Raw genomic sequence first — 57219 nt, 5'->3', positions numbered from 1 at the left:
CTCGATCCCGCGCAGGCCCATGAACGAATTCCGCCGCTCGACGGTGATACCCGGGGTGTCCGCCTCGACCACGAACGCCGAGATGCCACCGCGGTGCCCTTCGCCCCGGGGCACCCGCGCCATCACCACCAGCAGCTCCGCGACCACGCCGTTGGTGGTCCACAGTTTCACCCCGTCGAGTTCGTAGGCCGTACCGTCGGCGGTCGGGGTGGCGGTACTCGCCATCCGAGCGGGATCGGAACCGACATCCGGTTCGGTGAGCAGGAAGGCGCTGACGGCGCCGCGGGCGCACCGGGGCAGGAATTCGCGTTTCTGTTCCTCGGTGCCGGCCAGCTTCAACGGTTCCGGGACGCCGATCGACTGGTGGGCCGACAGCAGCACGCCCAGACTCGGATGGACCGAACCGACCAGCATCAGTGCCCGGTTGTACCCGACCTGGGACAGGCCCTGGCCGCCGTATTCGGGTGGAATCTTGAGCCCGAAGCAGCCGATCTCGGCCAGGCCGCGCACGTAGTCGTCGGGAATCTTCGATTCGGCCTCGATCACCGTTCCGTCCAGCGTTTCGCAGAAGGCACGCAGCCGGTCCAGGAACGCCGCGGTGCGGGCGGCATCGTCGGGACCGGGCTCCGGATACGGGTGGATCAGGTCGAGCCGGAAGCGGCCGAGGAACATCTGCTTCGCGAACGACGGTTTGGCCCAGGTAGTTTCGCGTGACTCCTCGACCAGGGCGCGCGCCTGTTCCTCGGTGGCGTGAACTTTCGCGGCTGTCGCCATGAGACCCTCCTCGAACGTGACCGGGATCACATTCGAGTGTAGGAGGGTCGGTTACTCACCGGTAGGCCTGGGCGGTACGAAATCGGCCGAACGGGCCGGCGGAGGCGGGCGGTGGGACCGGCCGGTCGCCGCAATCCGCTCCCGGACCGCCGCGCCTACTGAACTCCGCGCAGGTAGCGGCCGAAATGCGGCACGGTGAAGCCGATCGTCCCCCGTTCCGCGGAGTAGATCAGGCCCTTCTTGATCAGTCCGTCGCGGGCCGGTGACAGCGAGGCCGGCTTGCGGCCCAGTTCCTTGGCGACCGCCGCGGTCGGGACCGGCCCGTCGTCGCCGGCCAGATCGGCCATCGCGCGCATGTACTCCCGTTCGGCCGGCGTTGCTCGTTCGTAGCGGGAGCCGAAGAAGCCCACCGCCAACTCCTCCTCGGCCGCCGGTGCCGCCAATTCGACATCCTCGGCGCCGATCGGGCTGCGGGCGGCCACATCCCAGGTGGCCTTGCCGTAGGCCTGCACGAAATAGGGATAACCATCGGCCTTGTCGTACAAGGCCTGCAGCGCCTCGGCGGTGAATTCCACCGCCTCCCGTTCGGCCGGCGCGATCAGCGCCCGGTCCGCGGACTCGCGGTCCAGGCGATCGATGCGGTGGTAGCCGAACAATCGCTCGGAATAGCTTTTGGATGCCGACAGGACGGCCGGCAGATGTGGCAGGCCGGCGCCGACCACGATCAGCGGCGCCGTCTCCTGACTCAATTCGTGGCAGGCGCCGCAGATCGCGGAAATGTCGGCCGGGCCGAGATCCTGCATCTCGTCGATGAATACGGCGATGCCGACCCCGATGTCACGAGCCAGCTGCGCGGCCTCGAGCAGCAGCTCCACCAGGTCGATCTCGATATCGCCGGAATCGGCGCGACCGGTCACGGCCGGGACGTCGATACCCGGCTGCCAACGTTCGCGCATCCCTTTGTCGGCCGTCGCGCGCAGGGCGAAGGCCTTGAGGATGCCCAGGAAATCGTCGACCATCTCCGGATTGCGGTGAGCGACGGCGATCTGGCGGACCGCCATGTGCAGGGCGGAGGCCAGCGGCCGGCGCAGTTCCTGGTCCGGTCGCGCCTCGAGCTTGCCGGTCCCCCAGCCGCGCGAGCGGGCGGTGGAGCGTAGTTGATTGAGCAACACCGTCTTTCCGACCCCACGCAGGCCGGTGAGCATAACGCTGCGTTCGGGACGTCCGCGCGAGATGCGTTCGAGCACGATGTCGAAGGCGTCCAGCTGCTTGTCGCGCCCCGCGAGTTCGGGTGGGCGCTGCCCGGCGCCGGGGGCATACGGATTCCGCACGGGGTCCATGCCCCGACACCGTAGCGCTTTCGCATCGGAATCTGGGGATATATACGGGATGTTCTAGATTGCGCTATCCATGCGAATGCGCCCCGCATGCGCCACCGATCGGAGCTCTAGGCTGGTGGGGGTTCGGAGTCCGAAATGTCCGCAGGAGGGTCATGTCCACCGATTCGGAAGAGCAGCAGTCCGACGATCGGCCGAACCCCACGGTGGCCGAGGTGGTGGCGTCCTGGGAGGTGCCCGCCGCCGCGCCGGTGGCCTCGCAGATCCGGAACAACATTTTGAAGGCGATCGCGCAGGGTTACGACGACCCGCAACTGGTGGCCGATCTCGCGGTCGGCCCCCTCGTGATCGCGTTGGGTCGGTTGGAAACCGAATTGATCGAGGCGCGCAGGCGAATCGCGGATCTGGAGCGCCTCGTGCAGGGCGGCGCCGGACCGACCGAGCCCGGTGGGCCGACGGTGTAACGCCGCCACGACTCGATCGGATAACGAGGGCAGGACCCGCGATACCGAGCCGTGACCCCCATAGCAGATGGCGCTCATGCGCCTGTAATCGGGGGTGGTCCTGGCGATTTGGCGACACGCGGGCAGACACGCCGTCGTGTGGGGTGGACAACAACACCGAGCCGTCGTAATCTCTTCGTGACTTCGCGGAGTATGTCGCTTCACAGGAGGAGCGGCCCGCTGAGTCACCGCCTAATCAGCAGTCGAGTGGGCAGCTCGAACGCTGAACCGGGGACCCAGGTTTCTGGGGTGAATCCTCTTCGGTCGCAAGGTCGATGGGGTAGGGCCGATCTTCCCGGTCCGAACCCGTCAGCTAACCCGGTCGGCGCGTGGGCAAGGAAGAAACAGGAGACTCAGCTCGGTGGGTAAACACAGTCTGCAACGGGAATCTCGGCTGCCGAATTCCGTCAAGGGTGCGATGGTCTTCGGTGCGGTTGCGGCGACAACCGGTGCGATTCCGGCCATTCCGGCGATGGCTGCCACGATCAATGTTCCCGGCGTCGGCAACTTCGACGTTCCGCTGGGTCACGAGTTCGATCAGCAGGTCAGCCAGGTCAATCAGGCCCTCGCCGACCACGCCGACGAGATCAAGGGTGCTCAGCAGGCGCTGAGCTCGCAGGCCATCGCTCCGCCGGCCGCCACCCAGAATCCGATGAGCGGCATGTTCGGCCAGCAGCAGCACCACGGTCCCGGCGATGTCGCACTCGATGCGGCCCGCAGCAAGATCGGCGCCGACTACGTGTGGGGCGCCTCCGGTCCCTCGAACTTCGACTGCTCCGGTCTGGTGCAGTGGGCGTACAAGCAGGCCGGAATTCAGTTGCCGCGGACCAGCTTCGAACAGTCGCATGTCGGCAAGCCGGTCGCCTTCCAGGACCTGCAGCCCGGTGACCTCGTCATCCAGAACGGCGGCGGCCACGTGGCCATGTACGCCGGGGATGGCAAGATCCTCCAGGCGCCGCAGTCGGGTGAGACCGTCAGCTACGCGCACCTGGACCCCGATTCGATCGTCACCGCACGTCGCGTCGCCTAGTCGTTCCCGCTCGACAGCACGGCCCGGCGGTGACCCGCCGGGCATAGTGTGAGGAGCGAAACTGGAACAGGCACAACCAGCTACAGCACGGGTCGACTCCTGGATCTGGGCTGTCCGGCTGTTCAAGACCCGATCCGCCGCGGCCACCGCCTGCCGCGGCGGACATGTGCGCGTCAACGGTACAGCCGTCAAGCCCGCTCATCAGATCAAGCCCGGTGATGAGGTTCGGGTACGCAACGCCGGTATCGAACGGATCGTCGTGGTGGTCCGTCTGGTCGTCAAACGTGTCGGCGCTTCGATTGCCACGCAGTGCTACATCGACAAGAGCCCGCCGCCGCCCGCCCCGGAGATCGTGGCCGCTATGCCCAAGCGCGACCGCGGTGCCGGCCGGCCCACCAAACGTGAACGCCGCGAGACGGATCGGCTACTCGGTCGCGATCAGCGGTGACTCCGTGCGGCTCGATATTCCGGTGGTGAACAGCCCGGCGCGGTAGTGGTCGCGACAGGCGACCCGCCGGATCTTCCCGCTCGAGGTCTTCGGGATCGTGCCGCGCGGCAGCATCAGGATCTCCGCGGGGGCGATGCCGTGGTCGGCCACCACCGCCCTGCGGATCCGACGGCCGATATCGGGCGTCGCGATCTCGGTGTGGTCGAGTTCTGCTACCAGGATGAGCTTTTCACCGGCGCCGTCGTCGACCCCGAACGCCGCGATATGCCCGGCGCGCAGTTCGGGTGCGGCGGCCGCGACGGTGGCTTCGATATCGGCGGGAAAGTGATTACGACCGTCGACGATGATCGTGTCCCGCAGCCGACCCGCGATGTACAGGCCGCCGTCGTGGACGAACCCCAGATCGCCGGTGCGCAGCCACCGCCCGGACGCGCCCTCCGCGACCGCTTCGAAGGTGGTCGCGCTGCGGTCCGGCGAACCGGCGTACCCGGCGCCGATATTGGGGCCCTGCACCCAGATTTCGCCGACCTCGTCGTCGCCGAGCACCGTCCGAGTGACCGGATCGACGATCCGAAGCGACTGGCCGGCCGGGAAACCACAGTCGATCAGAGCGGTTCCGGCCTGCGGTGTGGTAGCGACGACGGCGCGGCCCGCGCTCAGGGCGGTCCGATCGAATTCGATACAGATCGGGGCGGCCGACGGGCGGGAGATGGTGACCGGCAAGGTCGCCTCCGCCAGCCCGTATCCCGGAGTGTGGGCGCGATACCGGAAGCCGTGCGGTGCGAAGGTTCGGGTGAACGCGGCCAGCGCGGCGGCCCGGATCGGTTCGGCGCCGTTGAGCAGGACCTCCAGCGAGGACAGGTCGAGACCCTCGCGTTCGGCCGCGCCGGTACCGGAAACGGCCAGGGTGAGGCCGAAATTCGGGCTCGCCGTGGCGCCCGCGTGATAGTCGCTGCAGGCGCGCAGCCAGCGGATCGGCCGCTTGGCGAATTCCGCCGGCGCGAGACCGATCGCGGGTACGCCGGTGAAGAGCGGCAGGCACAGCGCGAAGACCAGGCCCATATCGTGGAAGTAGGGCAGCCAGTTGACCATCGGGCGGCGGTTCACCACGTCGAGTGCGCTGCGTAGTTGTTCGAGCGCCGCCGTCAGATTTCCGTGGGTGATCTGCACTCCCGCCGGGGATGTGGTGGATCCGGAGGTGTATTGCAGGTAGGCGGGGTGGTCTCCGATGGGGTCGAGCCGGATATCGTCGGCACGCCCGTTCCGGTCGACGACCAGGACGTCGTGCTGCGTCGGTACCCGGTCCGGGGCGAGGATCTGTGCTCCCGGCGAGACGAGGCTCAGGCGCGGGGCGGCGTCGTCGAGTATCGCGTGAAGGCGTTCGGCATTGCGGCGCATCGTGATCGGAAACAGCGGCACCGCCGTGCGCGCGCTGTAGAGGCAGGCGAGGAAGGCGACCACATACTCGAGTCCGTGCTCACACAGAATGGCGACGCGATCCGCTGTTTCGGTGCGGTCACGGATCTCGTTCGCGAGACGGCCGGCGGCGCTGTGTAATTCGGCCGTGGTGAGGGTGGTGGCCACACACCGCCCCTCCGGATAGGACAGCGCCGTGGCGGCCGGGTCGTCGGGCGTGAGTGCCGCGCGTTCGGCTACGGCCGCCGCCAGCGCATTGATCATCGGCGCGGTCCGTCCGGCTGCGGCCACCGCGCCGCCAGCGCCGACGACAAGGCCGCCACCGACGGATATTCGAACAGCTCACTGGTGGCGATCCGGATGCCGAGGCAGCGTTCCAGCCGACGTCGTAGCTCGATGGCGAGCAGTGAGGACAGATCGAGGGCGGCGAAATCGGCGTCCGGGTCGATCGAGTCGACGGGACGTGCCAGCGTGGCCGCGACGCTCGCACGGACGATGCGTCGAATCTCCGCCCCGGCGTTCCCGTCGAAGTCCGGAGTCGACATCCGCGACGGCAGGGGTGCGAGGGTCGAGCTGTCCGGTGGCGCCCCGTGATTCAGCTCGACGCGAAGTCGGCGCGCGACCGGGGAGGGGTCGTCGGTGGGTGTGTGGTCCAGCGCCAGCACGACCGGTTGGGGATGTCCGAGCACGGCGGACAGGACAGCCGTGCCCCGGGCGACGTCGAAGGGCGTGACCCCGGCAGCCCGCAGGTGGGCTGCACCGCCGGCCGTGCGCGTCAGCCCGCCGGCCCAGCTGCCCCAGGCGATGCTGGTTACGCGTCTTCCCGTGCAGGTGCGCGCGATGGCGTCGAGTGCCGCATTGGCCGCCGCGTATGCGGCCTGCCCGGGCGCGCCGAACACTCCGGTGGCCGAGGAACAGAGCAGGGTGAAATCGATCGGATCGGCGGCGGTCAGGTCGATCAGCGCGGCCGCGGCGGATACCTTGGCGAAGTGCAATGCCACGGATTCCGCTGTCACCGAATCGAATTCGGCGTCGCGCAGTTCCCCGGCGGCATGGATCAGTCCACGTATGGTGGAACCGCAGGCGCGGATGTCGTCGAGTGCGTTCGCCAGATCGTCCCGGTCGCCGACATCGCACCGCACCACGACGACCCGGTCCTCGGCACCCTCCAGCAACGGCGGTAGCGGTCGCGGCCGGCGGGTCAACACCACCACGTCGTGGGCGCCCCGGTCCAGTAGCCACCGCACGGCGGTGGCGCCCACCTCGCCCAGTCCGCCGGTGACGACATAGGTGCCGTCGGCGACGATCGGAATCCGGGTGCGCTCACCGGTGATCCGCCGGAACCGCCGGACCAGCAGCCGGCCGTCCTCGGCGCGTACCTCGTCCGGACCGTCGGGCCGCAGCGCGAGCTCACCGATGTGTTCCGCGGCGTGGCCGTCGGACCAGATCAGCCCGACGGGTCGCCCGGACTCGAGTTGCAGGGTGCGAACCAGTGCCGCGATCGCCTGCTGTGTGACGGACGCCGGATCCGGCAGCACCACCGACACGGCGGTCGTCGCTTTCGCCGCGACCACCTGCTGAAGCAGGTGTACCGCGCGTTCGGTTCCGGTCGTGGCTCGCGCCGGCTCGTCCACGGCGCCGGGCGGAATATCGGCGGCGTGACTCGTCGCGGGCCACACCAGGACAACGGCCGTACCCGGTGGCCCGGTCAACGCGGATCCGGTCAACGCGGCCGCGAATTCGGGCTCGCGCGCGACCCGCTGCGCCGGGACCCGGCGGTCGAGCACCCGGACCAGGGCCGTCGCCAGCGCGGACTCTCCGACCACCAGTGCCCGGCTCACTGCCACCGGGTGGTCCCCCGCGGTGTGCCGGCGCGGTCCGGTCGGATCGGGCGGCGGTGCGAAATCCTCGGGGCCGACGTCTCCGGCAGGTGGGTCGACCGAGAGCGGAACCCAATGTTCCTCACGCAGTACCTCGGCCGCCCATTCCGGCGCGGTCGGAACCGTCGCGTCGTATCCCGCGGTCCTGCGGTCGACCGCTTGTCCGGGTGGTGCGGGACGGTCCGAGTGGTACGGGGCAAAGCTTCCGAACCCGGCCCGCTGCTCGGAATTCGACTGTGCCGCACCGGGTTCGGTGCCCGTGATCCGAATGCGCACGCCGAGCAGCGCGACGGCGGGTGCGTCGTGCTGATCGAGTGCCACCACGTCGCACAGCAGCTCGGCCGCGGTGTGTTCGCGAAGGAAGGCGTGGGCCTCGGTCAGTACCACGCGCTGCGCATCGGAGACCCAGACCGAGGCGATCCCGACCGGTAGTCCTGCTCCGTCCGCGGGCAGCCGGTCACGGGCCGCCGCACCGATCAGTTGCAGACAGCCGTCCAGCGCGGCGGCGGACAGCGGGAGCGGGCCGAAAGTTCCGGTGGCGCTCTGGTTTCCCGCACGTAGACCGACCAGCGGTCGAAAGCGCGGGCCGTAGTCGAGGCCGCGGTTTCGTAGCCCCGCATAGAACTCGTCGACGTCGAGCGTGACCGTGGCCGCCGACCGCGCCCGATGGTCCTCGACCAGACGCATCCATCGCACGATATCCGCGGGTGCGGCGGGCGCATCGGCTCGCGCTTCGGCCAGTACCACCGGGCCGAGTAGTGCCCGCAGGTCCGCGCCGATCCGATAGTCGACCGCCGGTAGGTCCGCCAGGTCCGTTCGTTGGTGAATCACGAAGTCGGACAATCGAATCGACCCGGGCGTTGCGTCGACGAACCGCCGCAGCCAGTAGGCGGCGGGCACAGTGGGCACCCCGGCGATCACGTGATCACCGAGCGGTTCGGTGCCGGCGGCGGGGGCGGTGCGAGTCAGCAGCGGGTAGACCTTTCGCCGCCACACCCGACGCTCGACCGGGTCCTCGGTAGGTCCCTGCATCGACCAATCCACCGCGCGGCCGCGCGTGTAGAGCGTTCCGACGGTGCGCAGCAGTGCGGCCACCTCACCGTCCCGATGGGCCGCTGCGAAGACCGAATCGGACAACTCCGGGTGGTCGCGCACCGCGGGCACCAGCACCGGATGCGGTGACACTTCGACGATCTCGGTGTAGCCGCGGTCTGCGGCCGCCGCGATCGCAGCGTCCAATTCCACTGTTCCGCAGAGGTTGTCGGCCCAGTAATCGATATCCATCGCTGCCGAATCGACGACCGTGCCCACCCGCGACGTGGAGAACAGCGGAACCTGCGGGGTGTGGACCGGAAACGGCCGCACCGCGGCGCGGAATTCCGTGACCGAGCTGCGCACCTGCGGGCTGTGTGCGGCGAAGTCCACCGGGATCGGACGAACGTAGTAGTGCCGTCGCCGCGCCCGGCGCAGCAGGGTTTCCATGTAGCGTGTCGAGCCCGAGACGACCACCGCCCGCGGACCGTTGACCGCGGCGACGGCGACTTCCGCGCGCAGTGGCTCGACCAGGCGCCGGACCTGTTCGGGCGTCGCCTCGAGCATCGCCATCGTGCCGCCCCCGGCCAGGCGGCCCAAGATGCGCGATCGCACCGTGATCAGGTGTGCGGCGTCGCCGAGCGAAACCGCGCCCGCGACCACCGCGGCCGCCACCTCACCGAGGCTGTGCCCGGCCACCCCGTCCGGTTCGATCCCCCAGGCCGCCAGCAGTCGCGCCAGCGCCACCTGGTAGACGAACAGTGCCGGCTGCACGGTCTCGGTGGTGGCGAGAGCGTCGGCGAAACCGTGCCGGGGCGTCCAGACCCGTGGCCCACCGGCCTCGACCACGGCCTCGCTCGCGGCCGCCACGGCGCGGGCGAATTCCGGGTATCGGGCGGCGAGTTCGCGCCCCATCCGCGCATGTTGCCCGCCCTGACCCGAGAAGAGGAACAACACCCGGCCACGCCGGGGCTCGCCCAGACCGAGGATCGCGGGGGAGGTATCGGAGCCGGAGGCGATGTCTCGGAAGGCATCGGCGGCCGATGCGGCGTCCTCGGCCAGTACGGCGGCGCGAAAGCGTTGTGGGAGTGCGCGTCCGGCGGCGGCCGGCGCGCGCAACGACACGTCGCCGGTGACCGATGTGGACCATCGCCGCGCTGTGGTGCGCAGTTCCGCCTCGTCGCGGCAGGTCCAGCCGATCAGAACGGGTGTCCGGATCTCCGCCGGCGCCGCCGGTACCGTGGCATCGCGGAGGACCACATGCGCGTTCGTGCCTCCGAAGCCGAACGAGCTGACGCCGGCGTACCGGGCCACGCCGGGCTCCGCCGTCCACTCGATCGGTTCGGTCGGCACCCGCAGGCCCCGTTCGGACAGTCTGAGCAGCGGGTTCTCGCGCCGAAAGTTGGCGGTGGGCACGATGATCCGGTTTCGCAGGCACAAAGCCGCCTTGGCGACTCCGGTGATCCCCGCCGCGGCCTCGAGGTGTCCGATATTCGATTTGATCGACCCGATGTAGGGTTTCACCGCACCGCCTGGATCGCCGAGCACCGTCGCCAGCGCTTCGATCTCGACCGCGTCTCCGACCGGCGTACCGGTTCCGTGGCATTCGAAATATCCGGCCGAGCGGATATCGACACCGGCGCGCGCCCACGCCGCAGCGATCACCTGCTGCTGCGCGCGTCCGCTGGGGGCGGGCAGGCCGTTGGAGCGGCCGTCCGAACCCACTGCGGCACCGAGTATTTCGGCGTAGCCTCGATTTCCCTGCCGCCGCGCGTCGGCGGTTCGTTGCAGGACCAGGACGGTCGCACCGTCACCGCGAACATATCCGTCGGCGGCCGCGTCGAACGGCTTGCAGCGTCCGTCTGGCGCGAGGAATCCCGCCTCGGCGAGATAGTGCGAAGTATGCGGCAGCAGAGCGAGATTCACCCCGCCGACGACCGCGAAGGGCACCGTTTCGTCGGCCAGCAACCGCAGGGCGAGATCGATCGCCGCCAGCGACGACGAACAGGCACTGTCGAGAACGAGGCTGGGGCCGCGCAGATCCAGCGTGTAGGAGAGCCGATTGGCGATGATGCTCAGCGCCGAGCCGGTCACGGCATAGGGCGCGTCGTGGCCGCCGGTACCGAGAACGACTGCGCCGTGGTCGAATCCGCACGCGCCGAACAGCACGGCCGTGTTCGAACCCCGCAACCGGTACCCGATGCCGGCGTCGTCGATCGCCTCGACCGCGACTTCCAGTGCGAGTCGCTGCTGCGGATCCATCAGCGCTGCTTCCCGGTCGGAGATGGCGAACCAGTCGTTGTCGAATTCCGTTGTGCCGTAGAGGTAACTGCCGGGGCCGGCGCCGTCGCGATCCGGCGGCGCCGCACCGGTAGCGGCACGTCCCTCGACCAGAAGTCGCCACAGTTCGGGTACGCCGTCGGCCCCGGGCACTCGAGTGCCGATCCCGATGATCGAAACCGGCGGCGTCGGTGTGCTGGACGTCATCGCCGCTCGAGATGCTCGACGAGCTGCTCGATATCCGGGTGGTCGTAGAGCTCGGTCAGCGAGATATCCACGCCCAGTGCGTCTTCCAGTACGCCGGTGAGCCGCGCGAGTTGCGCCGAGTTCAGCCCGAGGTCGGTGAAAGGCGTTGTGGTCGAGACCGATTCGCGTGCGGAACCGAGTAGTTCCGCGACTGCCGCGACCGCCGTCGACGTCATGGTGTCGATCCGATCCCGCTGGCCCACCACGCTGTCCTCCCCGCATCCGGCGCCGCCCGCACGACGGTCAGGTTCCTCAGCGATTATGCCGAGAAGTCGAGGCGCGGTGAAGAGTCCGAGGTAGGTGGGGCCACAGGGACGGATGTGGTCGGCACCGCGATCCCGGTCCGCTTCGGTTGTCGCGCGGCCGCATCCGATGGCATACGGTGGCGCTGTGACGGATGTGACCGAAGGCCGGCCCTCCACGCTGCGGACGCTGGCCGGCTGCTGTGCCGCCTTGGCGGCCACGCCGCCGCGGCTGCTTCGGCCCCGGCGGCCCGATCCGGCCTTTCTGGCGGGCCTCGAGTCCCGCCCCGCCCCCGTCGCGCGCACCGCGGTCCGGCTGCACGCGATGGTGCAGAGCAGCACCACCGCGCCGCTGACCATCGTGGCCGAGGGCGTGCGGTCGTTGCGCACGGTCTCGACCGTCTACGGCACCTTCCTGGTCGAACATCCGCAGGCTCGATTCCTCGTCGACCCGGGAATGTGCGCACATGTGCACGAACGGGTGTTACCCGGGCAGCCCTTCCCGCTCGGGCTGGTGACGGCGCCGGATCGGCCGGTCCTCGGATTGAGCGATGCGCTGGCCGCCCGCGATACGGCGGTCGAGGACATCGATTTCGTGCTGGCGACCCATCTGCACTGGGATCATGTCGCGGGTCTGCTGGAACTCCCGGACCGGGTGGAGCTGCGGGTGCAGCCGCGCGAATACGAGTGGGCGATGTCCGGCGCGCACGCCCCGTACGGTGTCGTGCGGGCCCCGCTGCGGGGGCGCGCGGTCAGCGATATCGAACTGGACGGCCCGCCGGTGCTGACCTTCACCCGCAGCCACGATCTGTTCGGCGACGGGTCGGTGGTGCTGGTCGACCTGGCCGGCCATACGCCGGGCAGCATCGGGGTACTGCTCACCGTCGACGAGGGCCCCGACCGATCCGCGTCGCCCACCCGGGTGTTGCTGGCGGGCGACGCGGTGTGGAATTCGTTGCAGATCAAGCTGATTCGCGAAAAGGCGCCGATGCCGGGCCAGTTGTTCGACGCCGACCGCGACCTGACCTTCGAGACGATTCAGCGCCTGCACGCGCTGCCCGGCGATATCGAGGTCGTCGCGAGCCACGACCACGCGGCGGTCGCGGCTCGCGCCTGACGGCGGTTTCAGGGCGCCGGATCAGACGACCAGCGCGGCCAATCGCGAACTGATCATGGTCTCGGCCTCGGCCACGATGCGCGAGATCAGCTCGGCGCAGGTGGGGATGTCGTCGATCAGACCCTGAACCTGTCCGGCCGACCAGATGCCGGCGTCCAGGTCGCCCTCGTCGAAGACGCGGCGGCCGCGGGCGCCGGCGACCAGATCCCGCACATCCTCGAATTTGCCGCCGGCGGCCTCGATTTCGACCACTTTGCGGCTGATCTCGTTGTCCGCCACCCGTGCGGTGTTTCGCATCGTGCGGAAGATGAGCTGGGTATCGCGTTCGGTGTGGGCGACGATCTGCTCCTTCACCTTCCGATGCACCGGGGACTCCTCGGTGCACAGGAAGCGGGTGCCCATATTGATGCCGTCGGCCCCGAGCGCGAGCGCGGCCACCAGGCCGCGCGCGTCGGCGAAACCACCCGAGGCGATGACCGGGATGTCGAGCGCCTTGGTGGCGGCCGGGATCAGGATCAGGCCCGGCACGTCGTCCTCGCCCGGGTGCCCCGCGCATTCGAAACCGTCGATGCTCACGCCGTCGACGCCGATCTTCTGGGCCTTCAGGGCGTGCCGGACGCTGGTGCACTTGTGCAGCACCTTGATTCCGGCTTCCTTGTAGTAGGGCAGGAAGGGCTCCGGATTGCTGCCGGCGGTCTCGACGATCTGCACGCCCGATTCGATGATCGCCTTGACGTACTCCTCGTAGGGCGGCGGGTTGATCGAGGGCAGGATCGTGACGTTGACGCCGAACGGCTTGTCGGTGAGCTGCCGGGTGCGCTCGATTTCGCGCCGCAGATCGTCCGGGGTGGGCTGGGTCAGCGCCGTGATGAAGCCGAGGCCGCCGGCGTTGGCGACCGCCGCCACGAGTTCGGCCCGGCCGACGTGCATCATGCCGCCCTGCACGATCGGGTGTTCGACGCCGAACATCTCGGTGAATCTGGTGCGCAACATCTGGTTGTCCTCCTGGCCGCGGTACGACTCGGGGCGGCGCGCCCGGCATCCCCGGCACGACGCGATGCCGGTGAGTGCGCAGACTTCCGCCCCTCGGGTGCCTGGCCGTCACGAGCCGGGCCTGCCCGGATGGGTCGATACTGGCATGTCGACAGCGGCGGAGACAACAGGATGTGAGCGGTAGTTTGCTCCGTTGGGGGTGGAGTGTGTTGCCCGCGCTTCGACTCGGCCGCAGCGAAATGCCCTGGTAATCGCCGTGTAGAGGGGTTATACGGCGAAACTTCTGTGAACCAGGATTCTCGTATGTAACCCTTGTCACGAGAAAAAGTTAGTTGCTATTCTCGCTGTTGGTTCAGCCGTCGACGCCGCCGGGTCATCCGGCCGGCGAGCTCTGACGGTCCGAGAGGAGTTCCTGCATGACCACCGGTGTCCAGACCGACGAACCGATCCGATCGCGGCGCAACCACTGGAACAACCAGATCGCCACGCATGCGCTGATGCGCCCGGACGCGGTGGCGATCCGATTCCGCGGCCAGGACACCACGTGGCAGCAGTTGCACGAGCGGTCGCAGAAGTTCGCCGACGGACTGGCCCGGCGCGGCGTCGGTTTCGGTGACCGGGTCCTGATTCTGGCGCTCAACTACACCGAATATCTCGAGGCCGTTTTCGGCATCAACGCGCTCGGCGCGATCGCGGTACCGGTCAATTTCCGTCTCACCCCGCCCGAAGTCGCCTATATCGTCGCCGATTCCGGCGCCTCGGCCATCGTCACCGACACGCTCTTGCAGCCCCTGGCCACGGGCGTGATGGCGCAGAGCGAGCAGCTGCGTACCTGCATCGTGATCGGTGGCGCGACCGGCGACGGCGTCATCGGATACGACGACTTCCTCGCCGAGGCGGGCGAACCCCATGTGCCGCAGGATATTCCGGAGGACACGCCCGCCCTGATCATGTACACCTCGGGTACCACGGGCAGTCCGAAGGGCGCGATCCTGTCCTACGGCAATCTCAACGCCCAGGCGCTGACCTGCATCCGCGCCCTGAACGCGACCCCGGACAGCATCGGTTTCTGCACCTCGCCGCTGTTCCACATCGCCGGATTGGGCAGTCTCGCACCCGCGTTCATGCTCGGATCGAAGACCGTCCTGCATCCGCTCGGCGCCTTCGATGCCACCGAATTCCTGGACGCGGTCGAGGCCGAACAGGCCACCACCGCGTTCTGTGTGCCCGCGCAGTGGCAACTGATCTGCGAGGAGCCGACCGTCAAACAGCGCAAGCTGGCACTCGAGACGCTGAGCTGGGGTGCGGCGCCGGCCTCGGAGACGGTGCTGCGGGCGATGGCCGAATGTTTCCCGAACGCGCAGAACGTCGCGGTCTTCGGGCAGACCGAGATGTCGCCGATCACCTGCGTGCTCGAGGGTAAGGACGCGCTGCGCAAACTCGGTTCGGTCGGCAAGCCGATCCCGACCATCCAGACCCGCGTGGTCGACGACGAGATGAACGATGTGGCGCCGGGCCAGATCGGCGAGATCGTCTATCGGGGCCCGACCATGATGCAGGGCTACTGGAACAAGCCCGAAGCGACCGCGGAAGCCTTCGCCGGCGGCTGGTTCCACTCGGGCGACCTGGTCCGCCAGGACGAGGAGGGCTTCGTCTGGGTGGTGGATCGTAAGAAGGACATGATCATCTCCGGCGGCGAGAACATCTACTGTGCCGAGGTGGAGAATGTGCTGTTCGCGCACCCGAAGATCCACGAGGCGGCGGTGATCGGCCGCGCCCACGAGAAGTGGGGCGAGGTGCCGGTCGCGGTGGTCGCGCTCAACGACGGGGAGACGTTGACACTCGAGGAGCTGACGCCGTTCCTCAACGAAAACCTCGCCCGCTACAAGCATCCGAAGGATCTGGTGATCGTGCCCGAGCTGCCGCGCAACGCCAGCGGCAAGGTGGTGAAGGTGGACCTTCGCAAGGACTACGCGGGCTGATCGGGCGGTCCACACCGACACGGCCGCCGGGCATCCGCTCGGCGGCTGCCCGCACGTCCGGGTGAATGTCGTCTCCGACGTAAATTGCTGCGGCTCAGATCATCTCGCGTTTGGTGAGCCAATGCATCAGCGGCCACCCGCAGAACACCGGCAACCAGCAGGTCAGCACCCGGTACAGCAAGACGGCCGGAACCCCGATGGCCGCGGGGACGCCGAACGCGGCGAGACCACCGATCAGCGCCGCCTCCACCGCACCCACCCCACCGGGCGTCGGGGCGGCCGAGGCCAGCGTGCCACCGATCATCGTCACCACCGTCACCGTCACGAAGGTGGTGCTGCCGCCGAACGCTTCGATGCCCGCCCACAACGCGCCCGCGGCGCCGAGAGTGGTGGTCGCACAACCGCCGACGATCATCAGCAGCCGCTTCGGTTGCCGGGCGAGGGTACGCAGCTCCGCCACGACCTCGGCCAGTTGCGGCCGCACCTCGTTGCGCAACCAGCGCCGCACGGTCGGAACGAACATGGCCGCGCCCACCGCGCCCAGCAGACCTCCGGCGAGCAGATAGAGCACGGTCGCACTCGGCACGAAATGCGACAGGTTCGCCGACACACCCGCCGCCACACTGAAGACGATCAGCAGCACCACGTGCGTGATCACCTGCACCGCCTGATTGAGCGCGACCGCCGCGGTCGCCTTCACGGTGCCGAGCCCGCTCCTCTGCAGGAACCGCACGCTGAGCGCCAGACCGCCGACGCCCGCGGGTGTGGTGGTCGCGGCGAAGGTGTTGGCGACCTGCATGCCGAGTAGATTCCGGAAGTTCACCGATTCCCCGGCGCAACCCCACAGCGCCATCGCCGCGCCCACATAGGTGGTCGCCGAAATGGCCAGTCCGAGCAGCGCCCACCACCAGTTCGCGGTGCGCAGTTCGGTGAAGAAGGTCGGCACCTGGCTGATGAACGGATAGGCCACGTACACCAGCGCGATCAACAGCACCAACTGGATGATCTGATTGCGCGAATACCGGGTGATCCGCGCGGTTTCGATCCGATCCTCACCGGTCTGCTGAAGTACCTGCGCCCGTACGGTTTTCATCAGTTCCCCGGCGTCGGGCACCGATTTGCGGACCTGCGCGCCGATCCCGTTCTTGGTCAACCGGCGGGAGGCGTCGAGCACCGCCTGTTCGCCGAGGACGTGAATGGCCGTGGCCACCACCGTTTCCGCCCCGAACAGCGCACTGGTGGTCAGTAGCAATTGCGCGATATCGGCCGAGAAACGGGAATCGAAGGCGCCGAATTCCGCGGCCATGAAGCCACCGAACAGCACCCGGCCGTCCGCGATGCGAATTTCCTCGGCGCGCAGGTCGCCATGGGTGATCTGGGCGCGATGCATGTTCTGCAGCGAACGCCAGACGTTGGTCAGCACCACCTCACTGTCGGTGGCGGCCAGTTGTCGACCGCGCGGAGTGGTGTGCGCGTACAGCGTCCAGCCGCGGCTCAGCGCGGCCACCGTCAGCGGCTTGTTGCTGGCCAGGCCCAGATCGCTGATCGCGATGCCCATCAGTGCGCGATGCTCCACCGCGCGGCGCATCGAGGCGAAGGCCGGGGTGCGTTCGCTACTGCGGAAGGTGAGCCAGCGCCGCAGCTGCCGCAACATGCCCCAACTGCGCTGATTCTGGCCGTACATTTCCACGACCAGTTGGCGGTGCGGTCCGGTGTCGGCACTGAGCAGCAGCGGACCCGGACCGGCCGGGCGCAACACGGTGAAGCCGGTGACGGTGTAACCGCGGGCGGCCAGGACTCGGACCGCCGCCTCCAGCGGGACCTCCAACGCCGGTGTGCCGACGACCAGTACGAGCACCGCGCCCACGAACCAGCCCACGGCCAACCCGAACATCGCCCGCGAGGGCACCACCAGACTGACGAACAGGTGCAGCGGGACGAAGGCGATCAGCAGCGCCCACCACCAGCGGCGCCACGAGACCGGCAGCCACGGGCTGGCCACCGTCAATCCGCCGGCCAGCATCGCGATCCAGCGCGGATCGTCGAGGAACTGCGACAGGAAGGTATCGAGCTGGCGGGGCACCGCCAGATGCCACTGCGGCGCCGAGATCCCGGATTCGGTGATCGACAGCGCCAGCACCGCGATCAGGCCGGCGGCCACATAGCCGCTGAGCAGTTTCCATTGCATCCGGAAGACCAGCCGCACCAGAATCGCGAAGGGCAGGGCCATAATCGCGATGCCGTAGAGCAGATAGACCAGGTTCGATTGCTCGGGCGTGAGGAAACCGACGATATCGGAGACCGACCGCTCCAGCGCCTCCCAGCGCGGGCGCGTAATCAGCGATCCGGCCACGACCACGGCAACCAACAACGCGGACAGCACCACGCGGATGATGTCGCTGGTACGCCGGATCCGCGGCTGCAGCAGACTGCCGGAGACGGGTATCTCCCGCCCGTCTACTCGCATGTCGTATCGAAACTTTCGGATCGAGGGAGCGGCGTCGGTCCCTGGGTCGGCTCGGGTGTGAGTATGCAGGAGGCCGCCCGAGCGTCCGTCGGCAACACGCCGGGCACCGGATTCGCGCAGGTGAGCGTGCACATGCTCGACACGAGCCGGTCGTGCTCGTGCCGCGGGTGCCCGGCGCCCGGATCTTCGCCGGGGTCTTCGCGAACCGGTCGCGCGCATCGTCACCCGGGCGGTCCCGGACTCGCCGCGGCGAGTCCCGCCGTGCCGCTGTCGCGAACCGGATCGGCCCCGCCGACGCTGAACACCCCGCCGGTCATGGCGCCGGAATCGAGTTCGGCGATCGCGGCCGCGACCACCTCCGTCGGGACCAGCGCGGGAAAGGAATCGGGTGCGACGGCGTTGGCGCGCACCCCGAACTCGGCGAATTCGGCCGCGATATGCCTGGTCAAGTGATCGAGCGTGGCCTTCGACGCCGAATACACGGCCTGCCCGCCGGGGTACACCCGCGAACCGGACAGGCTCGAGACATTGACGATATTGCGATTGCGCGCTCGGTTCTCCGCCCCCCGGTGCAGCCAGCAGCGTTGCGCGAGCCGGGTCGCCAGCCGCAGCGGCACCTCCACGTTCAGCGTGAACTGGGGACCGAACGCCGCCAGCGCGGCGTCGCCGTCGACCAGCCCGTTCGGTTGCACATCCAGCTGCGCCGCATTGTTGACCAGTAGGTCCACCGCGCCGTATTTCGCCAACGCCAGGTCGACCACCCGGTCCACCTCGTCCGGCCGGCTCAGATCGGCGCGGACGACGAAGATCCGGGACTCGTTCTCGGGAACCGGGTTCCACGGCTCGACCGGATCGATGAACCATTCCTCCTGGGAGGGCGCGGCAGGTACCCGAGTGCGGCAGACCGCAACGATGTCGTAGGTGGTGTAGTACGCGCGGCAGAACGCATCGCCGAGGCGGCCGCCGGCCCCGGTGAGCAGGCACACTCGGCGCGGCTCGCCCGGATTCGCACCAGTGGGCGATTTCTCACCAGTGGACAATGCGGTCTCCTCCCCAGCGACTCGCCGCCTCTTCCTTCGGCCGGTGCAGCCACATCACCACGCTGTTGCGCGCGGTGGAATTCGCACCGAGGAAGGCGTGCCAGGACCGCGGCGTGCATTCGAACACCAGCATCGAATTGTCCAGCGGCGGAACCAGGGCCGCCGGTTTCGGCTCGGCCCCGATCGCGGCGAACAGGCCGGTTTCGCCGCCGTCACCCGGCCGCCATTCGCCGTTGCCGAGATAGAACAGCACGGCGACCGCACGCACCAGCTCGCGGGCCGCCACCCCCGCCGGCCGGCTCCCCGATTTCGGATCGATGTCGTCGGCGGGCAGACCCACCGCTGCGGGACCGGGCGCGGTCCCGGGGAACCAGGCCGGAGTGAGGTCGTGATGCGGCCACCCGGGCGCGCTGCCCGGCGGATGGTGGTGCACCGAGCCCTCCACATCGCCGGTGGTCGGCACTCCTGCGACCCGCTCGATCAGGTCGTGCCAGGCTCGGGAGAGGAAGACCTCGAGCGGGCCGTTGCGCAGCCGGGCCAGGCTCACCCCGGTTGCGCCGTAGCCCTCGGCGACCGGGCCGAACAGGTCGCTCCGCTCGGTCCGCACCCGTTCGAATTCCGCCGCGAGGCGCTGATAGAACTCCGTGACGAAGACGTCGCGGACGTAGACGTGGGGAAAGGGGCGGGTGCGTCGGATCCAGCGTCGATGTGCCAGCAGATCGATGAACCACCGCGGCAGCGGCGCCTCGGACAACATACAAGCTCCCTCCCGGACAACCCTGCCGATCTTATTGCCTGCGCCGGACCGCGCAGTATTGCGTGCGCGGTACTGCGCCGCGTTCGTCCCGGTTGTGCCACGATCACTCGGTGGTGCGTGACGTTCGGGTCTGTTTCGTCGGGGATTCACTGGTCGCCGGTCTCGGCGATCCGCAGTGTCTGGGTTGGGCCGGCCGGCTCGCCGGGCGGGCGGTGGCGGCGGGACTGCCGCTGAGCTATTACAACCTCGGCGTGCGCAGGCAGACCTCCTCCGATATCGCCGCCCGCTGGGAGAGCGAATGCGCGCAGCGGTTGCCGGCCGGAATCGACGCCCGGGTGGTCTTCTCCTTCGGCGTGAACGACACCGTGTGGGAGGGGGACCGGGTGTGGGTGCCCGCCGACGAATCGGCGGCCAACTTGCGGCGGGTGTTGCGACGCTGCGCCGAACTCGGCTGGAAGGCGCTGGTTGTCGCGCCGCCGCCGAATATCGACAACGAGCACAATGCGCGCATCACGGAATTGGATGATCGGTTCACCGAGATCTGTGGCCGGGAACAGGTTCCGTACCTTCGGGTGCACCAGCCGTTGCGGCAGAACGACACCTGGATGCGGGAGTTGCAGGCCGCCGACGGCTACCATCCCGGTGCCGCCGCATACGAGCAGTTCGCGGCGACCATCGCGCCGCACTGGCTGCAATGGCTCTCCGAGCCGCGCGCCGTGCTCCCCGTGGTGAGCTGACGGATTTTTTTCGCGGTCCGCGATTACTTCGCGCCGGCCGCCCCGTCTTCATGATTCGAACGCCCCGCCCGGGGCCCCGGCACAGAGGAGTGAATGTCAGTCATGGGGAAGATCGTCGTCGCCGAATTCGTCTCGCTCGATGGTTTCGTGCAGGATCCGAGCTGGACCGCGCCGTACTGGAACGACCGCATCGCCGCCTACAAATCCGCCGAGCTGGAGGCGGTCGACGCGCTGCTGCTGGGGCGCAGCACCTACCAGATGTTCGCCGCCTCCTGGCCGAACCATCCGGAGGAGGGCGCCTACAAGGACAAGATGAACAGCATGCCCAAGTACGTGGCCACCGAGAGCCTTTCCGAGCTGGACTGGAACGCCCGGCGGATCGAGGGTGAGCTCGCCGAAGGCATCGCGAAACTGCGGGCCGATCGCGATCTGCTGGTGTTCGGCAGCGCGTCGCTGGTGAAGTTCCTGCGCGAAAACGAACTGGTCGACGAATACCGCCTGGTCGTCTACCCGGTGCTGCTCGGCAGTGGGCTGCGATTGTTCGAGGCCGTCGAGCCCGAGGCCACCCTGAACCTGGCCGAATCCGAGGTGCTGGACAACGGTGTGGTGCTGAGTACCTATCGGGTCACGGCCAATTCGGTCGAGCGCCCGAACTTCGGCTGACCGCTTCCAGTACCGCCATCGCCGCATTGTGGCCACCGATCCCGCTGACCCCGCCGCCGCGGACCGCGCCCGCGCCACAGAGGTGGATGTTGCGGTATCCGGTGTCCACACCCCACCGGGCGGCGGGCGTGCTGTCCGCCTCGCCGCGGAACGGAAACGTCAAGTCGCCGTGGAAGATATGACCCCGGGGCAGGTCCAGTTCGGTCTCCAGTTCGAGCGGCGTCCTCGCCTCGATGCACGGATTCCCGTTCGCGTCGAGGGCGAGGCACTCCCGGATCGGCTCGGCGAGTACCGAATCCAACTGCCGTAGCGTGGCGTCCACCAACTCGGTCTTCACCTGGGTCGGATCGGTGTCGAAAAGACTTGCCGGGGTGTGCAAGCCGAACAGCGTGAGCGTGTGCATACCCCGCGCGGCCGCCTCCGGGCCGAGGATCGAGGGGTCGGTCAGGGTGTGGCAGTAGATCTCCGCGGGCGGTGTGCTCGGCAGCCGGCCGCTCGCCGCTTCCCGGTAGGCGTGCTCGAGCTGGTCGTATCCCTCCGCGATATGGAAGGTGCCCGCGAACGCCTCGGCCGGGTCGATATCGTCACGCAGCCGCGGAAGCCGGCGCAGCAGCATGTTCACCTTCAGCTGACTACCCTCCGGCGCCGGCGGCTGCGCCGCACCGAGCAGCCGGGCCAGAGTCGAGGGCGACGCGTTCACCAGGACGTGCCGTGCGGTGACCGCCGCGGGTGCGTCCGGGTCCCGGAATCGCACCCGCGCGGTGTCGCCGTCGGTCTCGATTCCGGTTACCGGACACGAGGTGCGCAGCTGCGCGCCGGCTCGCCGTGCCGACTCGGCCAGGGCGTCGGTGAGCGCGCCCATCCCGCCGACCGGAACGTTCCACGCCCCTGTTCCGCCGCCGATGACGTGGTAGAGGAAGCAGCGGTTCTGCCGCAGCGTCGGGTCGTGGGCATGGGTGAAGGTACCGATCAGGGCATCGGTCAGAACCACCCCGCGCACGGTGTCGTCGCCGAAGCGGGATTCGATGGTCTCGCCGAGGGGCCGCTCGAACAGGACCTCCCAGGCCTCGCTGTCGCCGAGCGTGCGTTGCAGTTGCGTGCGGGTGGGCAACGGCTGCAGCAGGGTCGGAAAGATCCGTTCGGCGGCCCGGGTGGTCAGCTCGTAGAACTGTTGCCAGGCCCGGTGATCGGCGTCGGAACCGGTGATTCGCCGGAAGCTCTCGCGGGTCCGCTCGGCGTCGGCGGTGTCGACCAGCAGCCCGGTCGCACCCACCGGCGTGTAGGAGGAGATGCGGCGACCGCGGGTGTGGAAGCGCAGCTCCAGATCCCGGACGATCCGATCCGGGAGCAGGCTCACCAGGTACGAATAGCGCGACAGGCGCGCATCGATGCCGGCGAAGACGCGTTCCGAGACGGCCGCGCCCCCGGTGTGATCCTGCCGCTCCAGCACCAGGACCGACAGCCCGGCGCGGGCCAGATATCCGGCAGCGACCAGCCCGTTGTGGCCGCCGCCGACGATGACGACGTCATAGGAGTCGCGCATCAGCCCTGGATATCACGAATCGGCGCCTTCCGCGTCCGATCGGACGGGTGTCGCGGACTTGCGGACCAGCAGATACCCCTGGGGGCAGCGTTCGTCCGGTTCCGGTTCCCGCACCATCCGCATCAGCGGGACGAACCCGTACGGGCGCAGCAGTTCGATCAACCGGGCGGGTGACCAGCGCACCGCGGGCGCCACCTTGTGGTCGTAGGACTGCATCTCGATGCCCTCGTCGGTGGCGAGGAATCCGAGCAGCAGCAGACCGTTGTCGGTCAGGGCGCGGGCGAATTCGGTGAATACGTCCGGCAGTCGTTCCGGCGGCATATGAATGATGCTGTACCACGCGACGATCGCGCCGAGAGCGCCGTCGGCCATGTCGATCCGGGTCATGGATCCGTGCTGAAAGCGCAAGTCCGGATGGGCAATTCGCGCCAACCGGATCATCTCCGCCGACGCATCGAGGCCGAAGACGTCCAGCCCCGAATCCCGCAGGAACCCGGTGAGCCGCCCCGGACCGCATCCCAGATCCGCCACCGGTGCGAGCCGCTCGGTCCGCACCAATTCCGCGAACAGCCCGAGCACCGCCCGATCGTAGGGCTGCGTCACGATCGCATCCCGGAACATGTCCTGATACAACTCGGCCACCCCGTCGTAGGCAGCCGCCACCTCTTCGGTCCTCGCTCCGCTCACCACAGGCACCTTAGATTCACCGTTCCATCGGCGCGAGTACGACAGCGGTGCCCGGCTTCTCGCGGTGATGGACGAGAGCCCGCCTTCGACGATTCTCGAAGGCAGATGGCCCGCCTACGCGAGAGGCCAACGCACTCGACGCTGCTTCCAGGACATCGGGCATTCCGTCGTGCCGGCCGTCGCTGTCTCGATCTACCGGCGGTCCATGACCTACGTGCAGTTCCGGCCGATCGTCGACCTGAGGTCGGTGCAGGTCAGCTCACCCGAGCTTCGCGAAAGCCTGCGGCGAGCAGGGAAGGGTCTCGGGTAACTGGTGGGCGCACCGTAGCCGTCGGAGATCAGTCCGCGACCAGGCGCATGACGGTGCGGCCGAGTTCGGGGCACGGGTCGATGTGGAAGTCGCCGTGTCTGCGGGTGTAGGTGTAGCGGCCGTCGCCTTCGACGTCGAACCAGCTGAGGTAGCGGCGCGGGAGCGGGCGTTCGCTGCGGCGGTCCACGCGAATCTCGATGTGGCCGTGGCCGATTCGGGGCGCGGATAATAGGGTGCGGATTCGGGCGGCGACCGAGGGTTGCTCGTGGGTGAGGGCGGCTACCGGGCCTGAGGTCTGGATTCGTTCCCACCTTTCGACCAGTGGTTTCGTCCTGCCTGCGGGTTGCTTTCCGGCGACGGCCGCGAATACGCGCGCAACGAGGTCCGGGGTCCCCGCTTCGATGACGATATTGCCGCCGACCTCCGGGGAAGGGCCGGGACGCTGCACGATGCTGACGCCGACATTCGCGGTGATCGCCCCGTAGGCACGCAGCGGCTTCTTACGGAAGCCGACCATCACCAATGAGGTGTCCGGGTCGGCCGCGGTCCGCAGCGCTGGCAGCAGGTCCGGGTCGTCGGCAACCGGAAAACGGAGGTGCAGTTGATGTTCGAGTGCCTCCCACTCGAGTTGAGAGCCGACTTCCGGGCGTACCGTGAGGGGCACCGGAAAGCGGTCGAGCCCGAGCCGGTCCCAGGCGAACATGAACTCCGCCTGGGTGAACTCCCATTTCATGCGCTACCAGTCGCTCTCGGTCTGCTTACGCTCTTCGGCCTCCGGCTCGGGAACGCCGAAAACCGGTGGTACCGCCGGAGTTTGCTCGCCGATGAGGTCGATTGTGTTGCGCTCGTGCACGAGCAGATCGGGATTGCCCTTGCGCTCCTTGTCTTCTTCGCCTTTGCCTTTCGCACCGGGCACACCCATTCCGGGCATTCCGGGCATTCCTGCCGCCGCGGCTGCCGGGCGGCCCGCCCCGGCCGGTGTGCCGACCGGATTTCCGGCGCCCGGCGTGCCGGGCACGCTACGTCCCGGGCCTCCGGAGGTTGAACCGCCACCACCGCCGTATCCGCTGTGCCCGGGAACACCACCGAACCCGGTTCCCGTGCCGGAGCCGCTCGTACCGCCGACCCCGGCGGGATTTGTCGCAGCGGAATCCAATCCGGCCGGGCCGGTGGAGGCAGGGCTGGTTGTGCTGCTGCCGGTCGGCGAGGTCCGATCCGCCGCGGACGCGGGATTGTCGCCCAGTTGCCGGTCACCGTCCCCGGCGCCGTCACCGCTGCCGGATCGATCTGGGTCGCCGGGCTTGTCGTTGCGCCCGGCGCTCCTACCGGAGTCGCCGCCGGGGACCCCGGGGCCGACATTCGGCCGATTGACACCGCCGCCGTCGTCGGGCGAAGTCGGCGGCACGAACATCGCAACCTGCTGTCCTGCAGGCTGATACGTCGGTACATAATGGTTCACCATCGCCCACTGCGCGGCCTGTTCTGCCGATGCGGTGCTCGTGGCGGCGTCGATCGCGTCCTTCGGGCTTTCGGCACCGGGTACCGCCGGAATCGGCTTCGGCGGCGGAAGCGGCGGGACCTGCGCCTTCACCACCTCCGCACCGTAGGCGACGGCCTCGATCCGCGACATCACGCTCTGCGCAACATTGTGCATCTCGGACATCTCGTTGCTGAATCGCTGCGTCGCCGCGGTAACCGCATCGGCGGCGCGCCCCTCCCATCCGGCAGCAATACTCTTGTGCACCTTGGCATTCAAAGCCATATGGTTGAACATCGTGGCGTCGGCGATCTTCATCCACCCTTGCGCGGTGGCGTGCATGAGACCCGGCTTCATCTGCTCGACGCCGGCCAGAATCGCCTGATGCGACATGGAGCGAAAGGGTTCCATCACCGCTGCCGGAATGTAATCCGGATCATGGTCGACGTTCCCGGCCACCTTGTCCGCCTCGGCAGCCGAACGCTGGTAGAACTGCGCGGCCTTGCTCTTCGGCACCAGCTTCGGGTCCAGCGTGGGGTCGCCGGAGTTGGCCGCGTCGAGTATCCCGATGATGGGCGGGGTCGTGCCCGGCGTCGAACCTTCGCCCATGATCAGTTGTCCTTACCGATATAGGGTTCGAGGGTTTCGGCGATATGAACAATGTTGTCGCAGGGTTTCATCCCCTTGACTTCGCCCGGAGTTGAAACGATCACCGTCACGCCGAAATAGCCAGACTTGGTCTGGATATCCACGGAACAATCATTTGATGCGGTTTTGTTCGGCGTTAGAACGGCATTTCTGCCATTTATCGAAATGTCCTGGGTTTTTCCTGCATACTTATGCCGAACCTCATCCAACGAGACGTTGCCCGAGTCGAGCTGAAGTTCCTCATCACGATTGCTGACGTGGCAGGTGAAGAACGTATATTCGGCGACAATGTCATTGCCGCGCTCACGCGTAGATGGGTCCAGTCCGAGCGCGGTGAATGGTTCGTCCGGTATCCAGGTGCATGGGTCAAAGTTCACCTTCGCCCTGCCGGAGGATTTGGCATATTCATTGTCTTGCGATGGTGGTTGTACCCGGGATGCCGTCAGGGTTGGGCGCGTCGAGGTCGATGCCGGGGCGGTCGCTGCCTGGCTCGTCTCCTCGCTGGACTGTTCTGCTGCAGATCCGCACGCCGATACGGCCGTAACAACCACCAGCCCGACGACGGACAATGCAATGCGCACTTGCGTTCTATGCTTTCGCATCGGACGTCCTCCTGTTGGCCGCTTTGATAGCGGCAGTGTTCGATGCTTCCGCCGCGTCGATGAGTCCAGCCGACTTGTAAATCGCCTCCGCCATACGGTAGGCAGACTCTTCTGCAGCTTTATACGCTTCGAAACCTTGGACAGCCTTGTTCTCGAATCCTTGCTGCAGACGTTTTGCCGACTCGAAGCCGCCGAAGCCGTCGAGCCGTTGCAGCTCCTGCACTTCTCGTTGCCGCTCCGCCATCTCCCCCGCGAACCACTCGTAATGCCCCGCGACCTCCCGCGCAGCCTCCGGCGTCAACCGGAACCGCCCCTCGGCCACGGCTTGCGACAGCTCGGCGGCTGCTTCCTTCCCCAGCGCCATACCGACCTCCCACCCGAAGCTACGTCGTGCGCCCCATCTACTCCGACGGCTCAGACTACTCGACGGTTCCGTTCCGGTTCCGGTCGTGATGCTCGGCTGGGCGGGCCGCGCGGTGTGGATGGTGGGTCTCATGAATCGAGCCATTTCTCGATTCGGTCGAGGTCGGTGGAGGAAAAGATGTTCTCGCGGTATTCACTGTCCAGCAGCGTCCACTCGTATCGGGGTACGGCGCTGCGGGTGAGCACGTATCCGGCGGATTCGGCGCGCGCGGAGAGTTGTGCTATGCGCTCGCGGGCCGGGTCCGGTTGCGCTGCGGAATTATTCGTCTCGCGATCGGTCATTGTGGTCACTCCGTGGTGGGTTTCGGCGAGTGGAATCCGGTTGGATGCGCCCGGCCGCGACCAGCGCGGCGAAGGCGGCGCGCTTGCGGGGGCAATCGTGGTCGCGATGGAGCTGCATCCAGGTATGTGCCTCGGTCGGTGTGAAAGGCCGGTCGGGCTCGGCGCAGCTCCATTGCGCCGGCCACCGAATCGGGCACGGTGCGGTGCGAGGACCGCACGGGCGGGCCGGGCGGTCCGGTCGCGGCGGATCGTCGGTCGGCCAGAAGCATCCGACGGCGAGCAGAACGACGCTGCAACCCGATAGCACGGTCACGATGCTGGACAGTGCGTTCCACGTCCCCATCGCCGCGCTCACCGGTCGCGACTGTTGTTCGCAGACAAGCTGTTCGCGAGTTCGTTCAGTCCGTCGAGCACCTGCTGATATATCTCGATCGGGATGTCGGTGCGCGCTGCGGTCACGTAAGGGCTGCTGGGATAAGGGAATTCGATGTCGCGACGCTGTGCCCGCTGACGCCGGCTCAGGCGTGGTGGCTCGATCCGCCGGAAGTGCACCAAAGTTCGGTAGGCCACTTGTTTCCAGGCGCACTGTTCGGCCCGGCAGCTGCGGTGATACTGCATCACATCATGGGCGAGGTCGGTCTGTGCGAGCGCGCAGACGGCAGGCAGAGAGACGAGAACTTCGTCGGTCGGCGAAAAGCGCATGGATTCGTCCTCCTTCGGTCGGGTGGTCCGATTCGGCGCGACGCCAGGGCGCTGTGCCGTCGGGTTTCACGGTCGTCGAGTCGACCCGCGGGATCCGAAACGCCCGAAATTTGTCGGCCCGAGATAGGTTGTGTACGAATAGGTTTGACGCGCATGCGGTACGTGTGCGGCCGGATTGTCGAAGGGTTGCGCCCGCGTTGCTCCCGCCCGGCGCAGCCCAGCACACACCGCCGCGGCGGTGGGAGCAACCGATTCCGGAATGCCCATCGGAATCTGCGCGATTGCCCAGTATCCGGACCATCGCGTACCGCACAATCAACCAGAGAGCGCCGCGCCGACGTTGATTGTTCCGTCGTGCCGAGTCCACCCACAGCACCTCCGAAACCCAAAGAGGCGGACAGATGCCCAACTTCGAATCGACCCTGCCCCGGCGGCAGCTCGGCCGCTACCTGCGTGAGCTGCGGTTTGCCTCGGGTATGACGATCGCCGAGGCGGCAGCGCTGATCGAGCGCGGCTCGAGCACGCTGCAGCGGCTCGAAAAGGGTGTGGCGGAACGTATCCGGGTTCTCGATGTGGAAGCCTTGTGCAGAATTTATGACGCCGATGAGAACACCACCACGGCTCTGATCGGCTTGGCGCAGCAGGCCAAGGTGAAGTCCTGGTACCACGAATACGGCGATCTCATTCCCGAGAATTTCGACGTGTACATGGGGCTCGAGGTTGCCGCCCGAAGTCTGAAGACGTATCAGATCGAGCTGGTTCCGGGTCTCCTACAGACGGCCGACTATGCCCGTGCCGTCATCAAATCGGGGCTGCCGGACGAAGCCGATGCGGACATCGAACGCCGGGTGCGATTGCGGATGCAACGACAGGGGCTGATCAAAAGGAAGAGCCGTCCCGCTGAGTTGGATGTCATCCTCCACGAGACAGTTCTGCATCGGGTGATAGGTGGAAACCGAATCATGGAAGCGCAGCGCCGGCATCTGGCCGACATCAGTACCCGACCGAACATCACGCTGCGTGTCTTGCCTTTCACAGCGCCTCTCCCGCGCTGCCCGGTTACCGGCGCATTCACGGTTTTGGAGTTCGGATGGGACGCCAAAGGCAACCCGATCGAGCCGCCGGTGGTCTATGTTCCCGCCCTTGCCGGGGAGATTTATTTGGAGAAGGAGGCCGACATATGCCGGTACAATCGAGCCTATGACGCGATCCAGGCTGCCGCACTGGACGTCAAGGCTAGTCGGGATCTGATTCGCGGCAGGCGGTAAGGGAGTTGCAGAGTGAACGCGGATTTATCAAAAGCCAAGTGGTTCAAGAGCAGCCGGAGCGATGCCACGAGGGATTGCGTCGAGGTCGCGTTCCTCGACAGCGGCTTGGTGGGCGTCCGCGACTCCAAGAACCCGAACGGCCCCGCCCTCGTCTTCACCCCCGGCGAGTGGGATGCCTTCACCGCCGGGGTACGGAACGCGGAGTTCAACCGGCAGTAGGGCATCGGCGAGGCCGAAAGGCGTTCTGCCCAGCCGTCATCCGCAGCCGGTTGCGGCAGCAACTTCGGCCTCAGCCGCCTTCGCCGCGCGGGATGATCCACTCCGTCGGCTGGCCGGTGATGTCGCCGATGAGGTCGAAATCGTGGTCGTAATGCAGGACTGTGAGCTCGGCGAGTTCAGCGGTTGCCGCGATAATCAGATCAGGCAGAGGCCGGCGATGCTGCCCTCGCTTGGCGAGTCGACGCTGCACGTCCAGTGCCCGCTTCATCGCGGCACCATCGGTCGTCACCCACGGCAACGCCTGTAGGGCGGTGCTCAGCCGGAGATAGTCGGAACTGTTGCGTGCCGAGTACAGCAGCTCGAGGGCGACCATCTCGCAGACAGCAAGTCGGCCGCTGGTGATTTCGCGATCCAGACGCCGGGCTGCCACTTCCGATGTAAATCGCTGGGCGTGTGCCGATTTGTCCGCCAGATAGACCGCGTCCGTCACTCCCAGGCTCCACGCATCGTCTCGGGGTCGAGGTCGAGCTGAATGGTTCGAAATGTTTCCACTGCCTGAGCGCGGCGTCGCTCGGCAAGGATATGGGCCAGGGCGCGGTTGACTGTCTCGCTCTTGCCGTGAGTCCCCAAGACCTCTGCCACCTCTTCCCACGAGTCATCCAGATCGATCGTTGTACGCATCATTCACCTCCGCACGTGATGCGCAATAACATGGGAAAATGATATCAAAGTGATGGGATGCTCGGCATCAACGATATTGATCGCAAGCCGCCCTGCCGTTCGTCTCAGCGCCTTGTCGCGCGAAACACGCTGTCCTGCAAAGTGAATTGCGATCCGAGGGGGCGTGTGACGGTGCGGGTGCGGTGGGCGGTGAGCTGGATGTCCCAGCGATCGGGGTCCAGCCCGGCGGCGATCTGTTCGGCCGTCACGTGCACATGGTCGGCGGCGCTGTGGACGGACGAATGGTGGTCGCCGGGGGCGTGCCCGACGATGAACAGCGTTCCGCCCGGCGCCACCGCGGCGGCCAGGCGGGCGAACAGCGTGTCGTTCGAATCGGCCGGGTGCACGTAACTGGCGCACACCAGATCGAAGCGGTCGACCCCGGCGTCCCATCGGGTCAGATCCGCTGTCACCCAGTCGATTCGCCGCGCTGCATCGCCGCCGGCACGGGCAGCGTGTGCTCGCGCCCGTTCCACGGCGGTGGCGGCGATGTCGACGGCGGTGACCTGCCAGCCGCGTTCGGCGAGCCAGATCGCGTCCGCGCCCTCACCGCAGCCCGCATCCAACGCACGGCCGGCGGGCAGGTCCGCCAGCTCCGCGACGAGATGCGGATTGGGCCGGAGTTCGGAGACCGAACCGCCGTCTCGATACCGCTGCTCCCAGTACCGGCGATCGAACTCGGTGCCGGGATCGTCGTCCCGGTGCCGATGAGTGGAGTGGTCGCTGCTCACGTCGGCTCCTATCGGTTGTCGCTCAGTCCGTGGCGACGTTCGCCGAGGACCTGGTTGCTCACTTCGGCCTCCGCGGCGCGGGAGAATCCGCGGCGGTGGTCGGCCACCGCCTGCCGAGTCTCCTCCTCGACGAGATCGGCGTTGATCTGGGCCGCGGCGAACGCACCCGCGGCCGCCGCCGCTCCGACCTGCGCGCTCAGGTCGGTGATATTGCCCGCCGCCCACACGCCGGGCACCTCGGTGCGGCCCATCGCATCGGTCGGTACGTAGACCCCGGCGCCGGAGGGGTGATCCACCGCCTCCACCCCGAGTTTGCGGAGTATCTCCGAGCGCGCGACCATCCGCGGGCCCACCGTGACCACGGCACGCGGCACGACCGTCCCGTCGGCCAGCCGCACCCCGGAAATGTGGTCGTCGGTGATCTCCAGTGCCGCCACGGGACCGCCGATCACCGTAATGCCGCGGGCGGCAAGCTTTTCGGCGGCTTCCCCGGTCGGCGCGTCCATCGTGTGCGTGAACAGGATGATGTCGTCGCTCCACTGCCGGAACAGCAGTGCGCCGTGGACGGACATCGGCCCGTTGGCGATCACCCCGATCGGGCGGTCGCGTACCTCCCATCCGTGGCAGTACGGGCAGTGCACGACGTCGCGGCCCCAACGCTCGCGCAGGCCCGCGACATCCGGGAGCTCGTCGACGAGTCCGGTGGTCACCAGTAGCCGGCGTGAGCGCACCGTGCGGCCGTCGGCCAGTTCGAGCAGAAATGCGTCGTCCTCGCGGATTGCTCCCGTCACCTCGCCGGTGACCACCCGACCGCCGTAGCCGCGGACCTCGGCGCGGCCGCGCTCGAGCAGTTCGGCCGGCGGCATGCCCTCCCGGCCGAGCAGCCCGTGCACCCCGTCGGCGGGCGCGTTGCGCGGCGCGCCGGCATCGATCACCACCACCGACCGGCGTGCCCGCGCCAACATGAGCGCGCCGTTCAGCCCGGCCGCGCCGCCGCCGATCACCACCACGTCACAGCTGTCGTTCAGCTCATCGGTCACTTCGACCACCTCCTGCGACCACCGTGCCCGCCCGGTCCACAATTCGGCAAGCTTCTTTGCTGAAGTGGCAAACTGGTCGCATGGACGACAACCTGGACCGCGCCCTCGATGCCGTGGGCCCGCGGCTGCGTGCCCTACGGCAACGACGCCAGACCACGCTCGCCGACCTGTCGGCCACGACCGGGATCTCGGTGAGCACGCTGTCCCGGCTCGAATCGGGCGCGCGCAAACCCACCCTGGAACTCCTGCTACCGCTGGCCCGGGCGCACGGCGTGACCCTCGACGAACTCGTCGACGCCCCGCCCACCGGTGACCCTCGTATCCACCTGCGCCCCATCACCCGCAACGGCATGACCATGCTGCCGCTCACCCGGCGCGCGGGCGGCATCCAGGCCTACAAGATGATCATCCATCCGGAGCACCGCCGCGGCGAACCCGATCCGCAGACGCACGAGGGCTACGAATGGCTCTACGTCCTCAACGGCCGGCTACGGCTGATCCTCGGCGAACACGACATCGTGCTGGCGCCCGGTGAGGCCGCCGAATTCGACACCCGGGTACCGCACTGGTTCGGCCCGGCCGACGGGAAATCCGTCGAATTCCTCAGCCTGTTCGGCAAACAGGGCGAACGCGCTCATGTGCGCGCTCGCCCCGCGTCCGCCGAAAGCTGAGTCGGTACTCAGCGGCCGACCATATCCAGGGCGGCCAGGTGGCTGAACAGGACCGAAGCGCCGATCGGATTGCCGCCGCCCGGATATACGGTTCCGCTCACCGCCGCCATCGTGTTGCCCGCCGCGTACAAGCCGGGAATCGGGGCGCCGGATTCGTCGAGCACCCGGGCCGCGGTATCGGTGCGCAACCCGCCCTTGGTACCCAGATCCGAGAGGCCGAAGGCCGCGGCGTGGAACGGGCCCTTGCGAATCGGGACCAGCGGCGACGCACCTTCGGAGAACGCACGATCGTAGGCCTCGTCGCCGCGGCCGAAATCCTCGTCGACACCGCGATCGGCGAAGTCGTTGAAGCGGTTCACGGTCTCGACCAGCGCCCCCGCCGGGACGCCGATCCGCTCCGCGAGTTCGGGCAGCGTCGCCGCGCTGTACCGCAGGCCGGCGCGCACATAGTCCTCGTGGTCGACCATCGGCACATTGCTGGCCTGGACCGGTGGTACCGGCCCGGCACTGTCGTCGTAGATCATCCAGTACGGCAAGCTCATCGACCCCGCGTCGAGCCGTTCGATGATCGCGCGGCCGAGCCGGTCGTAAGGGGCCGATTCGTTGACGAACCGCTGACCGTCGCGGTCGACGAAGATGCCGCCGGTGAACCACAGCGCGAACGCCGCCCGGCCGTCGGGATGGATCATGCCCGGCGACCACCAGGCCTGATCCATGAGATCGGTGGCCGCGCCCACCGCCATCCCGGCCTCGTGCGCCCGGCCCTGATTTCCCCACGGCCCCATCGTGTCTCGGGCCGTGCCCGGCACGCCGAACCGCTGTCGCAGCGCATCGTTGCCCTCGAATCCGCCCGCCGCCAGCAGCACGCCCTTCCGGGCGCGGATCGCGGTCCGCTCGCCGTCGCGTTCGACGATCGCGCCGACCACGCGGCCGGCCTCGGTCACCAGCTCGACCAGTGGACTGTTCAGGTGCAACGACACATCGGGGTACTTGGTCAGGGCGAGCAGGAACCGCCCGACCAGGGCCCGGCCGCCGATCAGGTATTCCGGTTGCGGCTCGCCCAGCCGCTCGGTACCGAGCGGTCCGCGCACCGAGGTCGCGAGTTCGCCCAGGGCCGCGGCCGGTAGCGGGGCGGGCACGATGTGGCGTTTACCGTCGGTACGGGCCTTGGGCGCCGCGCCGAAATAGTCGGGCCAGGGAAACATCTGGAAGGCGAAATCGTCGTCGCTCTCCAGATATTCGATCACCCGCGCGCCGCCGCGGACGTAGGTTTCCTGGAGATCGGCGGGGCTGCGGTCGCCGACCACGGCCCGGAAGTAGGTGAGGGCGTCCTCGAAGGAATCGTCCACACCGGCACGGCGCAGCACCGGATTGCACGGAAACCACATGCCGCCGCCGCCCGAATACGCGGTGGTACCGCCGAATTGCTCGGTCGCCTCCACCACGGCCACCGAAAGTCCTTCGCGCGCAGCGGTATAGGCGCCGGCCAGGCCGCCACCTGAACCCGCCACCAGTACATCGACTTCGTCGTTCCAGTCCGTCACCGCACACTCCCAGCACTAGTCCGAACCCACGGTAGGAGGTTCGACGGACCCGCGTCACCGGCGATCCCGGTGGGCGGAACACGATATCGGCACCACGGCGGGCGGCCGGCGGTTGTGGGCTGTGCGCTGCACCCGCTCCCACCGCTGCGCTGATGCCGGGCCGCTCCCGTCGAAGGGAACCCGTGATGCCGCTCGCCGGGACTTCCGAACGCCGCGCGTAGTGCCGACCCGCTCACCGAACGTCGGGGAATGATTCCGCGCCCTAATTCGTTAATTAGCGAAATGCCGAAGGATGGGGTGGCTGTGCGGAACGGACCGGATGCGGGCGGCCTGCTCGCCGTGAGCGAGGCCGCCGAGTGCGAACTGCTCGCGCAGTACAAGGCGCTGGCCAATCGAACCCGAATGCAGATCCTGCACTGGCTCAAGGACCCGAGATCGAACTTTCCGGAGCTGCAAGCGGATTCGGATGAGCTGGGCGTCTGCGTCGGGCTGATCCAGCGCAAGGCCGGTACCTCCGCCTCCACCATCTCCGCGCATCTGGCGGTACTGCAACGCGCGGGTTTCCTGACCGCCACCCGGCGCGGGCAGTGGACCTACTACCGCCGGGACGAAGGCCGCATCCGGCACTTCACCGACCAACTTCACCGCGTGCTCTGATCGACGCGCCCGAGTCCGAAAGGCGGCGGCACATGCCCCTCGCACTGTCCATTCTCGATCTGGCGTCGGTGGCGCCCGGCGCGACCGCGCGCGACAGCTTCGCCAACAGCGTCGCCCTGGCTCGGGCCGCCGAGCGCAGCGGATATCGCCGGGTCTGGTACGCCGAACACCACAACATGCGTTCGATCGCGTCGAGCGCCACCAGTGTGCTGATCGGCCACGTGGCCGCGCAGACCGAGACCATCCGGCTCGGCGCGGGCGGCATCATGCTGCCCAACCACTCGCCGCTGGTCATCGCCGAACAGTTCGGCACGTTGGAAACGCTGTTCCCGGCCCGGATCGACCTCGGTCTGGGCCGCGCACCCGGCAGCGATCAGAAGACCATGCGCGCGCTGCGCCGCGATCCGCACTCCGCCGACACCTTCCCCCAGGACGTTCTGGAGTTGCAGGGCTATCTCACCGGCCATTCGCGCATACCCGGGGTCGAGGCGGTGCCCCGCGCCGACGGCGTGGTGCCCCTCTACATTCTGGGTTCGTCGCTGTTCGGCGCGCAGCTCGCGGCACACCTCGGGCTGCCCTACGCGTTCGCCTCCCATTTCGCGCCCGATGCCCTGCACCAGGCGGTGGCGGTATACCGGGACACGTTCCGGCCCTCCGAGCAACTGGCCGAACCGTACGTCATGGCGGCGGCCAACGTCTTCGCCGCGGCCACCCACGACGAGGCGGTGGCGCAGCAGACCGTCGCCTACCGTGACCGCGCTCGCCGGATGGTGTCCCGGCGCGGGGGTGCGGCGGAGCTCACCGACGCCGAGGTCGATGCCTTCCTCGCCTCCCCCAACGGCGCCCAGCTCGCCTCGATGACCCGCTACACCGCCGCCGGCACGCCCGACGAGGTCCGCGACTACCTCGAAGAATTCGGCCGCTCGATCGGCGCCGATGAACTCATCCTGGTGCACCACGCCATCGATATCGACGACCGGGTGCGTTCGGTCGAACTGACGGCCGCGGCGATGCTCGCCGAACCCGCGGCGCACTGAGGTCCGCACGCGGCCACCTCGTGGACAGACCGCGCCCGGGCGGCGCTCGGTAACCCGCGGGGGACGAAGACGAGAAGGCCGGGCCCGGTCGAATACCGGGCCCGGCCTTTCGGGATCGAGCCGGCCGATCCGATGGACGATCGGATCAGCGCCGTCGCTACTTCGTCGCGGTCGTGGTCGGCGCCGCCGACTGCGTCGTGGTCGGCGGTGTCGTCGCCGATGGGGAGGTCGTCGGCTGCGCGGTCGTCGGCTGGGCGGTCGTCGGCTCGGTGGTCTGCACCGGGGCCGCGACCTGGGTGCGGGCCGGCGGTTCGGCCGGGGCGACGGTCGTGGTCGGCGCCGGTGCCGTCGTCGTCGTGGTCGTGGGCGCCGGGGTGGCCTCAGTCGTCGGCGTGGGCTGCACCGTCGTGCTCGGTGCGGGGCTCGCGGTGGTCGACGGCGTGGCCGCCTTGGTGTCGGCGACGGTCTTGTACGCCGCCCGCACGTCGGCCTCGGTCGGCTGCGACTTCGGATCGATCTGCTTGCCCGCCTGGGCCTGCTGCGCCAGATGGGTGAGCCAGGCCGCCGCGTACTCGGCCGAGGTCATCGGCTTGCCGTTGGCCGCATCCGAATCCCGCCAGTAGTCGAAGTGATGCCCGGTGCCGTTGGGACCCAACGTCAGCTGGTACGGATCGCTCATGATCACCGGAATGGTGTTCTGGTTGGTTACGATCAGCCCGATGATCTCGTTGAGCACCTTCTGCGGCAGGTACGCCAGCGGCGCCATCTGATCGGTGGAAATCGATTGTGCCGGTGCGGGAGTCGGCGGGTTCTGGCCCGGCTTGTAGCCCGGTTCCGACACCTTCAGCAACACCTGCAGGAACGTCTCGTCACTGGCCATCCAGTTCGGCTGGGTGGCGATGTAGGAGAAGGCGTTCATCGCGATCCGGCCCAGGACGACGGCCACGTCCTGTCCGGTGGCGGGGGTGAGGCCCTCGTTCTGCAACGCATCGACATTCAACTGCCGGCCCACGTTCGCGGCCAATTGCAGCAGCGAAATATTCTGCGGCGCGGCACAAGTGAGATCGCCCTCGGAGCAGAACGAGGCAACCTTGCCGTTCAGCGCACCGAAGTCGCCGGCCTGGTCCGGCAGTGCGCCCTGCCCCGAGATCGGCTTGTTGCTGTTCTGGTACTTCTGGTCGAAGCCGTCGGGATGATTCGGGTCCTGGGCGCCGGGGAACGGACCGTCACCGGCGGTTCGACCGGCATCGGCCAGAATCACCACGCCCAGAACGTTTTTCGGGTCTACGACATCGTATTTGCCGTCGGCGCCGGGCTGGTCGTGCCCGATGCCCATCGCCACCCGGCGGGCGACGTCGGCGCCTTCGCTGTAGCCGACGATCGAGAATTTGGTGTCCGGGCAGGCCTGGGCGATGTCGTGCATCACCTTCTCGGCATTGGTGACACCGGTATTCACCGCATCCTCGTAGGAGTTCATATTCGCCGGATACGCGATGTACACCGCGGCATACGAACCCGGATCCACCTTGTCCGCGGGCGCGTTGACGACCGGATCGACCCAGTGGCTGCTGTAATCGCTCGACAGTGCCGCCGGCAGGGCGTTGCCGTTGGCATCGACCAGCATGGCCGTGGTCTTCGGGTCCGGGCTGTCGTTGCGGCCGGCGACCGAGATGGTCACCATGTCATGACATTCGGTGACCGACGAGGTCAACCGGGTGTCCCGGGTCTGCGGTGTGGCCATCAGACCCCAGGAGGCGGCAACGATCGCCGCGACCCCTAGAACCGCAGGTGCCGCGGCCGCCGATGCGATCCGGTGGCGTTTGACGAACTCGCGAAGAGCCATGTCCTGATCCCCATTCCGATCCGACACAAGAAGACGGACAGGCCCCCCGACGGGCCATGTGTATGTCACGGAGAACGTCGCGCCGGGCCCGCCGAGTGTTACCGGCCGGAACGATTGTGTGATGTTCACCCGGTGGTGTAACGCACCGTCCGGCCCGGTCGCCGCGGCGAGTCGAAAAATCTGTCGGCTGCCCCGATTACGGTTGCCGCATGTTGTTTCTGGGGCGCGACGACGTCGAAGCGGTCATGGATCCGGATGCCCTCATCGACGCGATGGGCCCGGCGCTGGCGGATCTGAGCGCCGGCCGGGTCTCGGCCCCGAATCGGACGGCGGCGGTCGTGGCGGCCGGCGACACCTTCACCGGACTTCTCGACATGCCCGCCTACGTTCCCTCCGCGGGGGCGCTGACCAGCAAGTTGGTCAGCGTCTTCCCCGGTAACACCGGCACCGGCCGGCCGGTGCGGCAGGCGATCATCGCGGTTTTCGATCCCGAGACCGGTGCACCGGCGGCCGTACTGGACGGTGCGGTGATCACCGCCGCGCGCACCGCGGCGTGTTCGGCACTGTCCACCCGGCTGCTGGCCCGAGCGAATTCCGAGGTACTCGCCGTCCTCGGGACCGGCGTCCAGGCCCGCGCGCACGCGCGCTTCGTCTCCCGGGTGCGCCCGTTCCGGCAGGTGCGGATCGCGGGCGGTGACCGCGAGCGCGCCCGCGCGGCCGCGGCGGAGCTGAGCGACGAGCTCGGCGTCGAGGTGGTGGCGATGCCGTCCTATCCGGCCGCGACCGACGGCGCCGACGTGGTCTGTGGCGCCACCTTCACCGTGGAACCGGCGATCCGCCGGGCCTGGATCTCGCCGGGCACCCATCTGACCTCGGTCGGCTACCACCCGAACGGACGCGAGGTGGACGACGAGACGATCGCCGAGGCCATGCTGATCGTCGAATCCCGGGCGGCGGCGTTGCAGGCCGTCCCGCCCAATCGCGATCTGGCCGGCCCGCTCGAGCGTGGCCTGCTCACGCTCACCGGAATCCACGCCGAACTGGGCGAACTCGTCGCGGGTACGGCAACCGGCCGCACCGACGACACCGGCATCACCCTCTACAAATCCGTCGGCGTCGCGGTACAGGATGCCGCCGCGGCCGCGCTGATCCTCGCGGCGGCGCGGGCGCGCGGTGTCGGTCAGCGCGTATCGCTGTAGCGGTCGGTGTGTGAGACTCTGCGCAGTCCGGAACGACAAAGGCTGTCCGGTACGACAAAGAAGGTGGCTATGGGTACTGCTCGAAAGTTCATCGGAATGTCGGTTCTGGTCGCGGGAGCGGCCACGATGATCACGGCGGCAGCGGGGTCGGCGGCAGCCGAGCCGCGCGACTGTGTCCTGGATCGGTGGGCGACCGGTGCTTCCGCGCATTGCGGCGGTGACGGCACCTACATCCTCGAAGTCGATTGTGTGGGGGTGAATCTGGCGTACGGCGCGCCGCTCGGGCCGTACTACAAGTCGGTGACCGGCTTCGCCGACAATCCCGCGAGCCGGCCGAGCCGTGACTGCCTGATGCCGCTCACGCTCGGACAGATCGGCATCGTCACCGATGCGCGCATCACGCAGGTACCGACCCGGCCCGGACTGCCGGACAACGCATGGGAGTACGACCCGGGCCGCCGGTAGCCGACAGCGGGTTCGACACGGCCATTTTGACAATTCGGCAAACAACGTTGCGCCGCCGGGAAACTCCCGGGCACCGTGACGGAATGAGCGAGGAGTTCGAGTCCGTCCTGGTCGGCATCGGCCCACGATTGCGCGCATTGCGTCGTCGGCGGGGACGAACGTTGGCCGCGCTGTCGGCCGAGACCGGCATCCCGGTCAGCACGCTGTCCCGGCTCGAGTCCGGACAACGCAAACCCGGTCTGGAACAGCTGCTCGCCTTGGCGAAGGCGCATCGGATTCCGCTGGAGGAGCTCGTGGGCGCCCCGGCCAGCGGCGACCCCCGGGTTTATCCACAACCGTTCATCCGCAACGGCATGACTGTCATCCCGCTGACCCGTAACCCGGGCGGCCTCCAAGTCTTCCGCCAGATCCTCCCGGCCGGAAACGACGGCCGGGAACCGGCGCCGCGGTCCCACGAGGGCTACCACTGGCTCTATGTTCTCAGCGGCCGGCTCCGGGTCGTGCTCGGCGATCAGGACCTCGTTCTCACCACCGGCGAGGTCGCCGAATTCGACACCCACCTCCCGCACTGGTTCGGCAACGCCGACGACCGCCCGGTCGAATTCCTCAGCATCCTCGGTCCGCAGGGCGAACGCTTCCACCTGCGCGCCCGCTACCGGCCGAACTGACTCGGCCGGCGCGGTCGCCGAAGGGGGATCACCACCATCCGCGTCCTTGTCGCCCCCGCCGAGCCGGCGTGGATCCGACTGCCGGGACCGGGCCGAACAAGGTCCGGCGGGATCGTCGGATAAGGTTGCAGGCGAAGCGAATCCGTTCAACTGGGGGGTATGGTGTCCGAGCCTATCGGTCGTGCGCACGAAGATCCGCAACTACTGAACCGGATCGGACAGGCCGCCGCGGAGGCGAACCTGGGAGCACACCGATCCGCTCATCCGGCGCTGCATCCGGTGCATCGCAAGAACATTCGGACACTCGCCGTCGCCACGCCGGTCCTCGGGCTGGTGACGCTGGTGGGTGTGCTGGTGAACGGCAATTGGTGGTTTCTCACCGCACTCCTCGCGGTGGTCTGCTTCCTGGCGCTCATCGGGAACCTGATCACCGCCCGGCCGTTCTACGGAAAAGACCGCGCGATCCGGCTCGACCTCTATGCCGAGGGGCTGGTCTACGCCCACGGCGGCGGGCTGCACGTGGTGCGCTACGACCGCACCTCGGTGACGGCATCGATCACCCACTATCGTCGTAACGGCCTCACCGCCTACCGATACCGGCTGTTCGACCTCGCCGGCACGCAGTTCCTGATGCTCGGCAATCTCGCGCGTCCGCAGGAGTGGGGGCCGGCGATTCAAGACGCCGTCGTCGCTGCGCAACTGACACCGACGTGGGCCGCGCTCGAAGCCGGACAGCGCGTGCAGTTCGGTGATGTGTGGATGACCCGCGACGAACTGGGTCGGCTCGACAAGTCGATCGCCTGGGACCGGATCGAGCGGATCGATATCGACAACGGCTCGATCGCCGTGAGTCTGGCCGGAAAGCTCTGGCCCGGTTTCACCGCCGCCGTCGGCGACATCCCGAATTTCCGGCTGTTCCACCGGCTGGCGGATCATCTGATCGGGCTACGCAACCGTCCCACGACAACGCAGGCCTGACCTCTTGTCGCTGCGGAACCGGTGTCGGGCCGGGCGAATCGGCCTCCACCGGGCGGTGGCTCGATAACGGATGTCGCGCAACGGCTTTCGGGCGGCTTCTTGGCTGAAAAACAGCTGATCGGTAGATTCCGGAGATGCCCCTCGGACACATCGGCGTCAACGTTTCCGATCTCAGTGCGGCCCGTGCGTACTACGACGAGATCATGCCACTGCTCGAGTATGAGCCCTTAGTGGCCGACGATGCGCAGTTCGCATACCGGCCAGCAGGCGGGAAGATCGGAACGTACGTGTTCTTCTATCCGGCATCCGAGCCCGGTTACCGGCCCGAGGGTGCCGGGCTGCAACACCTGGCGTTCATGGTGCGCACCCGCGCCGACGTCGACAAGGTGTATACCTGGGCATCCTCGCGTGGCGATGAAATCATCCACGCGCCGAGAGAATTTCCCCAGTATCCGCCGCCCTATTACGCCACCTTCTGGACCGGATACGACGGCGTCATGCTCGAAGCGGTCTGCCACAAGGACATGTGAAACAGCGCCCCGGCAGGACTCGGAACGCCCGCCTCGGCTGCTCCGGCAGCCGGGGCCGGGTCCTCGAATTGTCTTCTGGCGAAGGAAGAAACGAGGCCGCTGACTGTCGGTGACGCCTGCCATCATGCACGGTATGACGACTGCCGACCCGTTGGCCCCATTTCAGTGGCTGCACGCTCGCAACGGCGATGACCGCCGGCTGGGCGAGATCTTCACCGTAAGTTTCTTCCGCGGGCTCGACCCCGCGGAGGTGGTGCGCCGCTTCAGCCGCGGCGAGGACCAGGGCCAGGAAGCGGGCTTCGATGAGCTCGGAGAGCGGGTCAGCAAGTTCTGCTTCGAAAACGGCGGCGGATCCGGGGGAGGCCACGTGGGTGTCGTGCAGCTCGGTGAGTGGAGCGTAGCCATCGAGCTGTTCGGGTGGATGGCCACGCTCCCCGATGTCCTGGCCGAATTGTCGCGTGATTGTGAGGTATTGGGCATCACTCGGCACGACTACGCCGATGACAGCCTCGCGTACGCGATCGACGGCACGATCGTCACGGGCTACAACCTGACGTGCCCCCACCTTCGACACGGCTCCGAACCCGACCGGCTCAATGGCTTCATGCGGGAGCTCGGCATGACGCTGGACAGGGGCGACGACGAGCATGATCGCGACGACGAGTACGACTGGGACGACAGTGCTTGGGAGACCGACTACTTCGCGGCCGTGCCGAGAGCTTTCGCCTTGGCCGCGAAGCTCACCGGAGTGCGGTTCGTCCCGGAAATCCTCGATCGTGCGATGCTCGTCGGACCCGTCTTGTACAGGTGGTAATCGTCCCCGAGTCCGCTACCCGCGAGCCATGTCCACGAAACGGCTCAGGTGGAGTTGGTGGGCGACGGTAATGGTCGCCGTGGGGCCGTTTCGGTGTTTGCCGAGGATCAGGTCGGCCTCGCCGCCGCGCGGGTCGTCGCGTTCGAAGGCGTCGGGGCGGTGCAGCAGGATGACCATGTCGGCGTCCTGTTCCAGGGAGCCGGACTCGCGGAGGTCGGACACCATGGGGCGCTTATCGGTTCGCTGTTCGGGGCCACGGTTCAGCTGACTGATCGCGACCACCGGGACTTCCAATTCCTTTGCCAGCAGTTTCAGGCTTCGGGAGAATTCCGACACTTCCTGCTGACGGGATTCGACCTTCTTACCGGAGGTCATCAGCTGCAGATAGTCGACCACCACGAGCCGCAGGTCGTGGCGTTGCTTGAGCCGCCGCGCCTTCGCCCGGATCTCCATCATCGTGAGGTTCGGCGAATCGTCGACGAACAGCGGCGCCTCACTGATCTCGCTCATCCGCCGCGCGAGTCGGGTCCAGTCGTCGTCGCTCATGCGCCCCGCGCGCATATCGCCGAGCTTGATCTTCGCCTCCGCCGACAGCAGGCGCATGACGATCTCGGTCTTACTCATTTCCAGGGAGAAAATGACGCTCGCCAAGCCGTGCTTGATCGAGCAACTCCGCATGAAATCCATTCCCAGGGTGGAGTTGTGCGTGGGGATCATCGAGCGCCCGGCCAGGTAGAGGTGTTCGGAGTTGTCGACCTCGACGCAGCGGACCGGAACACTGGGGATCGGACGGACGTCGACGATGAACCGTGAGTTCGACCGCGCGGTCCCGGTCGCGCGCCGACGCTGCTTGTGCAGCAGATTCTTTCGGCTCAGGCCGAACACCTCGTCGTCGGTCGCGAACGTGAGCGTGTACGCCACGGAACTGTCCGCGGTGCGTCCGCGCACGCGCTCGGCCGATCGGTGGCATCGGTATCCGAGGCTGACGATCAGTTCTTCGACATCGGAGACCAATCGTTCGTTCGTCACTGTGAATTGCACCGAACCGCCGTGGGTCACAGTACCGTCGGTGTCGAGCAGACCGGCCAGCAGCGCGCGCCGCTGTGCTTCGGAAGCGCGGAGATAGGCGGTGGGTATGTGCTTGTTCCCCAGGACACCGATGGTGCGTAACCGTGCTTGCACCGTGCCCGTGGCATTACGGCAGCCCTGGCACATCCGCAGACCGGTGGAAGGCCGGCCGCACTGCGGGCAAGTCGGCCGGGGCGAGCGGGAGGACACGAATCGCGACTTACCACCGCAGGATCGGCCGCAGGTCTTCACCTCGGAGGTGAACGGCACGAACTCGGTGCCGCACACGGCGCAGTTGCGAGGAGAAATGGGATCGGGTTCGGGCAGGCGCAGGGAGTAGCGCAGCACGGCACTCGCCGACGGCACCGCGAGCAACCCCTCGTTCTCGATGCGCAGCACGATTTCCGGCTCGGCAGTTGTCAGTTGGGCGGAGGCGGCGGCGCCGTTGCCCAGCCAGGCACCCAGGGTGTAGGGCGGAACCAACAGGTCACGTTCCGGCAGCTGAAGGGGCGCGGCGTTGGTGACCGAGTGATTGAGCCGCGCGTCCGCGGTCGCGCAGCGCAGTGTTCCGGCGATATCGGCGGTGGTCCGAACCTCGGCGAACGTCCGCTGATTCCGATACCGGTTGCGGCCGGCCGCGGCTTGCTGTGCGGAGCGCCGTGAGGCGCGTGTTTCGGTGAGCCACTGATGTTCCGCGTCCGCGACGATCACCGTGCCGTCGGAGAATTCCACCTCGTAGCAAGGACGTTCGTGCATCGTCTCGGTGGCGGCTACGACACGTGTCGGCCGTCCGTGTGCGTCGAGCAGTTCGTCTCCGACCGCCACCTCGCCCATGGTCGTCCAGCCGTCGGGCGTAGGCAGCGGAGTATCCAGCGCGAGCGCCTTACCCACGCCGGGTCGCGCCGCGACGATGATCATCTGGCCCGGATGCAGACCGTTGGTGACCTCGTCGAGTTCGGTGAAGCCGGTGGGGACGCCGAGGGAGATACCGCCGCGGCTGGCGATGGAGTCGATTTCGTCCATCGTGGGCTGCAGCAGCTCTTCCAGGGGAAGGAAGTCCTCACTGGACCGGCGCTCGGTCACCTCGTAGATCTCGGCCTGGGCGCGGTCGACCACCTCGGCGACGTCCTGGCCGTCGGCGCCGGCGTAGCCGAATTGCACGATGCGGGTGCCGGCCTCGACCAGGCGGCGCAGAATCGCCTTCTCCGCGACGATTTCGGCGTAGTAGGACGCGTTGGCCGCGGTCGGTACCGTTTGGGTCAGGGTGACCAGGTAGGGGGCGCCACCGATGCGTTTCAGTTCACCGCGCCGGTCCAGCGTGGCGGCCACGGTGACAGGGTCGGCGGGTTCGCCCCGGCCGTAGAGGTCGAGGATGGCGTCGTAGACGGCCTGGTGGGCGGGGCGGTAGAAATCGCCGGGGCGGATGACCTCGACGACGTCGGCAATGGCGTCCTTGCTGAGCAGCATGCCCCCGAGGACCGACTGTTCGGCCGCCATATCGTGCGGCGGCTGCCGACCGAAATCCTCACCGGGCTGGTCGTTGTAGTCCGAGTGCCCGCGATCGTCGACGACTGCCACTCGACTCGACCGTCCTCTCTCATCGCACCCGGCCTCATCATCCGGCTTCGACCCTATTGATGACCTGTTGTACGCCCGGGCACCGACACGTTGGGATGCGTCACAGCGCGGCATGCGGCGGTCGTCACGGAAGGCGAATCCACCCGCAGCTAACGGTTCCCAGCAGCTGGAATCCCGGCACTACGGACGCTCGGTGAGGGCGCCGGGATGAACCTAAGCGACCGAACTGGGGATCACCAAACCGAGCTGTGGAGACAGCTGTGGATAAACTGGGTACAGTTCACCGGCTGTTGTGTAGGCCCTGTGCATTCCTTGGGGATAAATAGGAATGCACAACGGCTATGGCCAGGTGAAACCCACTTTTTTCGATTGCTCACATGTGGATCGAAATCTCCTCGGCGTGTCATTCGAGATGAACAGCCGGGCGTGTTGGGTTAACACTGCTCTCGCGCGCTATGGCGCACATCACATCAATAGTGGTCGGTTTGTCGACTTGTCCACAAATCCCCAGGAGCTGGGTAGAAAGCGCATCAAGAGATTCGGTCGCGAGAAGCCGCGCCCGTCGCCGATGTCGAGCAAATCTTTCGCAACTCTAGCCGGTGCGATCCGATCGCGGTCCGAAATACGACGAGAGTCGCGTGTCGGTATCACCCGCAGCCGACGCACGCGCAGGCGAAGACCATCCCCGCAGAACCTACGGGGATGGTCTTCGGAAACCTTGTGATTCATTGCACGCGAACACGTACCGGCCGGAAAGGCGCGATGCCGGTTCGGGCAACGGTCGCCGGAATTACTCGGCGGCGGCAACCTGCAGGTCGAACTTGGCAACCACATCCGGGTGCAGGTGCACCGTGACGTTGTGCTTGCCGGTGCTCTTGATGTGCGCCTTCGGCAGCTCGATGCTGCGCTTGTCCAGCACCGGACCGCCGGCGGCCTTCACCGCACCGGCGACATCGGCGGGGGTGACCGAGCCGAACAGCTTACCGGTGCCCGCGGTCTTCACCGACAGCGACACTGACTCCAGGCCCTCGATGGCGGCCTTCAGTTCCTTGGCGTGGTCCAGATCGCGCACCCGGCGAGCGTCCTGCGCCCGGCGAATGCCCTCGACCTGCTTCTGCGCACCCTTGGTGGCGACGATCGCCAGGCCGCGCGGCAGCAGGTAGTTGCGGCCGTAACCGTCCTTGACTTCCACGGTGTCGCCGGGCGCACCGAGGTTGTCCACATCAGCAGTCAGAATCAGCTTCATCGTCTGCCTCCCGTTCTCAGCGAGCCGTGGACACGTACGGCAGCAGCGCGACCTCGCGAGAGTTCTTCACCGCGACGGCGATGTCCCGCTGATGCTGCACGCAGTTTCCGGTGACGCGGCGGGCGCGGATCTTGCCGCGGTCGCTGACGAACTTGCGCAGCAACGCCGTGTCCTTGTAATCGATGACGGCTTCCTTGCCTTCCTTGCAGAAAGCGCAAGCCTTCTTCTTCAGCACCTTTTCGCGTGCCGGTGCTTTGGCCATGGGTCTTCACTCCGTCTTGCCTGGGAGCCGCGAACGCGGGCCCCGATATGTGAGCCGTTCAGAACGGCGGTTCGTCGTCCATCTGGCCGCCCCCGAAGGAGCCGGCCGCGGGAGCGCTGCCCCACGGATCGTCGCCGGCGGAACCCTGCCCGCCGCGACTGCCACCGTTGGAGCCGCCGAAGCCCCCACCACTGCCGCCGGAATTGCCACCGAAACCGCCGCCGCCACCGCCGCGCGAGGTCTTGTTGACCTTCGCGGTCGCGTAGCGCAGGGAGGGACCGACCTCGTCGACCTCGAGTTCGACGACCGTGCGCTTCTCACCCTCACGGGTTTCGTAGGAGCGCTGCTTGAGTCGTCCGCTCACGATTACGCGAGCGCCTCGGGTCAGGCTCTCGGCGACGTTCTCCGCGGCCTCACGCCAGATGTTGCAGCGCAGGAACAGCGCTTCGCCGTCTTTCCACTCGTTGGTGTTGCGGTCGAACACACGAGGTGTCGACGCCACCGTGAAATTGGCTACCGCCGCGCCCGCGGGCGTGAATCGAAGTTCCGGATCTGCCGTCAAATTGCCGATGACGGTGATTACGGTGTCGCCTGCCATGGTTCCTCCTGGTCTCCGGTGCACTCGCTTGTTGCGCTAGAGCCTAAGGCCAGGCAACGACAAGTGCGGTTTGCCTTCCGACAGGTCTGCCAGGGGGTTACTTCTTGTCCTGCCGCAGCACCTTGGTGCGCAACACCGACTCGTTCAGGCCGAGCTGACGGTCGAGCTCGCTGACCGTTGCCGGTTCGGCGGTCAGATCGACGACGGCGTAGATGCCTTCGGCGCGCTTCTCGATTTCGTAGGCCAGCCGGCGGCGGCCCCAGAGGTCGACCTTGTCGATCTTGCCGCCCTGCTGCGAGACCACACTGAGCATCTTGTCCAGGTTCGGACCGACAGTGCGCTCGTCCAGGTTCGGATCGAGGATGACCATCACTTCGTAATGACGCACGGGAACCCATCACCTCCTGTGGACTGTGAACGGCCACGGACTTTCCGTGGCAGGAGGGGTCGTTGCGTCAGCAACCCGACAAGGCTACATGAACGGCCGGTCCGGACCCGAATCCGGGTCGCCGGGTGCGAAATGGGTCTCCTTACCGATGAACACCGGCGGGTACGGGGTAGGCCACCTATCGTGGTGGACATGTCGAACCGACCCGCCGATCGCCTCGACCGCGGCGGTGGCGAGGACGTGGCTGCGGAGGTGGCCGCGTGGGCGATTCGGTAGTCCGGACCCGCGACACCGGCCGGGTCGCGGCCGTGGTCGCGGTGCTGGCCTGCGCGGTGACCCTGATCTTCGCCTACCTCAACAAGGCTCGCTGTGCGGGCGCCCCGTTCGACGGCGACGGGCGCAGTTTGGTGTTCGATCGGATCAAGGACGCCGAGGTCTGTTATTCCGATATTCAGTTCCTGTGGCTCGGCCGGGGCATCAACGATCATCTGTTTCCGTATCTCGGCGGGGGCATCACTCCCGACGGCACCCTGACCGGCGGCGCGGTGGAATATCCGGTCCTGAGTGGGCTGCTGATGTGGCTCGGCGCGGCCGGTGTACACGACGATGCCGGATTCCTGCTGCATTCGGCGCTGCTGCTGGCGCCGTTCGCGCTGATGACCGCGTGGATGCTCGGACGGATGTCGGGGGCGGTGGCGTTGCTGTGGTCGGTGGGGCCGCCGCTGGTGCTCTACGCCTTCCACAATTGGGAGCTCCCGGTGGTGTGCGCGGCGGTCGGCGCGGTCTACGCGATGACGGTCCCGAGGCGATACTCCCTGCGCGCCAGAGGAATTGTCGCCGCCGTACTGCTCGGCATCGGGTTCTGCCTGAAGCTGTATCCGGGGATCTTCGTGCTGCCGCTGATGGTGTACGTCTTTGTCGGCGAGCCGGTGCTCGACGATTCTCGGTCGGACGGGCCCCGTCGCGGTTACGACCTGCGCGGCGCGCTCGCGGTCGGGGGCGCGGCGGTGGCCACCGTGGTGGCGATCAATCTGCCGTTCGCGCTGTTCGGGTACGAGGGGTGGCGGGCCTCGTTCACCTTCCAGCAGTTGCGTCAGGCCGACATCACCACGAATTCGATCTGGTACTGGGGTCTGCGGCCGATGTTCGCGCCGGGGCCGGGCGGCGAGGCCGCCTTCCAGGACGTCGTCTCGACGGCTTCGCCGGTGCTGGTGATCGCGGCTTTCGCCCTGGCGATCTGGTTGGGCTGGAAGCGGTTTCCCGAATTCGGCTACTACCCGTGGGTGGGGGTGAGCGGTGCGATGCTGTGTGGATTCCTGCTGTTCCACAAGGTCCATTCACCGCAGTACACGCTGTGGGTGCTGCCGTTCTTCGTCCTGCTCGAGGTGCCGTGGTCCGCGGTCGGCGCTTATCTCCTCGCCGATCTGGCCTTGGGGATCGGGGTGTTCCGCTACTTCTACGCCCTCGGTAGCGGCACGGCCGCGGATGTGGACGAGAAACTCGTGCAGTTCGGGGTGTGGGGCCGGGCGTTGCTGCTGGTGTTCTTCTTCTTCGCCTTCGTCCGCGCCCGGCCGCGCGGCTGTCGGCCGATCATGTCGCGGGTGGCCCGCGAACTCGTCCCGGCCCGATGAGTGCGGGTCACTCCCCGTGCCGGGCGCGATACGCCGCGCTCTTGGCGCGGTTTCCGCACAGCGTCATATCGCACCAGCGGCGCGACCCGGCGCGGGAGGTATCGAGATAGAGACGGGTGCAGGCGTCGCGGCCGCATTGTTTGATCCGGGCGCGGTGCGGGCCGCCGAGTAGTTCGACGGTGTCGGTGGCGATGCGGGCGAGCGCGCGGTCGCAGTCGCCGCGGCGGTGCACATCGCCGTCGGCGCGCAGCGTGATCGACGGCTTCGGGCCGTCGGCGACGCGGTTGACCAGATCGCGGTCCGCGTCGGACCACGCCCGCCCGGCCACCGTCGAGACGGCCAGCCGGTAGATCGCCTCCCGCAACTCGATCGCACGGGCGAACTCGCCCGCCGTGCAGGCGGGACGAGTGCTCAACACTCCGGCCTCCACCAGCCAGTCGTCGAGCGCCGCCGGGTCGGTCAGCAGGTCGATGAATCCGGCCTCGCGTTCCTTGACCGTACCGGCGAAATCCAGGGCCAGGTTGCCACTGACGAAGGTGAACACGGTCCCATAGTAACCGCCTTGACAGGTTAGTTGAGCGGTGCGAGGGTAATAACCACTTCAACTGGTTAGGTGGTGGAGATCGTGCGAACCCGGCTGATGGAGACGGTAGCCCCGGTGGCCTTCGTCGTGATGTGGAGCAGTGCGTTCATCGCCGGAATCATCGGTGTGGGCGCGGCGCCGCCGATGGTCGTGCTGTTCGCCCGATTCGCCTGCGCGGGCCTCGTGCTGACGCTGTATGCCCTTGCGGTACAGGCGGAGTGGCCGCGGGGCCGCGACCTGGTTCATGTCGCGATCGCCGGTCTGCTAATGCAGATGGTTCAGTTCGGCGCGTTCTATGTCGCGATGGCCGACCACGTTTCGGCGGCCGTGATCGCCTTGGTGCAGGGCCTGAATCCGGTGGTGATCGCCCTGTTCGCGGGAACCGTGCTGCACGAGGTGGTGAGCCCGCGGCAGTGGCTGGGTTTCGGCATCGGTGGGCTCGGCGTCGGTTTGGCCGTCGTCGATCAATCACATTTCTCCGCAATCGGATTGGTGCTGTGCGTGATCGGCCTGCTCGGCCTGAGTCTCGGCACGGTGTATCAGAAGCGGTTCGTGCCGCGAGTCGACGCGCGCACCAGCACCGCCGTGCACGTTCTGGTGAGTGCGCCGGTGGCCGGAATCCTCATGCTTGCCGGCGGCGACACCCGAATCCACGATCCGCTGCGATTCGCGGGTGCGCTGGGCTGGATGGTGGCGATCAACGCTGTCGCCTGCTTCCTGCTGCTGAACGCGATGTTGCGGCGTTGGGACGCAACCCGAGTCGGCAAACTGTTCTTCGCCACCCCGGCCGTGACCGCCGCCCTGGCCTGGTTGGTGATCGCACAACCGTTGCGGCCGTTGACCCTTGCGGGTCTCGGGGTGGGCCTGATCGGGATGATCCTGGCCGGCGCTCGCCGCTCGGCCGGTGGCCCGGCGCTGCAATCGGTTCCGGACCGCCGACTCGCCTCGGTCGTTACTGCGGCCGGCCCTGCGCCGCGCTGATCACACCGTCGAGTACTTCACGGGTGCGGATCAGGTCCTTGATGCACGCATCGATGCGGGTGCGCTCGGCGGCAAGGGTTTCGGTGAGCCACGGGGTCGCGGTTTCGGCGGGCGTCCCGTCGGAGTCGTGGATGCACGGCAGCAACTGGGCGATCGTGCGGCTGTGCAGTCCCGCGGCGAACATCTCCTGAATGCGAACGACCCGGTCCACGGCGGATTCGGCGTATTCTCGCTGTCCACCGGACGTGCGGGTCGAGGTGAGCAGGCCCTGAGTCTCGTAGTAGCGCAGCGAGCGCACGCTCACGCCCGTGCGCCGCGCCAATTCACCGATGCGCACCGATTTCTCCCTTGCACCTCACATTGATGTCAGGTTCTACGGTACGCGCATGTTGTTGCTGACCGAATATCACGATCGTCACCTGCACCTGCCCAACCGCGTCGTCATGGCGCCGATGACCAGACTGCGTTCCCGCCCGGACGGTTCCCCGACCGACGACGTGGCCACCTACTACGCGCAGCGGGCCGAGGCGGGACTGATTGTCACCGAGGGGATCTGGCCGCATTCCAGCGGTCAGAGCGAGGCCTGGGTGCCCGGCTTGGCCACCGACGCGCAGACGCGGGCCTGGCATACGGTCACCGACGCCGTGCACCGTGCCGGAGGCCGGATCTTCGCGCAACTCATGCACGGCGGCCGATTGGGGCATCCGCAGGCACGGATCGATGGCACGGTGCCGGCCGGCCCGTCCGCGGTGCGCCCCGAGGACCCGGTTCACCTGTACGACGGCGGAAAGGCGCCGGCCCCGCTGCCGCGCAGTATGACGCGCGCCGAAATCGCCGCGGCCGTCGGCCATTACGCCGACGCGGCACGCCGGGCGGTGGCCGCCGGCTTCGACGGCGTCGAAATCCACGGCGCCAACAGCTATCTCATCCATCAATTCCTGGCGGACAATACGAACCTGCGGACGGACGAATACGGCGGCACCATCGTCAATCGGATGCGCTTCGCGCTCGAGGTCACCGATGCCGTGGTGGCGGCGGTGGGCGCCGAGCGGGTCGGAGTGCGGCTGTCGCCGGGGAATCCGCAATTCGGGATGCGCGAGGCCGATCCGGCGCCGCTGTACCGGGCGTTGATCGCCGAACTGGACACTCGCCGCCCGGCCTATCTGCACCTCACCGACAACGACGACTATCCCGCCCTCGCGGACCTGCGCCCGCGCTGGCACGGCACGCTGATCGCCAACGTGGGCGAGAACCGTGCGCCGACCTCGCCGGCCGCCGCCGAGCGGGTGCTGGCCGCCGGTCACGCCGATCTGGTCTCGTTCGGCCGGGCCTTCATCGCCAATCCCGATCTGGTAGACCGGATTCGGCACGGACGCAAGCTGGCGTCGGTGCGAACGGACGGGCTCTACGGCCAGGGTCCGGTCGGCTATACCGATTACCCGACATGGGCCGAACTCGATCGGCACCCAGCCCGGGTGGCGTGATCCGACAACGGGGACACAGCGCCGATGACCGCCTCCCGCGCATTCCGTCGGCTCGCTCATCTCGGGCTTCGTGGTCTGCGCCGCGACGGGCATCGGCGGTTCCCATTGTCACAGAACCGAACCGGAATCGGTGCGCCGGGCGGTCAATGCCAGCGTTGCAGCAGGCGGTCGGCCTCGGCGGTCAGGGCACGCTGCAGGAACGGGCCGAAACTGACTCGCGCCACGCCCAATTCGGCGAAATACGCTCGATCGCCCTGATCCGGCAGGCCGATCGCGTTCACCGGCAACGGCAGCTCGGCGCACAACCGGCGCAGGATGTCGGGATCGCGCTGGCCCACCGGGTACAGCACATCGGCGCCCGCCTCGGCGGCCAGCCGCATCCGCTCCAGCACCCGCTCGACGCGGTCGGGTGTGTTCTGATCCTCGCGCAGGAACAGGTCGGTGCGGGCGTTGATCACCACGTGCACACCGGTGGCGTCGGCGGCTTGGCGCAGACCGGCGACGAAATCGGCGTGTTCGCGCGGTCCCCGCAGCCGTCCGCCCTCACTGTGGACCGAATCCTCGATATTCAGGCCCACGGCGCCGGCCTCCAGCAGACCGTCGATCAACTGGGCCGGTTTCAGTCCGTAACCGGACTCGATATCGACGGAGACCGGAATATCGACGGCGGCGGTGATCTCCCGGACCCGGGCCATCGATTCGGGATAGGTCATGCCCTCCTGATCGGCCTTGCCGAGGGAATCGGCCAGCGGATGGCTGCCGACGGTGAGGGCGGCGAAGCCGGCCTCCTGCACCAGTTTCGCCGACCACGCATCCCAGACGGTCGGCAGAATCGCCGGATCGCCGGGGCGGTGCAGCTGAAGGAATGTGGTTGCCTGCTCGCTCAATGCGGTCATGTGTCGATCCTCGTCCATCCACCCGCCCCGGCGCCAGGATGCAAGCGCCAGGATCCCGGCGCCAGGATGCCGAGGAACCGGCCGGGCCGGGAGAGCATGGTGGGTGTCCGTGGCTATACCGGCTGCCTGCGCCGGGTCGGCTCGCCCACCGGAGCTTTCGGGCGCAGCGCCGCCGGTAACCAGGGCAGGGCCGGATCCTGGGCGCGGTCCAGAATGCCGCCCACCGGATCGTCGACGCCGTCGCCGCGCACCGGATCCAGATCGGGGCGGTAGATCGCGCGAATCACCAACGCGCACAACCCCAGTACCGCGAGATCGCGCACCAGTACGGTCGCGGTGAACCACTGCTCCGGCACACCCTTGTCCTCGACACCCAGGTAGTAGTACATCCGGGGGAACCACACCAGTGCGTCGACGGTCATCCATGCGAGCAGGATTCGGCGATGGGGCAACGCGAGCACGGCGAGCGGCACCAGCCACAGCGAATACTGTGGGCTCCACACCTTGTTGGTGAGCAGGAACGCCGCCACCACCAGGAACGCCAGTTGGGCGAGCCGGGGCCGGCGGGCGGCGGTCAGCGCGATATAGCCGATTCCCGCGCACGCGGCCGCGAACAGCGTCAGTGACACCAGGTTCAACGCGGTCGGGGTGTCCGATGCGGCCAGTGGGCCGTCGAAGCCCTGCCATCCGGTGAACGAGGTGACCACGTTGTAGAGCGAATCCGGGTCGGCGTGCCGCTCGCTGTTGAGCCGGAAGAATTCCCACCAGCCCTTGGTGAACGGCACGGCGATCGGCAGGTTCACCGCCAGCCAGGCGAGCACCGCCGCGACCACGGCCACCACGGCCGCCCGCAGCGGGCTGATCCGGGCGCCGGCGAGATAGTCGCGCAGTGCCCGCACCGGCTGGTTGCCGTTGCGGCGCAACTGTTGCCGCAGCCCCGGCAGCTGGTGCCGACCGTCCGTGCGCAGGCACAACACCACGATGGGACCCAACAGCAACAGCGGGTACAGCTTCGCTGCCCCGCCGAGCCCGAGCAGCACTCCCGCCAGGACCGGCCGGCGCCGTGCCCAGGCCAACAACCCCGTTGCCGCGAAAGCGGTTGCCAGCGCGTCGAAGTTGGTGAAGATATGCACCAGCACCAGCGGCGAGAGCGCCACCAGTGCGGCATCCCAGATTCGGCGGCCGGACAGCATCGCCGAGGCCCACACGGTGACCAACCAGGCCAGTGCCAGACCCACCGCGACGACGTTGAAATACACCACCACCGACAGCGCCTTGGGTAGGGGCAGGGCCATCCAGATATTGGCGACCTCCATCGCCAGGTACTGGTAGAGACCCGACAACACGGGATATTCCATGTACCGGGTCTGGAGTTTGCCGTCGGCGCCGGCCTCGGTCCACTGCTTCTTGTAGGGGAACGCGCCCTCGTCGAGATGTTCGGCGCCGTAGAGCGGCACGGTGTCGGAGTAGCACATCGCCACGTACTGGCGGCCGTTGTTCCAGTCGAGGGTCAGGTGTCCCTCGGAATTGGTGGTCTGCTGGATACACCCGGCCTTACCGGCCCAGCCGAAGGCGAGGAAGACCACGGCGAAGGCCAGCAGGATCCGCAGCGGGGTCCAGAACCTGGTACGCCCGATCAGCGCGTGATCGCCGACCGGTCCGCCGATCACGCTGCTCAGCTGGGCGGTCATGGAATCGGTACGGCTGGGCTTGTCCCGCCACGTGGCCGACCTCGGATCCGCCGCAACCGGGGCCGCGGAAACGAAACCGGTGGCGGTCTCGACGCCTTCTTCACCGAACGTCGAGGCCGCCACCGGCTGTTGTGCACTCACGTCACCCGAGGCTACCGGTGACTGTTGGAGTACCCGTCTCCTGTCCCGTCGGTCGTGTTGCCGGTACCGGCTCCGGGCCGTTGGGAGCGTGAATTACCGCTGTTACCACCGGAATCCGAATTACTCGGCGAGGTGCCGTCGGCCGGGGCGATCGGCTGTCCCGGCATCGGGCCGGAGTCCTGCGATTGCGGCTGATTCTGCTGCGGCTGGGAGCGCGGGTTCGGCTGCAGGCCCGGCACCGGAATGACGACGCCCGGCAGAATCTCCACTTGCGACGGCTTCACCACCACCGGTGGCTGATAGTCCTGCTGGGTGGTGCTCGGCGCGGTGTAGGGCGCCGAATAGGACGGCACACCCGCCTGGCCGCCGATGGCGGCAGGCTTCGGGAAGTTCTCCTTCGGCGTGCCCTCGAGCGCGCCGTCCATGGTGTCCTTCCAGATATCGGACGGCAGTCCGGAGCCGTACATGATCGCACCGCCCGGTGTCTTCAACGCGACACCGTCGGCGGTGCCCACCCACACCGCCGTCGACAGCGACGGGGTGAACCCGATCATCCAGGCGTCCTTGTTCTGGCCGGTATCGCCGAGCTGGGTGGTGCCGGTCTTGGCGGCGGACTTGCGGCCGCCGGCGAGACCGTGATTGCGCGAGGACGCCGCGATCGGTTCCATCGCCGAGGTCAGGTTGTCGGCGACCGCCGCGGAGACGCGCTGCTCACCGGCGACCTGGCCGCGGTCGAGCAGGACCTGACCGTCGGCCGTGACGACCTTCTGCACGAAGTGCGGTTTGTGATACACGCCGGAGGCGGCGATGGTCGCGTACGCGGAGGCCATATCCAGCGGCCGGACCTGGTACTGGCCCAGGATGATGCCGTTGTTGGGGCCCGAACCGTCCGGCTCGGTGAGGGTTTGGCCCACCCCCGGAATCGTTTCCGGAATGCCCAGCCGATGCGCCATCGCGGCGATCTTCGCCGGGCCGTCCGGCATATCGAGTTCCATCCGGTAGAAGCTGGTGTTCAGCGACCGTTTGAGCGCTTCGGCGATGGTGCAGGTACCGCAGGTCTCGCCCTCGGCATTGGTGATCTTGATGCCGTTGACGGTCAGGTCCGAGCTGTCGTACATCGTCGACAGCGGCTTCCCGAGTTCCAGGTTCTCGGCCAGACCGAACACCTTGAACGTCGAACCCGACTGCAGGCCCGCGTTGGCGAAGTCCCAGCCGGTGGCGTTGTCACCACCGTAATAGGCGCGCACACCACCGGATTTCGGGTCGACCGAGACGACCGCGGTCCGGATCTCGTCCCGTTCGCCCTGCATATTCTTGTGCACCGCGTCGACGGCCGCCTGCTGGGCCTTCTGGTCGATGGTCGTGGTGATCTGCAGACCCTCGGTGTTGAGCTGCGAATCGGTGATGCCGGCGTCGGAGAGCTCCTTGAGGACCTGGCGTTTGATCAGGCCGTTGGAGCCCGGCTCGCTCGGCTGGTCGCTGTCGTTGCTCGCGCTCGACGGAAGCACCTTGGGGTACACCATCTTCGAGCGTTCGGCGGCGGGCAGGTTGCCGCCGGCCACCATGCCGTCGAGCACGTAGTTCCAGCGTGTTTCGGCGCCCTTCGGGTTGTTCTCCGGGTCCAGGCCGTAGGGCTGCTGAATCGTGGCGGCCAGCACCGCGCCCTCTTCGATGGTCAGCTGTTCGACGGGCTTGCCGAAGTACGCCTTGGCGGCGGCATCGATGCCGAAGGTGCCGCGGCCGAACGGAATGGTGTTCAGATAGGCGGTGAGGATGTCGTTCTTACTCCACTGCCGCGCCATCTTCGCCGAGATCACCAGCTCGCGCATCTTGCGGTTGAGCGAGTGCTGATTGCCGACCATGGCGTTCTTGACGTACTGCTGGGTGATCGTCGAACCACCGCCGGCGCTCTCCTTGCCGAGCAGGTTGTCGCGGGCGGCGCGGGCGAATCCGGAGATCGAGAAGCCCGGGTTGCTGTAGAAGTCCCGGTCCTCGGCCGCGATGACCGCGTTGCGCACGTGTGGCGGAATCTGGTCGATCGTGACATCGGTCCGGTTACCTTGCGGCGGAACGATTTTGCTGATCACCGAGTTGCCGTCGGCGGCCAGGATCGTGGCGACCTGGTTGGTTTTGAGATCGCCCGGCTGGGGTATCGAGACGGTCGTGTACGCGATCAGGAAGACCGCGCTCGGCACCACGATGGCCAATGCCACCAGGACGTAGAGCACCCGGCGCACGATGCGCCACGGTGATTTCTTCTTACCCTTCGGGCCCCGACCGGCCGAACCACCCGGACCATCGCCACCGCCGTTGCCCTTGCGCGGCGGCGGACCCGAGGGCGGCGTACCGCCGGTCGCGCGACGGCCACTCGTCCCCGAGCCGGAGCCCGGCCGCGAACCGGCGCCACCGGGCGCCGAACGGTTGGCCGCCGTCGAGCGCTGGGTGCGCTGGGCCATCGCCTCGCCGAGGGTGCCGGCCGCGATTTTCTGCGTGGCCTGAGACTTCTGGGTGGCCTGCGCACCACCCGGACGCTGCGCGGGCTTCCCGGAATTCGCCGGGCTGCCCGGATTGCCGGGCCGCCGGGGCGGACCCCCGGCGGGGTTCGGCTGGCCGCCGCGGACGGTGGGCTGGCCACCCGTGCGCGGCGGCCCACCGGCCGGACCACGCATC

At 67.6% G+C, this 57219-nt stretch carries 54 protein-coding genes and 1 riboswitch (1 of these 55 only partly in view); of the genes, 21 read left to right on the top strand and 33 right to left on the bottom strand.

All coding sequences use genetic code 11. The features are described from left to right. Positions 1 to 774 carry the beginning of an acyl-CoA dehydrogenase family protein gene (locus tag ON37_RS25990; protein WP_040722998.1) on the bottom strand. Its footprint begins 1182 nt before the window's first position, so 774 of the gene's 1956 nt are visible here — the first part of the coding sequence; the start codon lies at positions 772 to 774; its stop codon lies beyond the left edge, outside the window. A 155-nt stretch (positions 775 to 929) separates the two neighbouring features. Beyond that, positions 930 to 2114 (bottom strand): ATP-binding protein, encoded by a 1185-nt coding sequence (locus tag ON37_RS25985; protein WP_040722973.1) that lies wholly within the window; start codon positions 2112 to 2114, stop codon positions 930 to 932. A gap of 152 nt (positions 2115 to 2266) precedes the next feature. Between ON37_RS25985 and ON37_RS25980 the strand changes: the two genes are divergently transcribed. The 3 genes from ON37_RS25980 to ON37_RS25970 all read left to right on the top strand — a co-directional run bounded on the left by ON37_RS25980 (position 2267) and on the right by ON37_RS25970 (position 4092). After that, the gene (locus tag ON37_RS25980; protein WP_040722971.1) at positions 2267 to 2575 is read left to right on the top strand and encodes a hypothetical protein; all 309 of its coding nucleotides are present in this window, start codon (positions 2267 to 2269) and stop codon (positions 2573 to 2575) included. Between the two features lie 218 nt (positions 2576 to 2793). Further along, positions 2794 to 2957: riboswitch (cyclic di-AMP (ydaO/yuaA leader) on the top strand. Positions 2958 to 2975: 18 nt separating this feature from the next. Then, positions 2976 to 3644 carry a C40 family peptidase gene (locus tag ON37_RS25975; protein ID WP_245553479.1) on the top strand — a complete coding sequence of 223 codons (669 nt, stop codon included), beginning with the start codon at positions 2976 to 2978 and terminating at the stop codon, positions 3642 to 3644. A gap of 61 nt (positions 3645 to 3705) precedes the next feature. Continuing rightward, positions 3706 to 4092, top strand: a complete 387-nt coding sequence (locus tag ON37_RS25970; RefSeq protein ID WP_040722969.1) for an RNA-binding S4 domain-containing protein — start codon at positions 3706 to 3708, stop codon at positions 4090 to 4092. On the opposite strand, the gene ON37_RS25965 is transcribed toward ON37_RS25970, so the two are convergent. The 3 genes from ON37_RS25965 to ON37_RS25955 are packed head-to-tail and all read right to left on the bottom strand — an operon-like array spanning position 4069 to position 11152. Then, positions 4069 to 5772: a fatty acyl-AMP ligase gene (locus ON37_RS25965; RefSeq protein WP_051032052.1), complete on the bottom strand. Its 1704-nt coding sequence runs from the start codon at positions 5770 to 5772 to the stop codon at positions 4069 to 4071. The genes ON37_RS25970 and ON37_RS25965 overlap by 24 nt on opposite strands. After that, complete coding sequence (locus ON37_RS25960; protein WP_040722967.1) at positions 5769 to 10907, bottom strand: type I polyketide synthase; 5139 nt, start codon at positions 10905 to 10907, stop codon at positions 5769 to 5771. The genes ON37_RS25965 and ON37_RS25960 overlap by 4 nt, the downstream gene beginning before the upstream one ends. After that, positions 10904 to 11152, bottom strand: a complete 249-nt coding sequence (locus ON37_RS25955; RefSeq protein WP_245553477.1) for an acyl carrier protein — start codon at positions 11150 to 11152, stop codon at positions 10904 to 10906. Before ON37_RS25955 ends, ON37_RS25960 begins: the two co-directional genes overlap by 4 nt. Before the next feature lie 184 nt (positions 11153 to 11336). Between ON37_RS25955 and ON37_RS25950 the strand changes: the two genes are divergently transcribed. Next, on the top strand, positions 11337 to 12305 hold the full coding sequence (locus ON37_RS25950; RefSeq protein WP_245553475.1) for an MBL fold metallo-hydrolase: 969 nt from the start codon (positions 11337 to 11339) through the stop codon (positions 12303 to 12305). Between the two features lie 21 nt (positions 12306 to 12326). Here the strand turns inward: ON37_RS25950 and ON37_RS25945 are convergent, their stop codons facing one another. After that, positions 12327 to 13298, bottom strand: a complete 972-nt coding sequence (locus ON37_RS25945) for an NAD(P)H-dependent flavin oxidoreductase (RefSeq protein WP_040722966.1) — start codon at positions 13296 to 13298, stop codon at positions 12327 to 12329. A gap of 416 nt (positions 13299 to 13714) precedes the next feature. Between ON37_RS25945 and fadD5 the strand changes: the two genes are divergently transcribed. Then, the gene (gene fadD5, locus ON37_RS25940; RefSeq protein ID WP_040722965.1) at positions 13715 to 15280 is read left to right on the top strand and encodes a fatty-acid--CoA ligase FadD5; all 1566 of its coding nucleotides are present in this window, start codon (positions 13715 to 13717) and stop codon (positions 15278 to 15280) included. A 94-nt stretch (positions 15281 to 15374) separates the two neighbouring features. On the opposite strand, the gene ON37_RS25935 is transcribed toward fadD5, so the two are convergent. The 3 genes from ON37_RS25935 to ON37_RS25925 all read right to left on the bottom strand — a co-directional run bounded on the left by ON37_RS25935 (position 15375) and on the right by ON37_RS25925 (position 19544). After that, positions 15375 to 17747: a lysylphosphatidylglycerol synthase transmembrane domain-containing protein gene (locus ON37_RS25935; RefSeq protein WP_040722964.1), complete on the bottom strand. Its 2373-nt coding sequence runs from the start codon at positions 17745 to 17747 to the stop codon at positions 15375 to 15377. Positions 17748 to 17968: 221 nt separating this feature from the next. Beyond that, positions 17969 to 18787: an SDR family NAD(P)-dependent oxidoreductase gene (locus ON37_RS31205; RefSeq protein WP_245553473.1), complete on the bottom strand. Its 819-nt coding sequence runs from the start codon at positions 18785 to 18787 to the stop codon at positions 17969 to 17971. Further along, complete coding sequence (locus tag ON37_RS25925; protein WP_051032048.1) at positions 18774 to 19544, bottom strand: 2OG-Fe(II) oxygenase; 771 nt, start codon at positions 19542 to 19544, stop codon at positions 18774 to 18776. Before ON37_RS25925 ends, ON37_RS31205 begins: the two co-directional genes overlap by 14 nt. 110 nt (positions 19545 to 19654) lie before the next feature. Between ON37_RS25925 and ON37_RS25920 the strand changes: the two genes are divergently transcribed. Beyond that, positions 19655 to 20281 carry a GDSL-type esterase/lipase family protein gene (locus tag ON37_RS25920; RefSeq protein ID WP_040722963.1) on the top strand — a complete coding sequence of 209 codons (627 nt, stop codon included), beginning with the start codon at positions 19655 to 19657 and terminating at the stop codon, positions 20279 to 20281. A 102-nt stretch (positions 20282 to 20383) separates the two neighbouring features. Then, complete coding sequence (locus ON37_RS25915; RefSeq protein ID WP_040722990.1) at positions 20384 to 20944, top strand: dihydrofolate reductase family protein; 561 nt, start codon at positions 20384 to 20386, stop codon at positions 20942 to 20944. Here ON37_RS25915 and ON37_RS25910 read toward each other — a convergent pair. The 8 genes from ON37_RS25910 to ON37_RS25870 form a co-directional block, all read right to left on the bottom strand. Beyond that, complete coding sequence (locus tag ON37_RS25910; RefSeq protein ID WP_040722962.1) at positions 20907 to 22487, bottom strand: phytoene desaturase family protein; 1581 nt, start codon at positions 22485 to 22487, stop codon at positions 20907 to 20909. The two genes, ON37_RS25915 and ON37_RS25910, sit on opposite strands and share 38 nt — an antisense overlap. A gap of 12 nt (positions 22488 to 22499) precedes the next feature. Continuing rightward, complete coding sequence (locus tag ON37_RS25905; protein WP_040722989.1) at positions 22500 to 23174, bottom strand: class I SAM-dependent methyltransferase; 675 nt, start codon at positions 23172 to 23174, stop codon at positions 22500 to 22502. Positions 23175 to 23512: 338 nt separating this feature from the next. Next, complete coding sequence (locus tag ON37_RS25895; protein ID WP_040722959.1) at positions 23513 to 24217, bottom strand: ESX secretion-associated protein EspG; 705 nt, start codon at positions 24215 to 24217, stop codon at positions 23513 to 23515. A 3-nt stretch (positions 24218 to 24220) separates the two neighbouring features. Beyond that, the gene (locus ON37_RS25890) at positions 24221 to 25570 is read right to left on the bottom strand and encodes a hypothetical protein (protein WP_040722958.1); all 1350 of its coding nucleotides are present in this window, start codon (positions 25568 to 25570) and stop codon (positions 24221 to 24223) included. A 2-nt stretch (positions 25571 to 25572) separates the two neighbouring features. Then, entirely contained in the window at positions 25573 to 26190 is a 618-nt protein-coding gene (locus tag ON37_RS32020) for a DUF3558 domain-containing protein (protein WP_157171591.1), read from the bottom strand. Between the two features lie 7 nt (positions 26191 to 26197). Then, positions 26198 to 26575, bottom strand: coding sequence for a hypothetical protein (locus tag ON37_RS25885; RefSeq protein ID WP_051032047.1), 378 nt, complete (start codon positions 26573 to 26575; stop codon positions 26198 to 26200). Between the two features lie 128 nt (positions 26576 to 26703). Further along, complete coding sequence (locus ON37_RS25880; protein WP_040722957.1) at positions 26704 to 26916, bottom strand: hypothetical protein; 213 nt, start codon at positions 26914 to 26916, stop codon at positions 26704 to 26706. Between the two features lie 351 nt (positions 26917 to 27267). Beyond that, entirely contained in the window at positions 27268 to 27618 is a 351-nt protein-coding gene (locus tag ON37_RS25870) for a hypothetical protein (RefSeq protein WP_040722954.1), read from the bottom strand. A gap of 401 nt (positions 27619 to 28019) precedes the next feature. Here ON37_RS25870 and ON37_RS25865 point away from each other — a divergent pair, with 401 nt between their 5' ends. Then, complete coding sequence (locus tag ON37_RS25865; RefSeq protein WP_040722953.1) at positions 28020 to 28886, top strand: helix-turn-helix domain-containing protein; 867 nt, start codon at positions 28020 to 28022, stop codon at positions 28884 to 28886. A gap of 12 nt (positions 28887 to 28898) precedes the next feature. Beyond that, positions 28899 to 29105 carry a DUF397 domain-containing protein gene (locus tag ON37_RS25860; RefSeq protein ID WP_040722952.1) on the top strand — a complete coding sequence of 69 codons (207 nt, stop codon included), beginning with the start codon at positions 28899 to 28901 and terminating at the stop codon, positions 29103 to 29105. 70 nt (positions 29106 to 29175) lie between these two features. On the opposite strand, the gene ON37_RS25855 is transcribed toward ON37_RS25860, so the two are convergent. The 4 genes from ON37_RS25855 to ON37_RS32600 all read right to left on the bottom strand — a co-directional run bounded on the left by ON37_RS25855 (position 29176) and on the right by ON37_RS32600 (position 31596). Next, complete coding sequence (locus ON37_RS25855) at positions 29176 to 29595, bottom strand: PIN domain nuclease (protein WP_040722951.1); 420 nt, start codon at positions 29593 to 29595, stop codon at positions 29176 to 29178. After that, entirely contained in the window at positions 29592 to 29789 is a 198-nt protein-coding gene (locus tag ON37_RS33145; RefSeq protein ID WP_083893289.1) for a type II toxin-antitoxin system VapB family antitoxin, read from the bottom strand. Before ON37_RS33145 ends, ON37_RS25855 begins: the two co-directional genes overlap by 4 nt. 101 nt (positions 29790 to 29890) lie before the next feature. Beyond that, the gene (locus ON37_RS32605) at positions 29891 to 30556 is read right to left on the bottom strand and encodes a class I SAM-dependent methyltransferase (RefSeq protein WP_040722950.1); all 666 of its coding nucleotides are present in this window, start codon (positions 30554 to 30556) and stop codon (positions 29891 to 29893) included. Between the two features lie 8 nt (positions 30557 to 30564). Continuing rightward, positions 30565 to 31596 (bottom strand): NAD(P)/FAD-dependent oxidoreductase, encoded by a 1032-nt coding sequence (locus tag ON37_RS32600; protein ID WP_040722987.1) that lies wholly within the window; start codon positions 31594 to 31596, stop codon positions 30565 to 30567. Positions 31597 to 31676: 80 nt separating this feature from the next. On the opposite strand from ON37_RS32600, the gene ON37_RS25840 reads away from it, so the two are divergent. Next, positions 31677 to 32267 (top strand): helix-turn-helix domain-containing protein, encoded by a 591-nt coding sequence (locus ON37_RS25840; protein WP_040722949.1) that lies wholly within the window; start codon positions 31677 to 31679, stop codon positions 32265 to 32267. 8 nt (positions 32268 to 32275) lie between these two features. Here ON37_RS25840 and ON37_RS25835 read toward each other — a convergent pair whose 3' ends face one another. After that, complete coding sequence (locus ON37_RS25835; RefSeq protein WP_040722948.1) at positions 32276 to 33811, bottom strand: FAD-binding protein; 1536 nt, start codon at positions 33809 to 33811, stop codon at positions 32276 to 32278. A 303-nt stretch (positions 33812 to 34114) separates the two neighbouring features. Here ON37_RS25835 and ON37_RS25830 point away from each other — a divergent pair, with 303 nt between their 5' ends. Further along, positions 34115 to 34468 (top strand): ArsR/SmtB family transcription factor, encoded by a 354-nt coding sequence (locus ON37_RS25830; protein WP_306306509.1) that lies wholly within the window; start codon positions 34115 to 34117, stop codon positions 34466 to 34468. Positions 34469 to 34500: 32 nt separating this feature from the next. Next, positions 34501 to 35505, top strand: a complete 1005-nt coding sequence (locus ON37_RS25825) for an LLM class flavin-dependent oxidoreductase (RefSeq protein WP_040722947.1) — start codon at positions 34501 to 34503, stop codon at positions 35503 to 35505. A gap of 157 nt (positions 35506 to 35662) precedes the next feature. Here the strand turns inward: ON37_RS25825 and ON37_RS25820 are convergent, their stop codons facing one another. Next, on the bottom strand, positions 35663 to 37348 hold the full coding sequence (locus ON37_RS25820) for a cutinase family protein (RefSeq protein ID WP_040722946.1): 1686 nt from the start codon (positions 37346 to 37348) through the stop codon (positions 35663 to 35665). Between the two features lie 209 nt (positions 37349 to 37557). Between ON37_RS25820 and ON37_RS25815 the strand changes: the two genes are divergently transcribed. The 6 genes from ON37_RS25815 to ON37_RS25790 all read left to right on the top strand — a co-directional run bounded on the left by ON37_RS25815 (position 37558) and on the right by ON37_RS25790 (position 42002). After that, positions 37558 to 38547 (top strand): ornithine cyclodeaminase family protein, encoded by a 990-nt coding sequence (locus ON37_RS25815; protein ID WP_040722945.1) that lies wholly within the window; start codon positions 37558 to 37560, stop codon positions 38545 to 38547. A gap of 69 nt (positions 38548 to 38616) precedes the next feature. Further along, positions 38617 to 39012, top strand: a complete 396-nt coding sequence (locus ON37_RS25810; RefSeq protein ID WP_157171590.1) for a hypothetical protein — start codon at positions 38617 to 38619, stop codon at positions 39010 to 39012. An 83-nt stretch (positions 39013 to 39095) separates the two neighbouring features. Beyond that, positions 39096 to 39680, top strand: coding sequence for a helix-turn-helix domain-containing protein (locus ON37_RS25805; protein WP_040722942.1), 585 nt, complete (start codon positions 39096 to 39098; stop codon positions 39678 to 39680). 159 nt (positions 39681 to 39839) lie between these two features. Then, positions 39840 to 40658 carry a DUF6585 family protein gene (locus tag ON37_RS31200; RefSeq protein ID WP_051032046.1) on the top strand — a complete coding sequence of 273 codons (819 nt, stop codon included), beginning with the start codon at positions 39840 to 39842 and terminating at the stop codon, positions 40656 to 40658. Positions 40659 to 40792: 134 nt separating this feature from the next. Then, the gene (locus ON37_RS25795; RefSeq protein ID WP_040722941.1) at positions 40793 to 41188 is read left to right on the top strand and encodes a VOC family protein; all 396 of its coding nucleotides are present in this window, start codon (positions 40793 to 40795) and stop codon (positions 41186 to 41188) included. Positions 41189 to 41321: 133 nt separating this feature from the next. Continuing rightward, a complete protein-coding gene (locus ON37_RS25790; RefSeq protein WP_040722983.1) occupies positions 41322 to 42002 on the top strand; it encodes a DUF6461 domain-containing protein in 681 nt (226 codons plus the stop codon). Positions 42003 to 42017: 15 nt separating this feature from the next. Here ON37_RS25790 and dnaB read toward each other — a convergent pair whose 3' ends face one another. The 5 genes from dnaB to rpsF all read right to left on the bottom strand — a co-directional run bounded on the left by dnaB (position 42018) and on the right by rpsF (position 47142). After that, on the bottom strand, positions 42018 to 44648 hold the full coding sequence (gene dnaB, locus ON37_RS25785) for a replicative DNA helicase (protein ID WP_040722940.1): 2631 nt from the start codon (positions 44646 to 44648) through the stop codon (positions 42018 to 42020). Between the two features lie 790 nt (positions 44649 to 45438). Continuing rightward, positions 45439 to 45894 (bottom strand): 50S ribosomal protein L9, encoded by a 456-nt coding sequence (rplI, locus tag ON37_RS25780; RefSeq protein WP_040722939.1) that lies wholly within the window; start codon positions 45892 to 45894, stop codon positions 45439 to 45441. Positions 45895 to 45910: 16 nt separating this feature from the next. Further along, on the bottom strand, positions 45911 to 46156 hold the full coding sequence (gene rpsR / locus ON37_RS25775) for a 30S ribosomal protein S18 (protein WP_040722938.1): 246 nt from the start codon (positions 46154 to 46156) through the stop codon (positions 45911 to 45913). 58 nt (positions 46157 to 46214) lie between these two features. Beyond that, complete coding sequence (locus ON37_RS25770; RefSeq protein WP_040722937.1) at positions 46215 to 46754, bottom strand: single-stranded DNA-binding protein; 540 nt, start codon at positions 46752 to 46754, stop codon at positions 46215 to 46217. A 97-nt stretch (positions 46755 to 46851) separates the two neighbouring features. Next, positions 46852 to 47142: a 30S ribosomal protein S6 gene (gene rpsF, locus ON37_RS25765; protein WP_030514152.1), complete on the bottom strand. Its 291-nt coding sequence runs from the start codon at positions 47140 to 47142 to the stop codon at positions 46852 to 46854. A 260-nt stretch (positions 47143 to 47402) separates the two neighbouring features. On the opposite strand from rpsF, the gene ON37_RS25760 reads away from it, so the two are divergent. Next, positions 47403 to 48773, top strand: a complete 1371-nt coding sequence (locus ON37_RS25760; RefSeq protein WP_051032045.1) for a glycosyltransferase family 87 protein — start codon at positions 47403 to 47405, stop codon at positions 48771 to 48773. A 7-nt stretch (positions 48774 to 48780) separates the two neighbouring features. On the opposite strand, the gene ON37_RS25755 is transcribed toward ON37_RS25760, so the two are convergent. Further along, a complete protein-coding gene (locus ON37_RS25755; protein WP_040722935.1) occupies positions 48781 to 49317 on the bottom strand; it encodes a CGNR zinc finger domain-containing protein in 537 nt (178 codons plus the stop codon). A gap of 69 nt (positions 49318 to 49386) precedes the next feature. Here ON37_RS25755 and ON37_RS25750 point away from each other — a divergent pair, with 69 nt between their 5' ends. Beyond that, positions 49387 to 50337 (top strand): DMT family transporter, encoded by a 951-nt coding sequence (locus tag ON37_RS25750; protein ID WP_245553471.1) that lies wholly within the window; start codon positions 49387 to 49389, stop codon positions 50335 to 50337. Here ON37_RS25750 and ON37_RS25745 read toward each other — a convergent pair. Beyond that, positions 50309 to 50674 (bottom strand): MerR family transcriptional regulator, encoded by a 366-nt coding sequence (locus tag ON37_RS25745; RefSeq protein WP_040722934.1) that lies wholly within the window; start codon positions 50672 to 50674, stop codon positions 50309 to 50311. The genes ON37_RS25750 and ON37_RS25745 overlap by 29 nt on opposite strands. Positions 50675 to 50723: 49 nt before the next feature. On the opposite strand from ON37_RS25745, the gene ON37_RS25740 reads away from it, so the two are divergent. After that, positions 50724 to 51821 carry an alkene reductase gene (locus tag ON37_RS25740; RefSeq protein ID WP_040722933.1) on the top strand — a complete coding sequence of 366 codons (1098 nt, stop codon included), beginning with the start codon at positions 50724 to 50726 and terminating at the stop codon, positions 51819 to 51821. A 143-nt stretch (positions 51822 to 51964) separates the two neighbouring features. On the opposite strand, the gene ON37_RS25735 is transcribed toward ON37_RS25740, so the two are convergent. From ON37_RS25735 to ON37_RS25725, 3 genes are all read right to left on the bottom strand, one after another. After that, positions 51965 to 52717, bottom strand: coding sequence for an isocitrate lyase/PEP mutase family protein (locus ON37_RS25735; RefSeq protein WP_040722932.1), 753 nt, complete (start codon positions 52715 to 52717; stop codon positions 51965 to 51967). A gap of 113 nt (positions 52718 to 52830) precedes the next feature. After that, a complete protein-coding gene (locus ON37_RS25730) occupies positions 52831 to 54531 on the bottom strand; it encodes a glycosyltransferase family 87 protein (RefSeq protein WP_051032044.1) in 1701 nt (566 codons plus the stop codon). Between the two features lie 29 nt (positions 54532 to 54560). After that, on the bottom strand, positions 54561 to 57005 hold the full coding sequence (locus tag ON37_RS25725; protein WP_051032050.1) for a transglycosylase domain-containing protein: 2445 nt from the start codon (positions 57003 to 57005) through the stop codon (positions 54561 to 54563). Positions 57006 to 57219 lie beyond the last annotated feature (214 nt).

It is taken from the genome of Nocardia veterana NBRC 100344, assembly GCF_000308855.1.
GTDB lineage: Bacteria > Actinomycetota > Actinomycetes > Mycobacteriales > Mycobacteriaceae > Nocardia > Nocardia veterana.
The sequence above is the reverse complement of the archived record's forward strand: the minus strand, read 5'-3'. Positions and strand labels throughout refer to the sequence as shown.

Bases quoted from the DNA above. Each gene is read 5' to 3' on its own strand.
- ON37_RS25985 (WP_040722973.1), bottom strand. From the start codon at position 2,114: ATGGACCCCGTGCGGAATCCGTATGCCCCCGGCGCCGGGCAGCGCCCA.
- ON37_RS25980 (WP_040722971.1), top strand. From the start codon at position 2,267: ATGTCCACCGATTCGGAAGAGCAGCAGTCCGACGATCGGCCGAACCCC.
- ON37_RS25965 (WP_051032052.1), bottom strand. From the start codon at position 5,772: ATGATCAATGCGCTGGCGGCGGCCGTAGCCGAACGCGCGGCACTCACG.
- ON37_RS25960 (WP_040722967.1), bottom strand. From the start codon at position 10,907: ATGACGTCCAGCACACCGACGCCGCCGGTTTCGATCATCGGGATCGGC.
- ON37_RS25945 (WP_040722966.1), bottom strand. From the start codon at position 13,298: ATGTTGCGCACCAGATTCACCGAGATGTTCGGCGTCGAACACCCGATC.
- fadD5 (WP_040722965.1), top strand. From the start codon at position 13,715: ATGACCACCGGTGTCCAGACCGACGAACCGATCCGATCGCGGCGCAAC.
- ON37_RS25935 (WP_040722964.1), bottom strand. From the start codon at position 17,747: ATGCGAGTAGACGGGCGGGAGATACCCGTCTCCGGCAGTCTGCTGCAG.
- ON37_RS25925 (WP_051032048.1), bottom strand. From the start codon at position 19,544: ATGTTGTCCGAGGCGCCGCTGCCGCGGTGGTTCATCGATCTGCTGGCA.
- ON37_RS25915 (WP_040722990.1), top strand. From the start codon at position 20,384: ATGGGGAAGATCGTCGTCGCCGAATTCGTCTCGCTCGATGGTTTCGTG.
- ON37_RS25910 (WP_040722962.1), bottom strand. From the start codon at position 22,487: ATGCGCGACTCCTATGACGTCGTCATCGTCGGCGGCGGCCACAACGGG.
- ON37_RS25895 (WP_040722959.1), bottom strand. From the start codon at position 24,217: ATGAAATGGGAGTTCACCCAGGCGGAGTTCATGTTCGCCTGGGACCGG.
- ON37_RS25890 (WP_040722958.1), bottom strand. From the start codon at position 25,570: ATGGGCGAAGGTTCGACGCCGGGCACGACCCCGCCCATCATCGGGATA.
- ON37_RS25885 (WP_051032047.1), bottom strand. From the start codon at position 26,575: ATGGCGCTGGGGAAGGAAGCAGCCGCCGAGCTGTCGCAAGCCGTGGCC.
- ON37_RS25880 (WP_040722957.1), bottom strand. From the start codon at position 26,916: ATGACCGATCGCGAGACGAATAATTCCGCAGCGCAACCGGACCCGGCC.
- ON37_RS25870 (WP_040722954.1), bottom strand. From the start codon at position 27,618: ATGCGCTTTTCGCCGACCGACGAAGTTCTCGTCTCTCTGCCTGCCGTC.
- ON37_RS25865 (WP_040722953.1), top strand. From the start codon at position 28,020: ATGCCCAACTTCGAATCGACCCTGCCCCGGCGGCAGCTCGGCCGCTAC.
- ON37_RS33145 (WP_083893289.1), bottom strand. From the start codon at position 29,789: ATGATGCGTACAACGATCGATCTGGATGACTCGTGGGAAGAGGTGGCA.
- ON37_RS25840 (WP_040722949.1), top strand. From the start codon at position 31,677: ATGGACGACAACCTGGACCGCGCCCTCGATGCCGTGGGCCCGCGGCTG.
- ON37_RS25825 (WP_040722947.1), top strand. From the start codon at position 34,501: ATGCCCCTCGCACTGTCCATTCTCGATCTGGCGTCGGTGGCGCCCGGC.
- ON37_RS25820 (WP_040722946.1), bottom strand. From the start codon at position 37,348: ATGGCTCTTCGCGAGTTCGTCAAACGCCACCGGATCGCATCGGCGGCC.
- ON37_RS25815 (WP_040722945.1), top strand. From the start codon at position 37,558: ATGTTGTTTCTGGGGCGCGACGACGTCGAAGCGGTCATGGATCCGGAT.
- ON37_RS25810 (WP_157171590.1), top strand. From the start codon at position 38,617: ATGGGTACTGCTCGAAAGTTCATCGGAATGTCGGTTCTGGTCGCGGGA.
- ON37_RS25805 (WP_040722942.1), top strand. From the start codon at position 39,096: ATGAGCGAGGAGTTCGAGTCCGTCCTGGTCGGCATCGGCCCACGATTG.
- ON37_RS31200 (WP_051032046.1), top strand. From the start codon at position 39,840: ATGGTGTCCGAGCCTATCGGTCGTGCGCACGAAGATCCGCAACTACTG.
- ON37_RS25795 (WP_040722941.1), top strand. From the start codon at position 40,793: ATGCCCCTCGGACACATCGGCGTCAACGTTTCCGATCTCAGTGCGGCC.
- ON37_RS25790 (WP_040722983.1), top strand. From the start codon at position 41,322: ATGACGACTGCCGACCCGTTGGCCCCATTTCAGTGGCTGCACGCTCGC.
- rplI (WP_040722939.1), bottom strand. From the start codon at position 45,894: ATGAAGCTGATTCTGACTGCTGATGTGGACAACCTCGGTGCGCCCGGC.
- rpsR (WP_040722938.1), bottom strand. From the start codon at position 46,156: ATGGCCAAAGCACCGGCACGCGAAAAGGTGCTGAAGAAGAAGGCTTGC.
- ON37_RS25770 (WP_040722937.1), bottom strand. From the start codon at position 46,754: ATGGCAGGCGACACCGTAATCACCGTCATCGGCAATTTGACGGCAGAT.
- ON37_RS25740 (WP_040722933.1), top strand. From the start codon at position 50,724: ATGTTGTTGCTGACCGAATATCACGATCGTCACCTGCACCTGCCCAAC.
- ON37_RS25735 (WP_040722932.1), bottom strand. From the start codon at position 52,717: ATGACCGCATTGAGCGAGCAGGCAACCACATTCCTTCAGCTGCACCGC.
- ON37_RS25725 (WP_051032050.1), bottom strand. From the start codon at position 57,005: ATGGCCCAGCGCACCCAGCGCTCGACGGCGGCCAACCGTTCGGCGCCC.